The following is a 54,221-nucleotide window of genomic DNA, read 5'->3' on the forward strand; positions in this document are numbered from 1 at the left end:
GAAAGCGGCCCCCCACCTGCCCTAAAACAAAAAACCCCCGGTGGGGGTCCACGGTCCGTTTTGAGACTGAAACAGGTGTAAACCTATTTCAGGACTAGACAGCCTGTCCCTTAGAAGCGGAACACTTCAAGGTCTGTGCGTATCGGTGAAGCCATCGGGATCTTCGGTTTATCGGGCTCTTTGGCCTTCGCAACCGGAGCCTTTTTCGGCTCATCAACGACCTGCCAGGCAATTGGCTTGACTGCCATGCTGACCTGATCAGCCAGACGCTGGAGCAAAAGACCCTGCGCCCGGACCTGGTCGGCAGAGCCACCGCTGTGGACTTCCTCCAGGTGAACCAGACGGCTGTCACGAACATTGCCCTTGCGATCCAGCAAACGCCATTGCGCATCGAGCACAGCAGGTTGCTTGGCCCCCGAATCCAGACGGGTGATGGACAACACGATTTGAACATCAGGTTTGAAGTTCGCAACCGCAGGCGCCAGTACGACTCGCTGGCTGTCCAGCTTCCAGGCCAGTTGACGCAGCAGGAGCTGGTCAATGTCCGAAGAAAGGTTGCCGGCCCAGCGGCCATCGGATGAAGCCGTCAGCGTACCGTCAGGCTGACGTTGCAGCAGGGTTTCACGTTGCAGATAGTCAGCAACGGAAACCGGGCCCAGTAAAACGGCAAGCCCGGTGCTCTGTTTCGGCTGGCCCGGGTCACCACTATCGAGCTGATACAGCGCAGTCGGCTGATGCATGCTGCAACCAGCCAGACCTAAAACGCCCGTCATCAACAAGACAAAGGGAAGGCGTAGAAAATTCATCGTCCCATCCAGGTGGCCACCACGGGCGGCCACAGTGTAGATACTTATAGGCTCGTACGGGCACTAAGCCAGCCGAGACCCCAAGACACCATATCATCCGTGAATATTCGCCATGACTCCAGCGATTATGCGTCGATCTTCATGGCAAAATGAAGACCGCTGGCTCTAAATGAATATTCCTAGCTGTTTTCCACCAACAAGGTATCCACACGCTGGAAGCCTCTTGGCAGTTTGTTCCCTCGTCGTCCACGCTCTCCTTTGTAATGTTCCAGATCATCGGCCTTGAGCGACAGTGTGCGTTTGCCGGCCTGAAGCACCAGCGTAGCGCCTTGCGGGATTACCGCCAGGTCTGTCACGTATTCTTCCCGACTTGCCACACGCTCGCCCGGAATACCGATGATCTTGTTGCCCTTGCCTTTACCCAGTTGCGGCAGGTCGCTGATCTTGAAAACCAGCAACCGGCCTTCAGTGGTCACGGCTGCAAGCCAGTTCTGCTCTCGATCGGCCACAGGCCGCGGCAGAATGACTTTTGCACCTGTCGGCAGGCTCAGAAGTGCCTTGCCAGCCTTGTTCTTGGCCTGCAAGTCCTCACCTTTTACCACAAAACCGTAACCGGCATCGGAAGCGATGACATACAGTGCGTCATCATCAGGCAGCAGCACGCACTCAAAGCTTGCGCCTGGCGGTGGTTGCAGCTTGCCGGTCAACGGCTCGCCCTGGCCCCGCGCATTCGGCAAGGTATGGGCGGCGACCGAGTAGCTGCGGCCGGTCGAGTCGATAAAGACCGCATACTGATTGGAGCGCCCGATAGCCGAGGTCTTGAAGCCATCGCCCGCTTTATAGGAAAGCCCTGTGGCGTCGACATCATGGCCCTTGGCGCAACGCACCCAGCCTTTTTCGGACAGCACAACCGTCACCGGCTCGGTCGGCATCAGTTCGTTTTCGGACAGCGCACGGGCCTCGGCCCGCGCAACGATAGGCGACCGGCGGTCATCGCCATAGGTTTCAGCATCGGCAATCAGTTCGGCACGCACCAGCTTGCGCAGCTTGGATTCACTGCCCAGCAGGGCTTGAAGCTTGGCCTGCTCCTTGAGCAAGGCATCCTGCTCGCTGCGCAGCTTCATCTCTTCCAGACGCGCCAACTGACGCAGACGGGTATCGAGGATGTAGTCAGCCTGGATTTCCGTCAGACCAAAGCGTGCGATCAATTCGGCACGCGGATGCTCGGCGGTGCGGATGATGTGGATCACTTCATCCAGGTTCAGATACGCCGTGAGCAAACCGTCCAACAGATGCAGGCGGTGCTCGACTTTATCGAGGCGGTATTGCAGGCGGCGACGAACGGTGGCGATACGGAATACCAGCCACTCATTGAGCAGTGCCTTCAGGTTCTTGAGCTGCGGCTTGCCGTCCAGGCCGATGATATTGACGTTCACCCGGTAGCTGGATTCCAGCTCGGTAGTGGCGAACAGATGCTGCATCAGCTCGTCGACTTCAACCCGGTTGGAGCGCGGGATAATGACGATACGGCAAGGGTTTTCGTGGTCGGACTCGTCACGCAGGTCGGCCACCATCGGCAGCTTCTTGGCCTGCATCTGAGCCGCGATCTGCTCCAGCACCTTGGCGCCGGACACCTGGTGCGGCAGCGCAGTGACCACGATATCGCCATCTTCGACGCGATACACGGCACGCATGCGCACCGAACCACGACCGGTTTCGTAGATTTTCAGCAGGTCGGCCTGGGGCGTGATGATTTCCGCTTCGGTCGGGTAATCCGGGCCTTTGACGTGAGCGCAGAGGTCTTCGATGCTGGCTTTGGGGTCATCGAGCAGATGCACACAGGCGCTGGCCACTTCCCGCAGGTTGTGTGGCGGCACATCGGTGGCCATGCCCACGGCGATGCCGGTGGTGCCATTGAGCAGAATATTCGGCAAACGTGCCGGCAAGACGGCAGGTTCATCCAGGGTTCCGTCAAAGTTCGGCACCCAGTCCGCAGTGCCCTGACCCAGTTCGCTGAGCAGCACTTCGGAATAACGCGACAGCCTGGCTTCGGTGTAGCGCATGGCCGCGAACGACTTGGGATCATCCGGCGCACCCCAGTTACCCTGCCCGTCCACCAGCGTGTAGCGATAGCTGAACGGCTGAGCCATGAGCACCATTGCTTCGTAGCAGGCCGAGTCGCCGTGCGGGTGAAACTTGCCGAGCACGTCGCCCACGGTACGTGCAGACTTCTTGTGCTTGGAGTCGGCACCGAGGCCCAACTCGCTCATGGCGTAGACAATGCGTCGCTGTACAGGCTTGAGGCCGTCGCCGATATGCGGCAAGGCACGGTCCATGATTACGTACATGGAGTAGTTGAGGTAGGCCTGTTCGGTGAAGTCAGCCAGTGATCGGCGTTCTACGCCATCCAGGCTGAGGTCAAGGGAGTCGCTCATGCGGGCCTCATCATTTTGTCGTCTGACGCAGCAGCAAGGTGCCGCCGCGCTGGGTAAATTCGAGTTGTTTCATTGCGCTCATGCCAAGCAATATCTGCTCGCCCTCAAGACCGGGCGCCACAATGGCGCGCACGTTGCGCAGGGTGATGTCACCCACCTGCAGGCTGTCGAGCACAGCCCGATAGCCGCGGCTTTCGCCATTGGCGGTGCTCACCGTAACCGGTACGCCTCGCGACAGGCGCAGCGTGTCGGCCACTTCAGCCGGGATCGCCACATCGGTTGCCCCGGTATCGACCATGAACTCGACCGTCTGGCCATTGATCCGGCCGGTGCTGACGAAGTGCCCGCGGCGGTCAGCCAGCAATTGCACTTCGATATAACCCTCGCCGTGTTGCGAAACGACCTGGGTATTGGGGTTCTGCTGCCGCTCTTCCCAGTCGCCGAAAAAGCGCGTGGCCAGAAACAGTCCCGCGCCCCAGGCCAGGAACATCAGAATCCTGCCCGCACGCCTGCCGGGAAGCGGCTGGTTCATTGCCCGGAGCTCCAGCCACCGGCGGGAGCCGCAAAGCGCCAGACAATCGGGCGTTTCTCGCCATCGGCCCGGACACCGAAATTGTTGTCGATACCGATCCAGGCTCCGCTTTCATCGACCACCAGTGCTTCGGTCAGGCCATAGGGCTGATCGTAGACACGCCCAGGCAGCAGGGCCTCTTTGGCGAACGACCAGCAATGCTCGACCTCACCGCTTTCCAGAGTCCGGCGACAGACCTGATAGACCGAACGCTCCAGAGTGAACAGCTTGCCGTTGAACAGCGAAATATCCGAGAAATCCTTTGTGGATAACTTGTCGCCTTTCAACTGCGGTGGCGGTGCGGCCTGCCCCGGATCGACAAGCAGTACACAGCTTTTCCTGCAGCTCCAAGTGTCCTTTTCACGCTGGACTACCAGCAACCCGCGACTCTCACGCTCGGCCGCCAGCCAGACCTTGTCGCCTGCCGCATTGACAGCAATGCCTTCAAAGATCGCGTTGAAATGCTGCAGCATGCCCCGGGCACGGGCCTGTTCTACCATTGCCGCAGGCAGATCAAGCCACACCGGATCGCCGGTGACCGGCACTTTCAAAACAGTGCCGTGAGCCTCGCTGACCAGATAACGATTACCTTGAGCGTCACAGCTCACGCCCTCGAAATCCATGCTGCCGCCACGTATCACGGATGACAGGCTGGCCAGCGAGCGCAGATTCAGAGGCAGATAGCTGACCGGCTCCGGCACCGTCATGGCGTGAGGCTCAGCCACCCAGGTCTTGTTCGTGGTATCGAGGCTGTAAAGCAGGTTGTCGTCACGATCCGATACCGTCCACAACCGGCCGTTGCACATCGCCAGACCCGACAGATTACCGCCGACCATACCGTCTACCGGATGCTCGGACACCAGTGTCAGTTCTTCAACAGGCGCAGCAAGGGCCGGTGCGACGACCAGCATCAGGGCGGCAAGCCAACTTCTCGTCAAGTCAGGACCTCGGCAAGGTTGCCCTTGGATTCAAGCCAGGTCTTGCGATCACCTGCGCGCTTCTTGGCCAGCAGCATGTCCATGATTTCCGACGTCGCAGCGAAGTCATCCAGCGTGAGTTGCACCAGACGCCGGGTATTCGGGTCCATGGTGGTTTCACGCAACTGCGGCGGGTTCATTTCACCCAGCCCCTTGAATCGGGTGACCTGCGGCTTGCCGCGTTTCTTCTCGGCAACCAGACGATCCAGAATGCCGTCGCGCTCGCTTTCATCCAGGGCGTAGAAGATTTCCTTGCCCAGATCGATGCGGTACAGCGGCGGCATGGCGACATACACGTGGCCCGCATCCACCAGAGGACGGAAATGCTGGACGAACAGCGCGCACAGCAGGGTTGCGATGTGCAGACCGTCCGAGTCGGCGTCGGCGAGGATGCAGATCTTGCCGTAACGCAACTGGCTGATATCAGCAGCGCCCGGATCGACACCGATGGCGACCGCGATATTGTGGACTTCCTGGCTGGCAAGTACTTCGCCGCCATCGACTTCCCAAGTGTTGAGGATCTTGCCGCGCAACGGCAGGATCGCCTGGAATTCCTTGTCCCGCGCCTGCTTGGCTGAACCACCTGCGGAATCACCCTCGACCAGAAACAGCTCGGAACGCGCCGGGTCCTGGCCGGCACAGTCGGCCAGTTTGCCGGGCAGCGCAGGCCCTTGGGTGATGCGCTTGCGCTCGACTTTCTTGCTGGCTTTCAGGCGACGACCGGCGTTGTTGATCGCCAGATCCGCCAGTTGCAGGCCCAGCTCGGAGTGGGTGTTCAGCCACAGGCTGAAAGCATCTTTCACAACGCCGGAAACAAATGCCGCCGCCTCACGGGACGACAGACGCTCCTTGGTCTGGCCGGAGAACTGCGGTTCCTGCATCTTCATCGAGAGCACGAAAGCGATTCGCTCCCAGACGTCTTCCGGTGCCAGCTTCACGCCACGCGGCAGCAGGTTGCGGAATTCGCAGAACTCGCGCATCGCATCCAGCAAGCCCTGGCGCAGGCCATTGACATGGGTGCCGCCCTGAGCGGTCGGGATCAGGTTGACGTAGCTTTCCTGAACACTGTCGCCGCCCTCGGGCAGCCAGAGCAGCGCCCAGTCCACGGCTTCCTTGTTACCGGCGAAGCTGCCACAGAACGGTTCGTCCGGCAGGCGCAGGAACTCGGTGACCGAATCCTGAAGGTAGGAGCGCAGGCCGTCCTCGTAATGCCACTCGACCTTTTCGCCGGTGGATTTGTCCTCGAAACTGACCAGCAGCCCCGGGCAAAGTACGGCCTTGGCCTTGAGCACGTGCTTGAGGCGGCTGACGGAGAACTTGGGGCTGTCGAAATACTTGGGGTCCGGCGCGAAATACACGCTGGTGCCTGTATTGCGCTTGCCAACCGTGCCGACAACGGCCAGTTCCGAGGCCTTGAAGCCGTCGGCAAAGGTCATTTCATATTCGTTGCCATCGCGCTTGACCCGAACCCGGACCTGGGTCGAGAGCGCGTTGACCACGGAAATCCCCACGCCGTGCAGGCCGCCGGAGAACTGATAGTTCTTGTTGGAGAACTTGCCACCGGCGTGCAGCTTGGTGAGGATCAGTTCGACACCGGACACACCTTCTTCCGGGTGGATATCCACCGGCATGCCGCGACCGTCGTCGGACACTTCCAGAGAGTTGTCGGCGTGCAGGATCACCTGGACCGATCTGGCATGCCCGGCCAGCGCTTCGTCGACACTGTTGTCGATCACTTCCTGGGCAAGGTGATTGGGCCGAGCGGTGTCGGTGTACATGCCCGGACGTTTGCGAACCGGGTCGAGGCCCGAGAGGACTTCGATGGCGTCTGCGTTATAAGAGCTAGCGCTGGGAATGGCCATGGGTTCTCATCATCAATTATTCATGGGTACGAAGGCGCGAATCGGATAGATCAATTGCCCGCAACAGATCAGGCGCAAATCCGGCAAAACTCAGCAAGGCCGGCATCTGCTCGGCAAAGCCTTGATAACTGTGGTCGCCACCGGCCTGGATGCGCAATGCACAGGCCCGATAGAACGATTCGGCACGGCGATAATCCAGGGTTTCATCACCGGTCTGCAGCCATACCTGAATGCGGTCCGGGTCCTGTGGAGCCGGTACTTCAAGCTCCGCCAGTGCCGTTATGTGGTCTTGGGTCAATTCCCAGCGCTCACCGGTATACAGGTTTTGCTGGGTACCGAGGTAGCCGTCGAACAACTGGTGCGGATTCACCGCCGGGTTGATCAGGACCGCCTTGAGGCCGTGCCGATGCGCCAAGTGAGTCGCATAGTAGCCGCCGAGCGAGCTGCCGACCAGCAAAGGCCGCCCAAGCGCCTGTATCGCGGCCTCAAGCTGAACCATGGCCTGGCGCGGATGGTGATGAAGTTCGGGGACGCGCAATTGCTCGCCTGCACCCAGCGAGTTCATCAGAGCGATCAACCGGCAGGCCTTGTTCGACAGGGCAGAGCTGTTCAGACCGTGAATGTACAGCAATGAAGGTATGTCGCTGATCAAGCCGTCTCTCCCGAAGCCCGGAACAAAGCCGCGTAGTTTACAGGGATAAATGGCTCAAGGCCTCAAGGGAATTCATGGTCCGGCAAGGATCAATAGCCGGTGCCGCCATAATCGACTTCGAACTCCATGCCGACCACGCGGGAAACGCCGGTTTCGAGCTGCCCGTCATCGTGCAGGCGCAGCCAGCGATAGCCCGGCGCGGCGGTGTCGAGGGTGAAATCCACACTGCCCGGCGCGAACTGGATACACGTGGACGGCGAAGCCAATAGCCTCACGCCATTACGCTGCTGATCGAACGCTTGATGCACGTGCCCCCACAGAACGGCACGTACCTGAGGAAAACGATCCAGCACCGCGAACAGCCCGTCGGCATTGCGCAAGCCGATAGGCGCCATCCATTCGCAGCCGATAGGCACCGGATGATGGTGCAGGCAAACCAGATGATGGCGATCGGGAGCCTCGCTCAGGGATTGCTCCAGCAATTGCAGTTGCTGCTCCTGCAGGAAACCGGGCACGGAGCCTGGAACCGCCGAATCCAGCAGCGTCACTCGCCACTGACCGACATCAACCACTGGCTGCTGCAAGTCACTGTCTTGTGAGGCATGGGCCATTTGCGGCAATTCGTCGTGATTACCGGGGAACCAGCGCACAGGCGCAGCGATCTTCCCGCTGAGCTGACGAAAGGCCTGATAGGACTGCACGCTGCCATCCTGGGAAATATCACCACTGGCAATCACAAGATCGATGCCCGACTGCTCGGCCAGCACCAGATCGACGACCTTTTCCAGGCTGTCACGGGTCTTCATGCCCAGCAGCGTGCCATCCGCTTCAGCGAACAGGTGACTGTCGGATAGTTGCACCACTAAAACTGACGATGATCGGGATGCGCTCGGCAAGGCCGTCTCCTTGAGCGAATTCAGCGCGATTATGAGATGCGGGAGAAGGCAGGTAAATCGGGAAAGTGTGCCTGGATCACATTTGAGTGAGCGGCAGGGTCAACGGACCGCTTCAAACTCGTGACCGCACGCCAGACAGTGGCTCAGCCATTCACCCAGGAACAGATTGAGCTGAGCCTTTTCGTCAGGCTGGTGCATGTCGGCATTGGGGTACGGATAAATCCCCCGAAAGCGTCGGGCATGCTCGGCGCCGATCACTTCGGCCATCCGCGCATCGTGATAGACCTGAACTTCCAGGCGCGGTACCGGCAGCCACGCCAGGCTGTGCTCCTGGCGAACCTGCAGGGTTGTGGTGTACGGGCAGTCGAGAAGCACTTCGACTGCCAGCACGCCGAGCATCTGGTCGCCCTGGGTGACCGCCACCCGGCGCGAGCTTTTCTGGGTACGCATATCGGGAAGCAGACGCATCAAGCGCGCGTAATTGGCCTCGCACGCCGCCTGTAGCCCGGCAAGATCGACACGGTAGCGCTCGCGCAAAAGATTCACGACCATAGCCCCCTTATTTCCGTACGGTTCAACGCCAGCCATTGCAAGGCAATGATGGTTGCCGCATTCATGATTCGCCCGTCAGCCACCGCCTGGATCGCATCATCGAACGACCAGACCGACACACGGATATCCTCGTTCTCGGACTCCAGCCCGTGCAGACCGCCCGCCCCCTGACTCTCGCACTGCCCCATGAACAGATGAACGAATTCGTCACTGCCACCGGGTGAAGGAAAGTACTTGGTTATCGGCCATAACGCGCTGAAAACAAGCCCAGCTTCCTCTTCTGCTTCGCGATGAGCAACCTCTTCCGGCTGTTCGTCCTTGTCGATCAATCCGGCCACCAGTTCGATCAGCCAGGGGTTGCCGCTTTTCTCCATCGCGCCTACCCGGAACTGTTCGATCAGCACCACTTCATCGCGCCTGGCGTCATAAGGAAGAACACAGACGGCATCGTGACGAACGAACAGTTCGCGGCTCATTTCATTACTCATGCCACCGGCAAACAGCTCATGGCGCAGGTACAGCTTGTCGAGCTTGTAGAACCCCTTGAAGCAGCTTTCGCGCCGGGTGATCTCAAAAGCCGTGGGCGTTGATCGGGTGTTCTGGGGCATAGGTTTCTCGCTTGCGGTGATCTGTGACTTCAGACCATCCTAACGCGCATCGACTCCAGGATGCAGCCCCCTTGAAGATGCAGGGTAGACGGCCAGGGCATAAAACACTTCTAATCCGCCAAGTGGCGAACCGAAGACATTGTTTGCAGTCCAAGCAGCCTGCACACGAACAATGCAGACCGCCTCCATTGCCGCCAAGGACCAACATGTCGTTATTGAGGATCACTTCACTGGCTTGTCTGGGCCTGATGCTGGCTGCCTGCCAAAGCATTTTCACGCCCAACATGCGCACCCCGCTGCAAGTCCAGCGCGATGCTTCCGAGTTGATAAAGCCAGGCTGCACCACCACTGATTGCCCGCTGGTCAATATCGATACCGTGCATTTCCCCGACGAGCCAAGGCTGGACGCCATTGTCCAGAAGACCTTGCTGCAACTGACCCGCACGGATTCCGGCGCGCCGGTGCCTGCGTCGATCAAGGACTATCAGGAACAATTCCTGAGCAGTGCCTCGGGTCGCAACAGCAGCTATCTGCAAGCCAAGGTACGCGAACAGCATGACGGTATCGTGGTAGTCGAGCTGTCGAGTTATCTGGATACCGGCGGCGCCCACGGCAACCCCGGCAGAGCGTTCATCAACTACTCGCGCCAGCAACAGAAAGTCCTGACCCTGGCAGACATGGTGATCCCGGGCAAGGAAAACGAATTCTGGGCCAAAGCCGAGCTGGCCCATCAGGGCTGGCTGGTTTCGACCAAGATGAATCAGGACAGTGAGTTCGTGAAGACCTGGCCGTTCAAGCGAACGCCCAACATTGCCCTGACCTATGGTTCGGTGATCCTGAAGTATCCAGTCACCACCATTGCGCCCTACTCCATGGGCCATATCGAGCTGAAGATTCCTTATCCACAGCTCAATGGGGTTATCCGGCCGGAGCTGTTCCCAGGTCGCGGCTAAAGATGACGTCTCGCGGATAAATCCGCTCCTACTCCCGCTAAATGGTAGGAGCGAATTTATTCGCGAATGAATGCGGTCAGACTTTCTTGTAGAGCTGACTGCCTTCCTGCTTGAAACGCTCCGCCTGCTCACGCATCCCTTCCTCCACGGACAGGTCGACCGCCTCGATTTTCTGGTTGGCGGCGTACTCGCGCACTTCCTGTGTGATCTTCATCGAACAGAACTTCGGCCCGCACATGGAGCAGAAGTGCGCCACCTTGGCCGAGTCCTTGGGCAGGGTTTCGTCGTGGTACGAACGGGCGGTGTCCGGGTCCAGGCCGAGGTTGAACTGGTCTTCCCAGCGGAACTCGAAACGCGCCTTGCTCAAGGCGTTGTCACGAATCTGCGCGCCCGGATGACCTTTGGCCAGGTCCGCCGCGTGGGCTGCGATCTTGTAGGTGATGATCCCGGTTTTCACGTCATCCTTGTTCGGTAGCCCCAAATGCTCCTTGGGCGTGACGTAGCACAGCATGGCGCAACCGAACCAGCCGATCATGGCCGCACCGATGCCCGAGGTGATGTGGTCATAACCGGGCGCGATATCCGTGGTCAGCGGGCCAAGGGTATAGAACGGCGCTTCGTCGCAGCATTCCAGTTGCTTGTCCATGTTCTCCTTGATCAGTTGCATCGGCACATGGCCTGGGCCTTCGATCATGGTCTGGACGTCGTGTTTCCAGGCAATCCTGGTCAGCTCGCCCAGGGTTTCCAGCTCACCGAACTGGGCTTCGTCGTTGGCGTCGGCAATCGAGCCGGGACGCAGGCCATCGCCCAGCGAGAAGCTGACGTCATAGGCCTTCATGATTTCGCAGATTTCATCGAAATGCGTATAGAGGAAGTTTTCCTTGTGATGCGCCAGACACCACTTGGCCATGATCGAGCCGCCACGGCTCACGATCCCGGTGACGCGCTTGGCGGTCAATGGCACGTAGCGCAGCAGCACACCGGCATGGATGGTGAAGTAATCGACGCCCTGCTCGGCCTGTTCGATCAGGGTGTCGCGGAACAGCTCCCAGGTCAGGTCCTCGGCCACGCCGTTGACCTTTTCCAGCGCCTGATAGATCGGCACGGTGCCGATCGGAACCGGCGAGTTGCGGATGATCCACTCACGGGTTTCATGAATGTGCTTACCGGTGGACAGGTCCATGACCGTGTCCGAACCCCAGCGAATGCCCCAGGTCAGTTTGGCGACTTCTTCCTCGATGGAAGAACCCAACGCACTGTTGCCGATGTTGCCGTTGATCTTCACCAGGAAGTTACGGCCGATGATCATTGGCTCCAGCTCGACGTGGTTGATGTTGGCCGGAATGATTGCTCGGCCACGGGCGATTTCTTCGCGCACGAACTCGGCGGTGATTTCCTTCGGGATGCTGGCACCGAAACTGTGGCCGGCGTGCTGCTGCTTCAATAGGCCCGCAGCACGAGCTTCCTGAAGTTTCATGTTTTCGCGGATGGCGACGTATTCCATCTCGGCGGTAATAATGCCCTGACGGGCATAGTGCATCTGGCTGACGTTGGCACCCGCCTTGGCCCGACGCGGGTTGCGCACGTGGGCGAAGCGCAGGGCGGTAAGCTCAGGATCGTCCAGGCGCTGCTGGCCGAAGTGCGAACTCAGGCCGGCCAGACGTTCAGTATCGTTGCGCGAGTCGATCCAGGCCGAACGCACGTCGGCCAGGCCCTGACGCACATCGATGACCACATTGGGATCGGTGTATGGACCGGAAGTGTCGTAGACCGTTACCGGGGCATTGATTTCGCCACCGAAGTCAGTGGGCGTGACATCAAGGGTGATCTCGCGCATCGGCACACGGATATCGGGGCGCGAACCCTGGACATAGACTTTCTGCGAGCGGGTAAAAGGTTGTACCGATCCAGAATCGACCTGGGCGGACTCACTCAAGTGCGGGGCGTTTTTTGCTTTTGTACTCATCACGGCTCTCCAGACAGTTTGTTGTCGGAGTAACCTGATAAAACGGACGGACGCACCCTTACAGGTGCTGAGTATCGGCAGGCGTGCGCTGTTCACTTTTTGAACAATCGACCCCGGACGACACTCAAGAGGACTCGCCGGGAGACGAGAAATCTTGTTCCCTACGCAGGCGCTAACCTGATCAGGTTCAACGGGATCCGGTTTAACCGATCTCAGCCTCACAGCAAGGCACCCCGACAAGAACGCCGCAAGTCTATGATGGTCGGCCCCGCAAATGCCAGCCTATTTATGTGGCCATCGATAAATGGCTAATAGTCGATTGTTGCGCTCAACTTCTGGCTCTACACTCGCTAACCCGGTTTTGCATCAAACCGGCATCATTACCATGAACAGGGAATGCCTCATGTTGCGCAAACTTTCGTTGGTCATTGCCGTGTCGTGTGCCTACAGCGTACAGGCCCTGGCAGCGGATGCGCCTCTTCCGACCAAGACCGGACTGGTCAATGTCTATCAACAGGCCGTGGACAACAACGCCGACCTTGCGGCTGCCCGTGCCGATTACGACGCCCGCAAGGAAGTGGTGCCACAGGCCCGCGCCGGCTTGCTGCCCAACCTGTCGGCCAGCGCTCAGGCCAACAACACCCGCACCAGCATCGACCAGCCCAGCGCCATTGCGACCCGCAGCGGCACGGTTTATCAGGCGACCCTGAGCCAGCCGATCTTCCGCGCCGATCGCTGGTTCCAGTTGCAGGCCGCCGAAGCCGTCAATGAGCAGGCTGCACTGGAACTCTCGGCCACTGAGCAGAACCTGATTCTGCAGTCAGCCCAGAGTTACTTCGCGGTATTGCGCGCCCAGGACAATCTGGCCTCGACCAAGGCCGAAGAGGCCGCCTTCAAGCGGCAACTGGATCAGGCCAACGAACGGTTCGATGTCGGCCTTTCCGACAAGACCGATGTGCTGCAAGCCCAGGCCAGTTACGACACCGCACGAGCCAACCGGATCATCGCGAAGCGTCAGGTGGATGACGCCTTTCAGGCGCTGGTGACCCTGACCAATCGCGAATACAACTCCATCGAAGGCATCGTCCACACCTTGCCGGTGCTGGCGCCGATCCCCAACGATGCCAAGGCCTGGGTCGATACCGCAGCGCAACAGAACCTCAACCTGCTGGCCAGTAACTATGCCGTCAGCGCAGCCGAAGAAACCCTGCGCCAGCGCAAGGCCGGCCATGCGCCAACCCTTGATGCGGTCGCCACTTACCAGCGTGGCGACAACGACGCACTGGGCTTCAGCAACCCTAACTACACGGGCCGCAACTATGGCGGCGATGTGGAGCAACGCAGCATCGGCGTGCAGTTGAATATCCCGATCTACAGCGGCGGGCTGACCAGCTCGCAGGTCCGCGAAGCCTATTCACGCCTGACCCAGAGCGAGCAGCGCCGCGAAAGCCTGCGTCGTCAGGTGGTGGAAAACACCCGCAACCTGCACCGAGCCGTGAACACCGATGTGGAACAGGTGCAGGCCCGCAAGCAGTCGATCATTTCCAACCAGAGCGCCCTGGAAGCCACGGAAATCGGCTATCAGGTCGGGACCCGCAATATCGTCGACGTACTCGATGCCCAGCGTCAGCTCTATGCCTCGGTGCGTAATTACAACAACACCCGCTATGACTACATCATCGACAACCTGCGCCTGAAACAAGCGGCTGGTACCTTGAGTCCGGGCGATTTGCAGGACCTGTCGCGCTATCTGAAATCCGATTACAACCCGGACAAGGACTTCCTGCCACCGGATCTGGCAGCAGCAGCGCAGAAAAATTTCGAGAAGCCGGCGCAGCGGTAAGAAATGCCAAGCCCGCGTGCAGGAGCGAATTTATTCGCGAAGGTCAAAATTCGCGAATGAATTCGCTCCTACAGGCGCTGGGCGATGCCATCCAACAGGCGCTGCAACGCGCCTTGATTCGCCTTCATCACCCCAAGCCCTGCATCGGCCATGCTTTGCGCTAGCTTCGGCTGATCGAAAAGCCTTTGCACCGCCACTGCCAGCGCAACCGAATCGCTCACTTCTTCCAACGCTCCCGCCTGACGCAGCAACGCGGCAATTTCCAGAAAGTTGAACAGGTGCGGGCCGCTCAGGACTGGCTTGGCCAATGCAGCAGGTTCCAGCAGGTTGTGCCCGCCATTGGGCACCAGGCTGCCGCCGACGAAGGCGCTGTCTGCCAGGGCATACAGAAACAGCAGTTCGCCCATGGTGTCGCCCAGCAGCACTGACGTATCCGGCGTAACCGCTTGCCCGGACGAACGCTTCACCGTGGTGAAGCCTTGCTGCAGACATAACTCATACACGCTACTGAAACGCTCGGGATGACGTGGCACCAGAATCAGCAAGGCATCGGGATGGCTCGACAGCAACTGACGATGCGCAGCCAGAACACTTTCGTCTTCGCCAAGATGCGTGCTGGCCGCAATCCAGACCGGTCGCTGCGTGGCCTGCCATTGCTCGCGCAATTGTGCGGCCTGCTCAGGCAGTTGTGGGTCAATGCTCAGATCGAACTTGATCGAGCCGGTCACCGTCACGCATTCAGGACGCGCACCCAGGTCACGAAAGCGCTGGGCTTCCGCTTCGGTCTGCACGGCAAACCCGCTCATGGCTGCCAGCATCGGGCGGGTCAGCCCTGCAAAGCGTGCATAGCCGCGAGCCGAACGCTCCGACAGCCGCGCATTGGCGAGGACCACGGGAATGTTGCGCTTGGCGCATTGGTGAATGTGATTGGGCCATAACTCGGTTTCCATGATGATGCCGAGGCGAGGCTGCACATGGTCCAGAAAACGACCCGCCGCCCACGGCAGGTCATAAGGCAGATAGCAGTGCTGAATGCGCGGCTCACTGGCGAACATCGCCTTGATCCGCTCCGAACCTGTCGGGGTCATGCAGGTCACAGTAATCGGCAACGCCGGGTATTGCGCCAGCAAGGCACGAATCATGGGAGCAGCGGCGATGCTCTCGCCCACCGACACCGCATGCACCCAGATACCGCCGCGCTGCATCGCAGGCAGACCGACAGCGAAACGCTCGCCGATTCGCTGGCGATACGCCGGTGCCTTGCGCGCTCGCAACCACAGCCGCAGGGCAACCAGCGGCAAGCCAAGATGAAACAACAGGGTATAAAGAGTTCTATTCATGGGCGCGGAGTTTATCAGCACGCCTCATCAAAGCCACAGCCTCGTGCAGGCGTGAACACACTTGCCCGTGGCGTTTGGAATGCCATGGCAGCCTGAAGAAATCGCTAAGATACGCAGCCTTTAAAGGAGAGACACCATGACTGCCTACTATCTGCTGGCCATCGCCATCTGCGCCGAAGTCATCGCCACCACCTCCATGAAAGCCGTCAAAGGCCTGAGCACGCCACTGCCGTTGCTGCTGGTGATCGCTGGCTACGGCATTGCCTTCTGGATGCTGATTCTGGTGATGCGCACGATTCCGGTCGGCATTACCTATGCCATCTGGTCGGGCATGGGGATCGTCATGGTGAGTATCGCGGCGTTCTTTATATACGGGCAGAAACTGGATCTTGCGGCGCTACTGGGCATGGGCATGATCGTGCTTGGCGTGGTGGTGATTCAGTTGTTCTCGAAAACCGCCGGGCATTGAAATCGCGATCCCCTATAATGGCCCATTCTTCACGCCACTGAGGTGTCCATGCCATCTGCTATTTCCACTGACGTCCTGATTGTCGGAGGCGGTGTTGCCGGTCTCTGGCTCAATGCCCGGTTGCGTCGTCAAGGGTTCTCGACAGTCCTGGTAGAAAGCGCGAGCCTGGGTGGCGGGCAAAGCCTGAAGTCCCAGGGCATCATCCATGGCGGTGCCAAGTACGCCTTGCATGGTGCGCTGTCGGGTGCCTCCGAGGCGATTGCCGACATGCCGCGTCGCTGGCGTGAATCCCTCAGCGGCACTGGCGAGCTGGACCTGTCCGGCGTGCGCCTGTTGTCCGAGGCCCACTATTTATGGTCGCCCGGCACTATCGCGGGCAACCTGACCAGTTTCTTCGCCAGCAAGGCTGTGCGCGGGCGCGTGGATCAGGTCAAGGGCGAGCAACTGCCGCCCGCGCTGCAAAACCCGAAATTCAAAGGCAAGGTGTATCGACTGGCCGAACTGGTGGTCGATGTGCCAAGCCTGATCGAGCGTCTTGCCGAACTGGCCGGTGACAGCCTGCTCGCTGCCCAGCAGATTGAGCCGCTGAATGAAAATGGCGAGCTGGCAGGCTTGCGTGTGGATGGCCGGGAAATCCGCGCCCAGCGCGTGGTACTCAGCGCGGGCGCAGGCAATGCCGACCTGCTTGAAGCGCTGGGTGTTTCCCAGCCTCAGATGCAGCGTCGTCCTTTGCATATGGTGCTGGTCAAAGGCCCGACCCTGAAACCGCTGTACGCCCACTGCCTCGGCGGCGGCCCCAAGCCGCGCATTACTGTCACCACTCACCCGGCAGCAGATGGCCAGTGGGTCTGGTATCTGGGTGGCGACCTTGCCGAAGCCGATGGCGTGGCACGCGAGCCTGCGGCCCAGATCGCGGCAGCCCGCAAAGAGCTTGAATCGCTGCTGCCATGGGTCGACCTGAGCCAGGCGCAATGGGCCACCTTGCGTGTCGATCGTGCAGAACCGGCGCAATCGGGTCTGGTAAGGCCGGACAACGCTTTTGTGGATGTCCAGCAGCGCCTCATGATCGGCTGGCCGACCAAACTGGCATTGGCACCGGACTTTGCAGACCGCGTCCTGGCCGCCCTGTCGAAGGATGGCATTCAGCCGACACCACAACCAGCCATGAACGACCTGCCTCTGCCACCTTTGGCGATACCTGTCTGGGATGAACTGCTGCCATGACCGTGAAAACCCTGCACGACCTGCATCGCCCGCTGGGCAGCACCGGCCTGAGCATTTCGCCGCTGGGCCTGGGCACCGTCAAACTGGGCCGCGATCAAGGCGTGAAGTACCCCAATGGCTTCACGATCCCCGACGATCAGCAAGCGCAGATGCTCTTGAGGATGGCCCGTGACATGGGCATCAACCTGATCGACACGGCCCCGGCCTACGGCACCAGCGAGGAACGCCTCGGCCCGCTGCTGCGCGGCCAGCGTCAGGACTGGGTGATTGTCAGCAAGGTGGGAGAAGAATTCGTGGAGGGACAATCGAGCCATGACTTCAGCGCCGAACATACACGCTTGTCGGTGGAGCGCAGCCTGAAACGTCTTGAAACCGATTTCATCGACCTGGTTCTGGTGCATTCGGACGGCAACGATCTGGCGATTCTCAACGATACAGAGGTCTATCAGACCCTTGCCGAGCTCAAGCGTGAAGGCAAGATTCGTGGTTTCGGTTTTTCCGGCAAGACGGTCGAAGGAGGCCTGCTGGCATTGCGCGAAGGCGACTGTGCGATGGTCACCTACAATCTCAATGAGCAGGGTGAAAAACCGGTTCTGGACTACGCTGGCGCTCATGGCAAAGGGATTCTGGTGAAAAAGGCACTCGCCAGCGGTCACATATGTCTGAACCCAGGAGTCGACCCGGTACAGGCCAGTTTTCAGTTGCTGTTTGAACATCCGGGTGTTGCCAGTGCTATTGTCGGGACCATCAATCCCCTGCACCTGGCTCACAACGTTGCATGTGCAGCCGCTGTGATTCGCCGTCAAGCCTGATGCAGGCGGCCGACCCCAACGCAAGAAGGAGCCGATATGCCGCGAACCCTGATCCGCAAAAACCCCAGCGACTTCAAGACCCTGCCGTTATTTGTCGAAGCCACTCCCGATAGCCTGAGTTATCAGAGCGTCGGGATGCCGTTGAATTTTTCCCAGACCCTGCAGCGTCGCCGCAAGATCGAAGTCCCGGACAACGAGCGCTTCGCCACGGAGCTGGCCAATCTGGGCGTGTCGATACGGCTGACCCTTAACTGGCAGAATCGCGATTACTGGGTGCTGGTCAGGCAACGGCGCCAGGACCGTGGCGATGTGGTTCTCAAGCTGATTTCCGGCTATGTCCCGGCTCACGAAATCACCCTGCCCCTGCACACCGCCATTCAGGAAGTCGCTGAAGAGTGCCTGATCGAAACGCCTCAGGGCTGGCTGAGCGGGCGCTTCAACGACACCTGGTTACCGGCGCCTTATGCGGCTGCGCTGCACTATCGCGAGGCCATGCCTTTCCGTCTGAGTTCCCTGTCGGGCGCGGCACGTCCGGTGCGTTGCGCCAGCATGACCCTGATCGAGCGACCACGTGCCTACGTGCATTTGCCGACCGCGTCGCTGCAACTGATTTACGACATGCGCCTGGAGATTCCCAAGGAAGCACGCCCCCTGAGCCTGTTTCATGTGGATGAAACCCTGGAAAAAGAGCAACTGGTCGCCCGCCTCAATCGCAGCAAGCCCGACCTGTATCTGATGCCTCTGGAAAACGGTGTGCCGCTGCCCGAGCTTTATACCCTCAAGCAGGACAAGCTGGCGCCGGTCAGTACACGCGGCCTGTACCTGGCAGAAAGCTTCGCCGCCCAGGATGGCTGGGTGGTACGCGAAGAGCGGATTCGCTGGAAAGACTGGCTCCGGCAACAAGGCCTGACGCCACCGCCCAGAAAGAGCGGCCTCAAGAACCTGACCGGCAAGGCCAGGGAATTGCTGCAGATGGCGCGCAAGAGCCTGAGTAAATAACCTGTGTGGGAGCGCCGCCCGATTCGCTCCCACCGATGGTCCGCATCACTGCCCGCGGATTTTCTCGACAATGGCGGTGGTCGAGCTGTTTTCCACCAGCCCCAGCACTTTTACTTCACCACCATAGGCCTGGACGATTTCAGCGCCGACCACTTGGTCGACCCCGTAATCACCGCCTTTGACCAGCACGTCGGGCTTGACGTGGCGCAGCAGGTTTTCCGGGGTGCCTTCAGGGAAACTGATCACCCAGTCCACAGCGCCCAGACCGGCCAGAACGGCCATGCGGCGGTCAACGCTGTTGATCGGACGACCCGGCCCTTTGAGGCGACTGACGGAAGCATCGTCATTGATTGCGACGATCAGTCGATCACCTTGAGCGCGGGCCTGTTCCAGGTAGGTCACGTGGCCTGCATGCAGGATGTCGAAGCAGCCATTGGTGAAGACGATTTTCTCTTGATGAGCACGAGCATCGTCAATGGCCAGCAGCAGTTGCTCAAGCCCTAAAACGCCCCGCTCGGAGCCTTCTTCACGCTGAATGGCACGACGCAGTTCCGGAGCGCTGATCGCCGCAGTACCCAGCTTGCCGACGACAATACCTGCCGCCAGATTCGCCAGAGCCACGGCATGAGGCAGGTCTTCGCCGGCAGCAATGGCAGCCGCCAGAGTGGAAATGACCGTATCGCCAGCACCGGTCACGTCGAATACTTCACGAGCGCGAGCAGGCAGGTGCAAAGGTGGATGGTCGAGACGCAACAGGGTCATGCCGTGTTCGCCACGGGTGACCAGCAACGCGCCCAGCTCCAGTTCGCTCATCAGTTTCGCGCCCTTGGCGACCAGATCGCTCTCGTCGACACAATGGCCGACGATGGCTTCAAACTCGCTCAGGTTCGGGGTAATCAGGCTGGCACCACGATAGATGGCAAAGTCCTTGCCTTTGGGGTCGGCCAGCACTGGAATGCCACGATCACGCGCAGCCTTGATCAGCACCTGATGGTTTTTCAGCGCGCCTTTACCGTAGTCGGAAAGCACCAGCACCTTGATGCCATCGAGCAGGGTATCGACTTCCACGCTCAAGGCCAGGGCGTCGGTCATGAAGGGTTCTTCAAAGTCGATGCGCAGCAATTGCTGGTGACGGCTCATGACCCGCAGTTTGACGATGGTCGGCTGATGGGCAATACGCTGGAAGTGCGCACGCACACCGGCAGCCTTCAGGCTGTTGGCCAGGCTTTCGGCGGCTTCGTCTTCGCCGGTCACACCGACCAGCGCGGCAGGCGCACCCAGGGCGGCGATGTTCAACGCAACGTTGGCAGCACCGCCGGGACGGTCTTCGATCTGATCGACCTTGACGACCGGCACCGGCGCCTCAGGAGAGATCCGTGAGGTACCACCATGCCAGTACCGGTCGAGCATGACATCGCCGACCACAAGGACAGGCGCTTGATCGAAACGCGGCATGGACAACTTCATGGAAACTCCAGGGGCAAAAAACGACGCGGATCATAACATAGCCAATTTGGCTCAAGACGCCAGCAAGCAGCTATACCTTTTCAGCGCGGGTGCGAGGTTTGACATCCTGCACCCAGAACAGCTCATGGCGCCGTACAGCCTTGCGGAAAAACTCGTTACTACCTGTAACAGGCCAGCGCCTGCCAGCCAGCAACTGCTGAATCCACCGCCGGACCTGCTTTTTGAAAGGCAACGGATCCTGCAGGTCATGCTGCATGGCCAGGGCCATTGCCTTGTCCATGCGTTGAGCGCCATCCAGAAGGATGCTGCAGACAGCCAGAGGCGTCATCGCAGCCGTCGCCGGTGGCAGGGCTATACCGTAATCTGCCGGCCCCATGGGCCAGCGGTCATTGTCATGCAGGTGATTGGCATACAACAGCAATGTACTGGGTCGCCATTCGCTCAACTCGATGGCCTGCAGCAAGGCCTCGGTCGCGGCGACATGGTCACGGTGAGGATCCAGCTCCAGATGCGGCGTGACAACTACTTGCGGTCTGAAATGTTCCAGAACACGCACAATGTCAGCCACCAGATTGTTCCACGTCGCAAGACCGTCAGCCTCGGAAGGCAGACCAAAGGCCGAGGCCTTTCGCCAGAGACGGATATCGCTCTCCCCTGACTCGCGGGAGCCGAACGGCACGGTGGGCTGCGCCTGCATTTCAGGCAGACGTAAACAGTAATAACCCAACTGGACACAATGATCCTGCGCAACGCCGCCCCACAAAGGCACGGCCAGGCTGTCCCAGGTCCGCAGACGCCCCTTGAGCACCGCAGACTGTTCAGCGTCGAGACCAAAGCGACGGTAGCTCTCGGCTTCTATCTCGCCCTGGGTCAGGGTCATGATCGCGGCGTCAGGTGCGCGACTGTAAAGACCGAAGGCCGCAAGTTCTGCATCATCGGCATGAGGGGCCAGCACCAGAAGCGATTGAGCGCTGTAATCGGGATTGCTCATGGCATAGAGCGTGAACGAGCCAACAGCCTTGCAGCGGTGCGGGACAAGTGAAAGCGTCCCTTGCATCAATGCCGCTTCCTGGCCTGTCAGGTTCAGGTAGCGCCTGCCTGCGCCCCCGCGCTCGAAATCCTGACGATCGTTGCCCACCCGCACATAAGGATCAAGCCAGCGCCCCAGCCAGTTGGCCTTGAGTTCAACAGCCAGAATCAGGGTGTCGCTGCCTGACAGTGATGCTCCGGCCGACAGTTCCAGCATGCCGTTGCGCAACCCGACTTCGATGACCCGGGCGCTGTCCGGAAAGTCGTAGCAATAGTCACTGTCAGGCTCGTAGAACAAGTGATCTGCAAACCAGGCCTCGTGAGCCACCCAGGCCAGAAGCACAAGCACGGGCGGCACCCACCATGTAACAAGAACACCCACCAGCACCAATGCAATCAGCACTGAAACGGCCAGGTAACGCTTACGTCGCCTGTGGCGCTTCAGCAACTCGTCCTTACGCCCGCTCATGGCAGCCCTCATCTTTAAATCTGATACACCGGGTGAGTGTTACACCAGCGGCTTTTGTATTCCCGGTCTGCGCGACCAAACGAATAACGCAATGGCTTGCCCAGGGAATCGGCGTGTTCCCATTGCGACTGAGTGTTCACAAAGCTCAGCACACTGCCGGGGCTCAGCTCATTGAACTGCGGATCGACGCCGCCATTCACATACTCAAGGCTCACCCACTCGGGAGCCTCGACACGGTACAGCACCTGTATCGCGGCAGGACGGTCGGCAACGTACACGACAGAACCTGTCATGAACTCCCGCAGAAGGGAAAACACCTCGATCAGGTGGTCTTTGCCGGGCACATCAAAACCCCAACGCTTGTGAAAAAGATCGGCGTAGATCGATGCCTGTTCCTGCGAGGTCAGTTCACTAATCGGGCGAATAAGCCCACCAGCCTCCTCCAGCAAACGCTGCTCGCGGCGCTGGTTATAACGAAACTTCTTGCTGTATTCCTCGGGGCGACGAGCCATCGCCAGGCCTTCGGACTGAAGGCGCAGGTTGCCGATCCGGCCGCTGTTGAGTTCCGAGATATAACGCATGCGATGGCGCACTGGCACGATGCAATCTGCCGCCACGGGCAGGATGATCTCGGAGTTGCCCAGATCGAACATGCCACGCAATCCCTTGCGCTTGGTGACATCACGCGAAAGCGCAATATGACGCCCCCAGGCTGGCAGCCCGGCAATCGCCTGGCCGTCACGCACCACGGCCAGGTAGCGCACGGGGATGCCGACCAGCGATGACAACCGTTCTATGACCTGAGGATGGGTGGCAACACTGCCACCATAACGCTCCCAGATCCGGGCATACTCGCTTGCATCAACAGGGGTCCAGCCACGCTCACGCCAACTGCGAAGATGCCCGAGAATCAAAGGGCGCCTCCTGTAACGCCCTCGCTTTCTTCCTTGAAATCCTTCTCGTGCAGACGTGCGTAGTAACCATTGAGAGCAAGCAATTGCTCATGGGTGCCGCGCTCGACAATCTGCCCACGGTCCATGACCAGGATCAGATCGGCCTTTTCAATGGTCGTCAGGCGGTGAGCAATGACCAGTGTCGTGCGTCCCTTGACCACTTCATCCAGTGCCGCCTGGATATGGCGCTCGGATTCGGTATCCAGTGCCGAGGTCGCTTCATCAAGGATCAGCAGTGGCGCATTTTTAAGCAGGGCACGAGCAATCGCCAGACGTTGACGCTGACCACCGGAAAGCAGAACACCGTTCTCGCCCACCAGCGTCTCGTAGCCCTGAGGCATCTGCACGATGAACTCGGCGGCATAGGCGGCTTCGGCGGCCTTTTGCACATCTTCGATCGGCGCACCGGCAAGATCGCCGTAAGCGATGTTGTTGGTGACGGTATCGTTGAACAGGGTGACCTGTTGGTTCACCAGCGCGATGTGCTGGCGCAGATTGTTCAGTTTGTAATCTTCGACATCGACACCATCGAGAAGGATCTGCCCTTCGCTGTGGTGGTAGAAACGAGGAATCAGATTGGCCAGTGTGGATTTCCCGCTACCCGAGCGCCCCACCAGCGCGACCATTTTCCCAGGCTCGGCCGTGAAGGAAATATCCTTGAGTACAGGCGTTTCGACATTCGGGTAGGAGAACGTCAGGTTTCGCACTTCCAGACGGCCGGAGATGCTCTCCTGCTCGCAAGTGCCGCTGTCCACTTCAGGCTCTTCGTCCAGTTGCTCGAAAATGTTTTCGGCAGCCGCCAGGCCCTTCTGGATAGTCGCACTCACTTCCGAAAGCTGACGAATCGGCTTTGGCAGCAGACCTGCCGCAGTGATGTAAGCGATCAGTTCGCCAGCAGATGAGTCGCCGCGCATGTACAGCACCAGATACATCAGAACCGCCATCGCCACATAAATGACCAGTTGCAGCATCGGGGTGTAGATGGACTGCGTGCGGGTCATCCCCAGGCTGCGGTTCATGTTGCTGGCGCTGGCATCCTGAAAGCGCTGTTTCTCGTAGGTTTCGCCGCCGAAACTGCGTACAACCCGATAACCCTGAATCGCCTCTGAAGCGACATGGGTAACATCGCCCATCGCTTCCTGGATTTTCTTGCTTTGCTTGCGAAATTTCTTGCTGGCGCTGCTGACCATGACCGCGATGATCGGCAGGATGGCCAGCATGACGAGGGTCATTTTCCAGTTGCTGTAAAGCAGGTAACCGATCAGGAATACAACCGTGAACCCTTCACGAATCACCACTTTGATTGCATCGGTGGCCGCACCGGTCACCATGGTCACGTTGTAAGTAATACGTGAGATCAGATGGCCCGAATTGTGGTTGTCGAAATAACGATTTGGCAGGGTCAGCAGGTTATCGAACAAAGAGCAACGCAGGTCATGAACGACGCCGCGAGCCACTTTTGCCAGGTAATAGTTACCCAAAAATGAGCCTATGCCTTGGTAGACCGCAATGAGTACAATCAGCAGCGGCACCCCGAGGATCAGCGACACCCCGAGAAATTTGGTGCCGCTTGGCTCCTCCAGGGCGTTGAGAAAGTGTTTGAGCATGTCGGCCAGCATCGGCTGACTGGAGGCGAACAAAAGAAAGCCAATGATACTGACGGCAAACGCCCTCCAGTAGGGGAGCACGTATTTCAACAATCTCAGATAGATTTTCATGCTTGACTGCTGGGTAGAACTGGCCATTAAAGCGCCCCGTACCATTCATAAGAGAGACAGATGCGCATTGTAACAGCGAACCAAATGCAAGATTGGCTAACCGAAGGGACCGTTCTGGAAAAAGACAGCCATGGCCCCAAGGTCATCAGCCTTGCCAGCGGTGAGCTATTGAAGATTTTTCGCAGCAGGCGCCATCCGTTTCTGGTTCGTTTGAACCCCGATGCTCAACGTTTCTATCAGCAAAGCTGCCGCCTGCGCGAGCGCGGCATCAATACGCCACAGGTCAACGATGTGTTCTGGGTCGAGCCTTCCAAAGGCATCAGCGCATGCCTGTATCAACCTTTGCCCGGCACGCCTCTGGACTCGCTCTACAAGCAGTCGTTCAAAACTTTCATGAACCTGCTGCCTGAACTTGCCCGCTACATCCACTTCCTGCATCAACGAGGCATCTATTTCCGCTCGTTGCATCTGGGCAATGTGCTGCGTACGCCCGACCAGGGTTTTGGCCTGATCGACTTCCTCGACACCCGTTTCAAGAGAAAGCCGCTCAGCAAGTCGATGGTAAGACGCAACTTCCAGCATCTGCAGAATTACCTGCGGCGCAGCAAGATTTCCGACTTCCCGTGGGACGAGCTCATGCGTGCTTATGAAGTGGCAGCGAATCAGGCAAGGGCCTGAGAAAAGCCGGAGCGATTATCTTCCGAGCCTGAACATCAGCCGGTCAAAGAGGCTCATGGCTTCAGGCTCCGGGAAGTCCTGCGAAAGGTGCCGAAAAACGACTTCGGACTGCTTGAAGTAATCAAGATACTGCTGCGCAAAAAGCAGCCCCTGCTCCCCGACACGGGCAAGCAGCGCGGGATCACTGCGTAACAGTGCCAGCTTTTCCGAAAACTCCTGTTCATTTTCGTAGAGCATGGCATTGACGCCATCCTCCAGGCCGATCGCCTGCTCTTCGCCCTGCCCCTGGCGGTAAGCCAGCAATACACAGCCGCAAGCCATGGCCTCGAAGTTCTTCGCCATGTATTCGCCAAGCCCGATATCCGCACTGACAAATACCCGGATGCGATTGAGCGCTTCACGGTACTCGTCGCCGGGCGCTGTTCGCATGAGCTCAAGCTGATAGCGCTCAACGGCACGCTGCAGGAAATCCCGCCGCTCACGGTACGTATCACTGCCCAGACGACCGATGAATCCCAGCTCGATATCACGCTCGATGCCACTGACGTATAACGAGGAAGAGTTATAGCCCTTGGCCAGAAAGTGGGCATCGACGCCCATTTCACGAAAGCGTTCGGCGACTCGAAAGCCGGTCATGATCACCCTGGCGTTGGGTATCCTGCGATAGAAAGCGGAAAACTTCCCCTGCCACCGCGAGCCGGAAATGAACTCCTGACAGGCATCTTCCTCGTAGATCAGCAGCCCTGAAATACGCTTGAGGTGGCGAGCCTGCCTGCACAGGTAGCGAAAGAGCAGATCGACCACAACGCGGTCATAGAGCGAGAAATCGATCCCGCTCAAGACACGGCCAAGCTGCTTATGCTGATCACGGTCGACGTAGCGCACTTCCACATCGCCAAAGCGCTTGAGACCCTGCCATAGCTGGCGGTTATCGGGCTCTCTCGGCGTGCAGCTCAGGACCAGAATGCGCATCAGCGCTTCCCGAACTTGAGCGCCTTGCGCACGTAACTCCACTTCAGAGCCTGCAAGGGGCTGAAACGAAGAGCACGCAGGTAATAGCGACGCGCTACGGAGTAATCGCCAGCCAGTTGAGCGGCGCGAAACAACGAGAGATAGACCTGAGCCGAATAGCGAGGCAGAAGAACACGGCACTCGTCCGGCAGGTGTGCGAATACTTCCTTGATCAGCCCTGTGGCCACGCTTTCTTCGTCGGCACGGCTATGGCGCAGGCTGTCGGCGTGCTTGTAGATACGCGCAATCGGCTGCTGTACCAGCGCAACAGGTGCGCTGACCAGGACGTAGGCAAACACCGGAATATCCTCGCCCGAGCGCAGGCTTTGCGGATAAGGACGCTGGAGCAGAAGATCCCGCCGCAACAGGGTGCAGCAATGGGAAACAGCGATTTTCTTCTGCAACAGATAGCGGCGAATCAACTGCTCCGGGCTGCCTTGAGCCGGTGTCGGCTGGCGGACCCGCTCACGCCCGTCCGGGTAGACCGAAACCTGCCCACCCAGCACCAGCCCGACGTCAGGGTTATCCGTCACGGCCTTGCGCAACGCGGCCAAGGCATCCGGCAACAATTCGTCATCGGCATCCAGCATCAGGGCATAGCGGCCCCGAGCCAGACGCACGCCATGGTTACGCGCAGCAGCCGCACCGGCATTGGCCTGATGAACCACGGTCAAGCCACTTGCGTGGCGAGCCTGATAGTCATCGAGCACCTGCCGGGTGTCGTCGGTGGAACCATCGTTGACGACCACCAGCTCAACATCATCTGCCAACTGAGACAGCACCGAATCAATCGCTCGCGGCAACAACGAGGCATAGTTATAGGCCGGGATGACGACGCTGATCAGTGGCTCAGGCATTCTCGTACGTATCCACGCCGTCCTTGACGACCAGAATGTCTTCCATGATCAGGTACTGAAGGTCAGACCCGAAGAACATGTTCAGTGCATCGGTCGGCGAGCAGATCATCGGCTCACCACGACGGTTGAGCGAGGTGTTGAGCGACACACCGTTGCCGGTCAGGTTTTCCAGTGCCTTCATCATGTCGTAGTAGCGCGGGTTGTATTCGCGCTTGAGCACCTGGGCACGGGACGTTCCGTCTTCGTGGACGACTTCCGGCACGCGGGTCTTCCACTCTTCAGCCACTTCAAAGGTGAAGGTCATGAACGGCGCAGGATGATCGATGGTGATCATCTGCGGTGCCACGGTGTCGAGCATCGACGGGCAGAAAGGCCTCCAGCGCTCGCGGAACTTGATCTGTTCGTTGATGCGGTTGGCAACGCCCGGAATGCTCGGGCAACCGATGATCGAACGACCACCCAGGGCACGCGGACCGAACTCCATGCGTCCCTGGAACCAGGCCACCGGATTGCCTTCGACCATGATTTTCGCAATGCGCTCAGGCGTGTTTTCGATCTGACGCCAGACCGGCTTGTTCGGGTGACGGGCGCAGGCTGCGATCACGTCTTCGTTGCTGTAGGCCGGACCGAGGTAGACGTGTTCCATCTTCTCGACCGGTACGCCACGGGCGTGGGACACATAGGCGGCTGCACCGACCGCCGTACCGGCGTCGCCGGACGCAGGCTGAACGAACAGTTCCTTGACCTCGGGACGGGCAATGATGCGCTGGTTCAGCTTCACGTTCAGCGCACAGCCGCCCGCGAAGGCGATCTTGCCGGTTTCCCTGAGAATGTCACCCAGGTAGTGATCCATCATTTGCAGCGCCAGTTTCTCGAACAGCGCCTGCATGCTGGCGGCGTAGTGGATGTAAGGCTCATCGGCCACATCGCCCACACGCTTCGGACCCAGCCACTCGATCAGTTTCGGCGAGAAGTAGAAGCCCTTGCCGTTCTCTTTATAGCGACGCAGACCGATGACGTTGGCCAGTTCCGTGTTGATCACCAGTTCGCCGTTTTCAAAGGTCGCCAGACGCGAGAAGTCATACTTGCTGGCATCGCCATAAGGAGCCATGCCCATGACCTTGAACTCGCCGTCGAGCATCTCGAAGCCGAGGAACTCGGTGATCGCGCCATACAGGCCGCCCAGAGAGTCCGGATCGAAGAATTCCTTGATCTTGTGGATCTTGCCGTTTTCGCCATAGCCGAAGAAGGTCGTGGCGTACTCACCCTTGCCGTCGATACCCATGATCGCGGTCTTTTCCTTGAAACCGGAGCAGTGGTAAGCACTGGAAGCGTGGGCCAGGTGGTGCTCGACCGGCTCGATCTTGATCTTTTTCGGATCGAAGCCCAATTGCTCGAGGCACCAGACGATCTTGTTGCGATAGCGTTTGTAGCGGCGGTTGCCCATCAGCAGCGCATCGAGTGCGCGGTCAGGTGCGTACCAGTAGCGCTTGGCGTAGTGCCAGCGAGCCTTGCCGAACAGGCTGATCGGCGCGAATGGAATCGCGACCACATCGACGTCCGAAGGCTTGATGCCTGCCTGCTCCAGGCAGAACTTCGCCGACTCGTAGGGCATGCGGTTCTTTGCATGTTTATCGCGAACGAAACGCTCTTCTTCAGCCGCCGCAATCAGCTTGCCGTCGATATAAAGCGCTGCGGAAGGATCATGGCTAAGGGCGCCGGACAGGCCAAGGATCGTCAATGCCACTAGGGTCTAGCCTCTTTAGTCTGCATGCAGGCGCGTCGCGCCCGAGAAAAGGTGTGCCCCCCGCACAGCGGGCCAGGGACAGCTAAAGCGCGCGATTATAGCGTAATGACCGGGGATTTGGCTCGGGGGACTGAAAGCCGATCGGAATATCGTCGCCAGACGACTTTGCATCCAATAACTATCTACAGCGTCGCTGCGCACCGTTTCTGATTGATTGAGGCCCATCACAGTCGGCCCGACGGCCCTCAATCAAACCTCAGCGCTTGAAGTGCTCAACGGAAAGTAGACACATGGAAACATTGCCCCCTTCAACCGGGTTCCCCGACGATACCTTGCCTGCGGCTTCGGCTGCCCTCAAAAGGCTCGCTGAACTGAGCGCCAGCCTGCTCACTGATCTCAACGCACTTCCAGCCGTCGATGACGACCTGCTGGATGCGGACGCCTCACGGCAAGAGCAGGAAACCGTCCGCCTGTTGCAGCGTATCAATGACTACTGGGACGCGCCCAATGCATCCGACGGAACCCGCTACGAGAAATTTCTGACCGGCATGCAACAAGCTCTGCGAGACGAACTGAGCATCAAGATCCACGAGCGCGATCTCGCCGCGCACTATATTGCGTGCCTGCCAGCCTCGCGCCGTCGGTCGGATAACCCTCAGGCAGTTCCCGCCAGAAACTTTGCCTTGCAGGTGCAGCTTCAGGAAAACGAACAGGCCGAAGTGGCGGGCGCACTGGTGATGTCCCTGGAACAGGGACATACCCTGCTGGTCTTGCCAGGCATTGGAGCCACAGGCTTCAGCAGCCAGACAGAGATGCGCGAAACCCTCGCCAACTGGCTCAATGACCCGACGTTGAAAGATGCGCTGTTCAATTGCTTCGAGCAGCACCATCAGGACGTGCTGACAGCCATCGACAACGATCCAGACCTGCATCTCGAACCCTTCACGGCCAAAGACCTGCTACTCAAGCCCATCGTTGGCGCGCCCTACGCCTATGCCATGAACAGGCTGCTGGATAAACAATATGCAGATATCCGCTACGCCTGCGCGCTGACAACACCCGATGACAGAACCAAACGCCGGACGCTTATCCAGGAAGCGATCAGCATGCGCGGCCTGTTCGGTCCCGCCGCGATACTGGAACTGCGAGAACTGGCCTCTCTGGAGAGCCGCTACCGCCGCAGCCTGCCGGACTGGATCAAGATGGCCAGTCAGGAGGATCGCAGCGCCTATGCCGAGCGTCTGCAACAGTACGAACAGGCTCGCACAGTCACGATCAGTGCACTGAATGCGGCAGCTTCACCGGAGCAGTTTGCCGTAGCGCAACTGCGCACGAGACTGGCCAACGACCTGGGTTACGACCTGGACCCGAGCACGATCACGGCAAGCACTCAGCGCAGCCTTCCAGTGACAGGCGAACCTTACACAGTGACCCGCTCATTGGCAGAGCTGGCGCTGTATGGCCTGCATCCTGGCGACGGCCAAGCCGGTTCGGCATTTCTCGAACATACGACGTTCAGCCTTGAAGGCGCACCGCTGGCAGCAGAGTACTCATCCTTGACTCCAGCTTATCTGGCCAGGGCCATCAACGAACTCGACCTGCGCATGACCTTTGCTGAGTTTCAACAGACGGAATACCGCAAAGCGCACAACCAGCAGCTCATGCACCTGCTGACTCGCCGGCAGGTAAGCGCCCTGGCTTACGCCGCGAAGATGCAGGGCCATATCCGCCCCGAGGATTTCACCGCTGTCGAAGCCGTGACCAACCCAGAGCGGGCCACAACGGATTTTCGATTGATCGTCCAGCAGGTCAAGCTGAACCGCCGGATATTGAGCAAGCTACTGATCGTTCGCCAGGAAGCAACAACCGGCCAGCTGGCGCGCCTGATCATGGTCGCGGTCGACGCCCCGCAGACTCAGTGCTTCTGGGCCTTTGACAATGAAACCCAGCTGCGTAACGAACTGGTCAGTTGGGTGACCTCGGACAAGCGGTGTGAGTACCTGCTCAAGCAGGTGGAGGTGGCGGATCGCGACGGGCTTGCAGCGCAACTGGCAGCCTTGAAGCTCAAACCCTATCCCTCGGCGGACTTCCTTGAGCTGGTCAGCCTGTCGAGCTTTGACACGGGCCTGCATATTCTCGCCGAGCAGCACATTCGTGTGGCGCTGTCCGAGCAGAAACGCCACACACCTGACTGGTTTCGACAAGCCAGCGCCGCACAACGCCAGGAACTGGTAGCCCTGGAAGACGCTGCCAACGGCGCACGCAAGAATTACGACGCCAAACCCCATACCCACATGCAAGCGTTCAAGGCCTATACCCATGAACGGGCCAGCAAACAGATCAGCAAACTGCTCGGCGTACCGGTCGGCCACGTAGATCCCGACCTAGTTGTGATCAGCAGCGAACGCGAGACGATTACCTACACCGACATGCTGCTCAATGGCTACGACGACAGCATCGGCATCATCCGCAGTACCGCCGACACCCAGGCAACCTTTCGTGGCCCGGAGGGCGTGAACCTGAGCGCACTGTCGCCTGTAAAAGTCGCCGAGTCGGTACGCAACCAATGGCTGGCCGATGACTACATCGCCCTCGTGAACAACACCCTGCTCAATGCGGGCTCACAAGGCTATGAATACCGCCGCAAGACCAGCCTGCTGATGACCCAGCTACAGATGAAAGCAGCGGCCTTGCGCAGCCTGCTCAAGGGGCATATCAGCGCGACGCAGTATCAATGGCTATGGGACTCCATCGACCACGCTCATCTGAGCGATGCCAAGACTCGCGAGCAATACCCGCTGTATCCGTTGCAGATCCATGTGGACAAGCCCTTTATCGCTTCCGGCGTGGGAGGCATCGATCAACTGGTCATTCCCGACACCAACCTGATTCACGTCGAAACAGTGCAAGGCTGCATCGCCATCCTTCCCATGTCCATCAGGCAGGCGTCGCTTCTCTACACGCCACAAGCACCAGACGGCATAGAGTTTCGTCTGTTCAGCAGCTTCACCGATTCACTCGGCACACCGGGCATGATCGACTACTACAAGGACCGCTGCCGCCTCAAATCACGCAAGGCCCTGTCGTTCTTCCTGAGAGACATGCAGAAGGGCAACGCCAGCAAGGCACCTTTTCTACCCAGGGAATCCATTTCCGACTTCGCCGACACCTGCTTCAATCGCCCGATCCTGCGCAAACTGCGGGATGTGGAAGAAACCACCACCGGGCGCAATGACATGCTGGCCAAACTGATATGGGTCAGCATCGAGGTGATAGCCACCATTGTCACTCTGCCCTTTCCGCCTGCCAGCTTTGCCGTGGGTGCCTTGCTGTCCCTGCATGACACAGTTCGTGCGCTCCAGTCCTTGCGTGACGGCGACAGCGAAACCGCCAGCGCCTACATACTGACCGCCATGCTCAACAGCTTCGGCGCGGCAGGTGATCTGCATTCAGGCCTCAAGGGTTTCGGCGGCGTGGTACGCCAGATCGGTCCGCCACCTTCACCTGATTCGGCACTGCGCCCGGCGAAGCGAACGCCCTCGTTACCCCGCTACGAAGACCTGTATCCCATAAACCTGCACGACGAAGCCCTTCTGGTCGGCAAACCGGATACCAACGGTTACTTCCCGGTCCTGCGCACTATCAGCAGCTCCTCGACCGAGGTCAGTAGCACCGGACAATTCATAAAACCCGGTGCCCGCGGCACATGGCAAACGCCGGCCCCTTCACTCGATACCGCATCCGCCTCCGCTACGGGCGTGCGCGACGGGCTTGAAGTGCATCTTTCATTGAGTAACGTACCGCGTATCGGCGACGGTCACGCCAAAGGCATCAGCACAGTCAACGGCAGGCAGTACATCGAGCTTTCCGGCAAGACCTTTGAGGTCCAATACGACGCGCAGATCCGCAGTTGGCAGATCATCGACCCGGCCAACCCGTTCGCTTTTTTCGGCAAGCAGCCCGTATACCTGGATGAACACGGTACATGGCAGCTCGCTGACCGTCAGCAGTTACGAGGCGGCGGACGGGACAGCCCGCAGAACTACAGACCGTTGCCAGAAGCAGAAGCCACCGGCACAGGCACGACGCCTGGCGACTACGAGTTGCCGGCACAGATGCAACCCCACATGGAGCTCATTATCAGCGGAGAGGGCTATGACCCGAGCGGGCTGGGCATGATGCAGTACTTTGAAACCTACTTCGTGGAGATGCGCCTGAGATTCACCGTCCTCAGGGAAAAGCTCTACCACGATGCCCATGCCTTTTTCAGTGCGCCGTCATTACCACCACGCCCTTCATTACCGACGCTTGAGTCCGGGGCAAGCCTCGACACGCTGTTCGAGAGCCTGCTGGCACACAATAGCGGCCTGGTCCTGAGCGAAGCGCCCAGGTCGGTCGCCAGCAAACGCCTGCTTATCCAGAACATGCCTCTTCTGGCCAAGGAACGGGTCGAGATTCTGTACATCGAGCATCTGTTCACTGACAAACATCTGCCAAAACTTGCCCGCTATCGCCAACTGGGCAAGAAGACCCGCTCCGGCTCCCATGAAATCAAGGAGCATCTGGAATACATCAACGACAAGGCCCTGAATAACCAGACGACAGAGTACGACTACTACCACCTGATCAAGACCGCCCACAGACATGGCATCGAAGTGCGCCCGTTCAGTTCCTCGATCAGCTATCCGCTCATCAGGCACCCCGTAGCAGCTGCCGCAGGCGATACAGCGGCCAGCCAGAAAATGAGTAATTTCTTTGGCCATAAACTCATCAGCAGCGACGTGGCGAGTGAGCCATCAAGACGCTGGATAGTCCTTCTGGATGAAAAGCTGGCGACCACCCATGGCCAGATTCCTGGTATTGCCGAGCTTCAAGGCGTGCCCAGCGTTCATATCCAGGACGTTGCGAGCGGCAGCCCGACACGGATCAAAACCACTGCTGGCTCAACGTCAGCAGACTCGGCAACCCGTTGCGACTTCACGATAGAGTTCGCCAACCCGTTGACCATCCCCCCCGCAAAAACATTACCCGAGAGCACCCTGCTGGACATGGCTCTGTTCAAGGAACTGGGCAACAGGAAAAGCATCGAGAACCCAAAACTCTGGTCGGGCGAATACGGCTTTCGCTGGGGTGACACCAAGGGCTGGTTGCGTATAGAGCCCGATCACTGGACGCCCAACAGTCCATCGAGCGCCATTCAGAAGTCGCTGGCAGACGCCACGTACGAAGTCCCGCAGGAGAACAGAAGCACTCTGTATCAGTTGGCGAACTTCGAGCATAAAGGGCTGGATCAGCATTACTTTTTCATGGACCCGGAACTGAGCGCGGTACGGGGCCAGTTTTTCCAGGTGCGCGCCAAGCTGCAGGCCGATGCCCGAAATATCGCCGCCATCGAACTGCCTTCGCGCCCGAAACTGCCTAACGTAGAGCCAAAGGCTCCATTGCCGGACTTTCTACAGACGCTTTACCAGCACACCGACGGCGTAGTGATTGGCGAGTCTCACTCTTCTGTGGCCAGCAAAAAGCTGATTATCGACAACCTGCCATTGCTGTCGCAGCAGAAGGTCAAGACGCTGTACATGGAGCATCTGCTGGCTGACCTGCATCAAGCGGATCTGGACCGGTTTTTCGAGACCGGGCAAATGAGCAAGACCCTGCTGCACGACCTGAAAAGGCTCGACAGAGGACACTACACCGACCCGAACAGGATCTATACCTTCGAGCAATTAGTGCTCAAGGCCCAACAGAATGGCGTGGAGATCCGTGCGATCGACTGCTCGGCGAGCTACCACCTCAAGGGCATCATGGGAGGAGCGCCCACCACTCGTCAGCAAATGATGAATTACTTTGCGCACCTCACCATTCGCAAACATCAGGAAGTCATGGGCTCGCACAAATGGATCGCTCTGGTGGGCAACACCCACGCCAACACCTATCAGCAGATCATACCGGGCATCGCCGAACTGGAAGCAGGGATCGGCCTGCGCGTTATCGATACCCCGCCCGGACAATCCAGAGGCGTGATCCCCGATCCGGGCGACAGGATCAGACGCGGCCTGATCCCTGAAACCGTGCCGATCAAAAGCGATTATCTGGTGGAAATGGAAATCCCGGGAGCAACCAAGACCATCGTCATAAACCCTGCGCAAACGCTGCCCGTCGAACAGCGACTGACCCGGCCCGGAATGTTCCTGATCGAACAATCGGAGGACGGCCTGCAAACCATCGTCCACCGATCACGGGACACCTTCATTCACCGCACGCCGATACAGGTCAATGCCGAAGGCAAGCTCTACATCGACCGCCCGACCTGGACCAACGCCCACATGACGCCTTACAACAACATGTTTGCGCTGGTGGCGGCACTTGAGGAGTTGAACCTGATGCACGTGACCTGACTGGTGGCAGGCAAGTAAGGATCACAATTCGTGGGAGGGGCCTTGGCCGCGACAGGTCAGTTTCAGGCAATGCAAATGTGTTGCCTCAAGCTGGTCGTCGTGGCCAAGGCCTCTCTCAATTCATGACTGATCGGCATTGGCAACTACCCAGGCAAGCGCTCCTCCAGCAACTGGTGCAGCGCACTTCCTGCGGGCCAGTTACGCATGAAGCGCGCCCGGTCGCGGGCATATGCGGTTGCAAACGACGACTGGGAGCTGTGTTGCTGCATGGCGTCCAGATCGATCAAGGCCCAGCGGTCTTGATGCCAGAACAGGTTATGGCCCTTTAAGTCGCCATGGCTGATGCGTTCGCGGATCAGTTGCTCGAAGAGCAGGTCCAGTGCCAGCAGTTCATTTTCCGGCACATCACCCGACTCAACGTAAGGCGCGAACCGCTTGATGATATCCGGCCCCGACAGGAACTCGGTGACCAGATACGCCTTGCGGCGCAAGCCCAGTACACGCTGCTCCAGCACCGCCAGCGGTCTGGGCGTGGCGATCCCCAGGAACTCCAGGCGATTGGCTTCACGCCAGGAATGCCACGCACGGCTCGGACGCCAGAAGCGTTTTAGCCAGTGGGCGAAGTGCTTGATGTTGTAGCGTTTGATGAGCAGTGTGCGGCCATTGACCTCAACCCGACCTACAGTCGCCGCGCCGCCGGTCTTGTACAGATGGCCCTTGTCCAGCAAGGCGTCAGCCTGCTGCATAACGGGCAACAGGGCAGACTCTTCTTCGCGGCGGATCGCCCGGAATTGCGAAGCCGTGTCTTCGACGCTGAACAGGCTGCAATCACGCCCGGTCTTGTTCAGGTAATCCTTCAAGCGCCAGCTACGCACCTTGTCGATCTGCTTTTGCAGGGCTTCCATGGGCAAGGCGTGTTCGGCGTTGCTCAACAGGTAATGCACCAGCAGTTCTTCGGTAAACGGCTTCAGTGCCTTGGGCAACTGGGCGAAAAACACGCCGAGGTTTTCCAGCACCGCCTGCCGGGATAACGGCTTGCCTGCCTCTTCGGCACGAATGCCTGCACCGTCAATCAGGTACAACAGGCCGCTATGGCGCAGCAGGTTGTCCAGATGCAGGTCTTCCTGCCACAGGCCTTTGGCATGCAACCGGGCAATGGCTGATAGCGCTTCACCCAGCACAAGCTGTTGCTCATCGGCCAGCGGCGGCAGATTCTCAACCTGATTCCAGGCATCACCCAGGCTCTGGGCGTTATCCAGAAACTCGAACAACAACCAGCCGCCTTCGCCTTCCTGCAAGCCATCGGCCAGTAGCAGAGGCGTGGTCAAGCCCTGTTCGGCCAGCAGGCGGACGCCATCCAGTTCACGCTGAAAATGCCGGGCAGCCTTATTGCCCACCAGCAGCTTCGCCAGCACCGTACGACCGCGCCAGACACCCGCGCCGACATAGCGTTGACCCGGCAGCACCCGCAATAGCGTCAAGAGTTGCAGATCGGCCGGGCCAATGGTGTCTGCCAGGGTCACGTTCAGAGGCAGCTCAGGTGTGCGTCCGGCATTCTTGAGTTCAGACAAACGCATCAGCGCGCCTCTTTGTTGTCGCGGTGATGGACGTCCCGCTTGTGTTGACCACGCTGGCCAAGGCGCAGGCACCAGGCATCGACCTGTGCGCTGTCGGGGGCCGCCTGCAGATAAGCGGCCAGCAGCACGCGCAACTCGTCGGCGCCCCATGCCGTGGCACGACGCAGCAAGGGCTCCAGATCCTTGATCAGATCACGCTTGCCAAAGAAGACCGGGCGGGTTTTCTCCAGGTCGATCAGTTGCGCCTGATAACTATCACCCTGGGCTTGCAGGAAAATATGCTTGGGATAGAAACAGCCGTGAACCTGCCCGGCCCGGTGCAGGGTGCGAGCCAGTTGCCCACAGGCCTTGATGATGGCGGTGTGCTGACTGGCGTCCAGACTGGACCATTGCTCAAGCAACACGTACAGATCAGTCCAGCCGTCCAGTGCGCGGGTCATCAGAATCGCCCGGCGCTCACCATCGACCTTGCTCTCGCCATAGAACACCGCCTGCAATGCCGGGATACCCAGCTTTTTATAGCGGCTGATATTGCGAAATTCGCGGGAGAACGATGGCTCACCAAATGGATGATGCAGCGTATGGGTCAGGTAATTGCTCTGACGTTTCAGATAAAAGCCCTGACCTTCCAGCTCAAGACGAAACACACTGCTCCAGCCGCCGCGCCCGGTATTGGGCTCATCGACGGCATCGAGCTTTATATTCCACAGCGACTGAAAGTCAGCCAGACCATGGCGCTCAAGCAGGGCACGGTCGGCATCGGCAATGAAAACGCTCATTCACGCCCCTCGAAAAAACTGACGATGTGGCGAATGCGCTTCTTGTCGGAAGCATTCAAACGATCCCGCTGACGGTACTGCAAATAGAAGCGCAGACGCTGGGTCGCGGATAAATGGTATTTGGCGACCTTGTCCAGGCAGGCCAGATCCTTGGTGATCCGATAGCGGAGCATGAAGCTCCACCAGAACGCACCGTTGGGGCAATCGATGAAAAACAGCCTGGACTGGTCGTCGACCAGCAGGTTGCGCCACTTCAAATCGTTATGGGTGAAATGCTGGTCGTGCATGATCCGGGTGCAACGCGCCAGCTGCCGGCTGATGACATCGACCCAGGCACGATCCGCCAGCCGCGAATCTTTATGCCGCGCCAGTTCGGACAGGTCTTCGGTGCGAGGCAGCTCGCGAGTGATCAAAGCACCGCGATCATAGGCCGCGCCCTTGCGCTCCAGGCCCCAGGCCACCACATCGGCAGTCGGGATTCCCCATTTGGCGAAGCGCTTGAGGTTCTGCCATTCGGACTTGACCCGTGGCCGGCCCAGATAGCGGCGCAGGCCTTTACCTGCGCCGGTGTAGCGTTTGACGTAATAGGTCACGCCACCACGCGCCACGCGAATCACTTCGGAGAGCAGATCGCTGGTCAGCTGTTCGCCCTGCAAGGCAAAAACCGCGTCCAGACTGCCGAAGTCCTCAGCCAGAAAGGCATATTCCGGCTCAAGATTCCAACCCGCCATCAGAGCGCATCTCCGTAACGCAATTTACGCTGATACAACTTGTCCGCCTTTTTATCCAGCCAACGCAGCAATGAGGCTTCCCGAGCCAGCACTTCGCGCAATGGCTTCTGGAAGTACCCCTTGAGAAAACGCAATTTGTCGCGCTTGGTCAGGCCGATGTCCAGCGCCGAGAAATACAGCGCGGCCAGATCCTTGTTACGCCAGCGCGGCGTGATTGCGCGGCGGGTCTGGGCACGATGCAGGTCGATGACCGACAGCTTGAAGTCGTCGGCCGTCACCGGTTTGTCGGTGTGCAGCAGGAAGTGGCAGATGTAGCAGTCCCGATGGTTGACCCCGGCGCGATGCATCATCCCGACCATGCGTGCGACTTCAGCGATGAAGGCCCGCTTCAGGCGCGGCTCGGGCGGCTCGTTGCGCCAGTTGATGCTGACATCTTCCAGGCTTTCGGTGGGTGCCAGTTCTTCGGTCACGATGAACGAGTGCTGAGCCGCCGGATTGCTGCCACGCTCGCCATAGGCCACGGCGGTCATGGTCGGCACGCCGACTTCCTTGAGACGCGCTATCGCGTCCCACTCCTTGCCTGCGCCCAGTACTGGCAGCTTGGCGGTCACCAGATTCTTGGCGATTTCACCCCAGCCGATGCCACGGTGAATCTTGACGAAATAACCTCGCCCATCAACTTCGGTGCGCAATGTGCGACGACCTTCCAGCTCGCGATAGACCTGCCCTTCCAGAGCCTCGACCTCGACGAATGCATCTCGCCCGGCCCAGCGACTCTTGAACGGTTCAGCGAGGAACAGCTTCATTGAGAGCGCTCCGCCAGAATCACATCGGCAGCGTGCTGGGGCATGCTGTAAAGGTCCGCTGTATCGGCGAACGCCAGACCATTCGAGCCCCAGGTGCGACGCGCTGCATCGTCTTCGAGCATCTTGACCAGATAACGGTTGAGCTGCGCCTGATCGAACGGGTCATCCAGCACCAGACCGCTGTCGGCTTCGGCAATGTAATGAGCATACCCACAGACCGCACTGACCAGCACCGGCAGGCCGGCCACCAGCGCTTCAAGCAGCACGGTGCCAGTGTTCTCGTTATACGCCGGATGAATCAGCAGATCGGCACCGAGCAGGAAACGCGGAATATCGCTACGCCCTTTCATGAAGGTCACCTGTTCGCCCAGCCCCAGTGCTGCGCTTTGCAGCTGGAATACTTTGGGGTCGTCCTGGCCGATTACAAACAGGCGAGTGCGTTTTTTAAGTTCGGCAGGCAAAGCGGCAAGCGCCTTGAGGCTGCGGTCCACGCCTTTGGTCTTGAAACCGGAACCGATCTGGACCAGCAGCAGGTCGTCCTCAGCCAACCCGAACTCCTTGCGGAACCCGGCGCGAATTTCCGGCGCATCAGGTGGCGCACGACGGTCCTGGGAAATCCCCGGTGGCAGCAGGTGGAAACGCGACAACGGCGTGTCGTAGTGCTTGATGAACAGCGGCTGCTGCACTTCGGAAATCATCAGGACCTGGGTTTTCGCTTCCCTGGCGAATACCGCCCGCTCGTACTCGGCAAAGTGGCGATAGCGGCCCCATTTGCGATACAGGGAATTGCGCAGGGTCTGCGCCTTGTCCTCGAAACAGCCGTCGGCGGCGTAATACACATCCAGACCGGGCATCTTGTTGAAGCCGATCAAGCGATCCACCGGGCGCTTGGCCAGGTCCGCTTCCATCCAGGCGCTGAGTTTTTCGTTGCGCCGATGGTTGAAGAACGCCTTGACTGGCGGGACCAGCACCTCGAAACCTGGCGGCACATCGCCTTCCCAGATCAGGGTGTAGACGCGAATCTGATGCCCGCGCTCCTGACATTCCAGCGCAATACGCATGAAGTCGCGCTGCAGGCCGCCGAACGGAAAATATTTGTAGAGTACGAAAGCCAGTTGCATCAATTGTGTTCCTTTGCCAGCAACAGCGCGCCCAACTGGCTCGCTACCCGCTCGGGATTCAAGCGAGTGAAGCACATGGGCCACTCGCGTTTCAGGTCAAACCGTAGCTGATCGTCAGCCGTCGGTTGATAGGTGCATTTCTTTTGCAGGCAAGGGGCGCAGGCCGGGTAATCACCGGCCAGATGCACCTGGGACTTGCCATAGGCACCGGTCAGGCCCGGATTGGTGGGGCCGAACAGGGAAATGGTCGGCACATCCAGCGCTGCGGCCAGATGACCGATACCGGTATCCACCGCGACACAGGCCTGGGCACTGGCCAGTACACGGGCAACACCCGCCAGATTCAGCTTCGGCAAGACCTGCGCATTGTCCAGACCTTCAGCAATACGCTCGGCACGGGCCTTTTCTGCCGGGTTACCCCACGGCAAGCGCACATTCAGGCCTCGCGTCGCCATCAGCTCCGCCAGTTGCCGCCAGTAATGCTCGGGCCAGTGCTTGGTGGCCCATGTCGTGCCATGCAGGAACAACACGAAAGGCGCTTCCAGCGTTTCATCCAGCGCTGCCAGACGCTTGAGGCCGTAATTGCCAAGGCCTGCAGGCAGCTCGTAGCCCAAGGCCTGAGCGAACAACTGCCGCAATCGCTCGACCGCATGCTGCCCACGCGCCACCGGGTAAGGCCGGTCGTAGAAACGGCTGGCAATAGGCTCGCGTGCCGAATGCTTGTCCAGGCCCGCAACCGGCGCGTTGACGTAACGGGTCAGCCAGGCGCTCTTGAACAGGCCTTGGGCATCGATGACCACGTCGTAATGCGTCTCGCGCAGACGCTGCTTGAAACCCTGCCACTCGCCGGTCTTGAAGGTCTGCCACAGGTTCTTGCGCCAGCGGCGGATCGCCACCGGAATCACTTTATCCACCGCCGGATGCCAGGTCGGAATCTCGGCAAAGCCCTCTTCCACCACCCAGTCGAATTGAATACCCGGCAGCGCTTGCGCCGCATCGGTCAACGCTGGCAAGGCATGAATCACGTCGCCCAGCGAAGAAGTCTTTATCAGCAATACCCGCAAAGTCAGGCGACCTCCACCGGAGTGCCGCCCAGACGACCCAATGCTTGAACCACAGAGTCCGGTTCAAGCAGGCGCATGCAGTTGTAGTGACCGAAACGGCAGGTGCGCTCGAAGCAGGGACTGCATTCGATCCCCAGTTGCACGATCTCGACCTCATCAGCCAAAGGCGGCGTAAAGCCCGGCGATGTCGAACCGTAGACTGCCACCAGCGGACGGTTCAGTGCAGCCGCCACGTGCATCAGGCCGGAGTCGTTGGACACCACGGCGTCGGCGCAGGACAGCAGATCAATGGCCTCGGCCAATGAAGTTTCACCGCTGAGGTTGACCGCCTCTTCACGCAGACCGGGAATCAGATAGTCGCGAATGCTCTCGCCGACCGGATGATCCTTCCTGGAGCCAAACAGCCAGACTTGCCAGCCTTCGCGAATCCGCGACTCGGCCACCTGGGCATAATGCTCGGACGGCCAGCGCTTGGATTCACCGAACTCGGCACCCGGGCATAACGCCAGCACCGGGCGATCCAGAGTCAGGCCGAACTTGGCCAGCGCCGCGTCGCGCACCTGGGTGTCGATCTGCAGGCTTGGCTTTGGATAAGGACGCGGCAACTCAGCGCCCTTATCAAATGCCATGGCCATGAAACGCTCGATCATCAGCGGATAACGTTGTTTGTCCAGAACCCGCACGTCATTGAGCAGGCCGTAGCGGAACTCGCCGCGCCAGCCGGTACGCTTGGGAATGCCCGCAAAGAAAGGCACCAGCGCAGACTTGAGCGAGTTGGGCAGCAAGATGGCCTGATCGTACTGACCGGCCAGGGACTTGCCGATCCGGCGTCGGGTCGACAGTTCCAGCGCGCCGTGCCCCAGCGGAAAGCTCAAGGCAGCACGAACTTCAGGCATGCGTTCCAGAAGCGGACGGCTCCACTCGGGAGCCAGCACATCGATTTCGCACTCAGGATGACGCTGCTTCAGACACTGGAACAGCGTTTGCGCCATCACCATGTCACCGACCCAGCTAGGCCCAACGATCAAAATTTTCATGCTCGATCCAAAAACAGCCAGGGAGGCTTTCAGGTTGCGTGACCTTCCCACACAACCTGACGCCTCCCTGTCATAGCTATCTATATATAGCGCTCAATAAACCGTAGGAGCGAATTCATTCGCGAAGAGGCCTGAAACATTTCAAAGCACTTTCGCGGATGAATCCGCTCCTACAACGTGGGGGTCAGGTCAGTCCTGACTCACTCCAGATCCGCATCACTTCGCGCCGTTCGACTTCAAACTGATCACCGGCCACTGTCCCGGCCTGGTTCTGCAAGGCCTGACGGTGCGCAGCTGCACGGTACGCCTTATAGGCTTCGCGCAGCAGGCTGGCATCGGCATCAGGCAACAATCCGGCCTCTTCCAGGCCTTCGAGAATACGAATGTTATCGGTGTAGCGCAGCAGGGCGGGATGCTCTCTGGACCACGCCAAGGCCGCGTATTGCACCATAAATTCGATATCGACGATACCACCGGCATCCTGCTTGAGGTCGAACACCATGGCTGGATCGAAAGCATTGGCCGCCGTTCCTGCCACCGTCAGTTTAGTCCCAAGGCTGTCGCGCATCTTGGCGCGCATCTCGCTGACTTCTGCACGAAGCTTGTCCAGATCGCGCTCGCGCGCCAATACCTTGGCCCGGACCTTGCCGAACTCGTTGCCCACATCAGGGCTTCCGACCAGCACCCGGGCACGCACCAGTGCCTGATGCTCCCAGGTCCAGGCTTCATTTTCCTGATAGCGGGCAAAAGCGCCCAGCGAACTGACCAACAGGCCCGACGCCCCGGATGGCCGCAGGCGCATGTCTACCTCATAAAGCTGGCCGGAGTTGGTCTGGGTGGTCAGCAAGTGAATGATCCGCTGACCCAAGCGGGTGAAGAACTGCGCCCCATCGATGGGTTTGGCGCCATCGGTTTCAGTCTGCGGATCGCCGTCATGAATGAAGACCAGATCCAGATCCGAGCCATGCCCCAGTTCGATCCCGCCCACTTTTCCGTAACCAACGATGACAAAACTCGGATCGCACAGGCTGCCGTCGGGACGCGAAGGCGTGCCGTGCCGGGCAACGGTATGTCGCCAGGCCAGGGCCAGAACCTGCTCCAGAATTGCCTCGGCCAGCCAGGTCAGGTAATCGCTGACTTTCATCAACGGCAAACTGCCGGAAATCTCGGACGCCGCCACTCGCAGACGATGGGCGAGCTTGAAATGCCGCAAGGCCTCCATCTGCTGCTCCAGATCGTCCTCGGGGATACGGATAAGCCGCTCCTGAAGCTCGGCCGCCAGTTCCGGCGCCAATGGCGGATTGAACAGACGACCTTCATTGAGCAGTTCGTCCAGCAGCAACGGGAAGCGGGCTATCTGCTCGGCAATCCAGGGGCTGGCCGCACAGAGTGTCAGCAAGCGTCGCAAGGCATCGGGGTTTTCCGTGAGCAGCACCAGATAAGCCGAACGCCGCGCTACCGCTTCGACCAGCGGCAATACCCGCTCAATGACCAGATCCGGGCTTTCATGCTCGACCGCCTGGGCCAGCAGACGGGGAATGAAAGCATCCAGACGCTCGCGTCCCAGGCGCTGCATCGAACGCAACTGTGGGCTACCGCGCAGGTTGGCCAACTGGCGGATGGCCTTGTCGGCATCGACAAAACCGGCCTGGGACAACTGACGGCACGCCGCCTCCTCATCCTGGGATTCCTGCCACAGCGGCAGCCATTCACCGCCCACGATGACTTCATCGTCATCCTGTTGCTCGTCATCGGCATCGGAGTCCGGATCGGCAATCACCTGACGGAAATGCCATGACACACGGTTACGCCAATGCATCAGCCGTTCATGGAAGGCAGCCCAATCGGCAAAGCCCAGCATGAAGGCAATACGCGCCTGATCCTGTTCGTTATCCGGCAACATCTGGGTCTGGCGGTCGGCGATGGCCTGGATGGCATGTTCTGTGTAGCGCAGAAACTCGTAACCTTCGCGCAACTCGTCGGTCACGGCAGAAGGCAGATAACCCTGACCTTCCAGTGTTTTCAGGACCTTGAACAGCGGGCGCTGCTGCAGGCTCAGGTCGCGACCGCCATGAATCAGCTGGAAGGCCTGGGCAATAAACTCCACTTCGCGAATGCCGCCTGCGCCCAGCTTGATGTTTTCGGCCATGCCCTTGCGCCGCACTTCCTGCTGGATCAACTGCTTCATGGTGCGCAGCGCTTCGATGGCAGAGAAATCCAGGTAACGGCGGTACACGAACGGACGCAGCATTTGCAGCAGTTGCTCACCAGCCGTCTGATCGCCGCCCACGACGCGAGCCTTGATCATGGCGTAACGTTCCCAGTCTCGGCCCTGATCCTGGTAATACTGCTCCAGCGCATTGAAGCTCAGCACCAAGGCCCCCGATGAACCGTAAGGCCGCAGGCGCATGTCGACGCGGAATACGAAGCCATCGACGGTCACCGGGTCCAGTGCCTTGATCAACCGCTGACCCAGGCGAATGAAAAATTCCTGATTATCCAGCGCACGCTTGGCGCCCACCGTTTCTCCGCCTTCGGGGTAAGCGAAGATCAGGTCGATATCCGAAGACAGGTTCAGTTCCACCGCCCCCAACTTGCCCATGCCGAGGATGACCATATGCTGTGGCTGACCGGTGCGGCGTCCGGTCGGGGTGCCGAGCAACTGGCAGTGCCGCTCGTACAGCCATTGATACGCCAGATCAATGGAGCCATCTGCCATCTCGGACAGATCACGGCAGGTTTCGATCAGTTCTGCCTGACGGGTAAGATCGCGCCAGATAATCCGCACTTGCTGACGCATGCGCTGGCGACGTAGATTACGCCCCAGTTCATCATCGCTACTGGCAGCCTGTACGGCGGCAGCGATTTGCCCGCGCAGTTCGCCCACGCTGAAACTGCGCTCCAGTTCGCCTGACTCCGCCAGCTCCAGCAACATGCGAGGGTCGCGGCAAACCTGTTCGGTAACGAAGTCGCTGGATGCACAGACCCGGTCGAACGCCTTGCGGCGCGATTCCGGCCAGGCCTCGAAAGATGCCAGCGAATCATCCGGCAACGCAGCCAGCGCTGTACGAAATGTCTGTTGTGCACGAGTAACTAAAGGCAGCAGGATGGCCGGAAAATCGGCCAGCGAAGGTAGGCTCATGGTCTATCCTTGATCGGCGTGCAATGGGCTACCTGCTATGTCCGCAAGTTTCATGCGCAACCGCCGAATGTAGAACAAAAGTTATAAATTGCTGAAAAACCTGAATCACTAGCAGCAAGCACCAATTTTTCACTCGAAATTATAAAATTCACATCAACGGTAACGTTTTATCTCACAACACGACAGGAGCGATTTGGTCGCTTCTCTGTAGTTTTACTACTGAGCATGTAACTCGAAGGGCTGAAATGGTCGTCGATTTGTAGTAAAACTACACGCCGCCGGAACAACCCTCCGGTAATCCAAGAATTTTATGTCGTCTGCCCAAAAGGCCAGTCGCAAACTCAGGCAACCGATTCTGGAAGCCTTTCCGCCCTGGAGCAAGCCATGCAAGACCTCGATCCCGTCGAAACCCAGGAATGGCTGGACGCCCTGGAATCGGTTCTCGACAAAGAAGGCGAAGACCGTGCTCATTACCTGATGACCCGTATGGGCGAGCTGGCCACTAGAAGTGGTTCGCAGCTGCCGTACGCCATCACCACGCCTTACCGCAACACCATTCCGGTTACTCACGAAGCACGCATGCCTGGCGACCTGTTCATGGAACGCCGCATTCGCTCGCTGGTACGCTGGAACGCATTGGCAATGGTCGTCAAGACCAACCTGAACGACCCGGACCTGGGCGGTCACATCTCCAGCTTCGCTTCCAGCGCGACGCTGTATGACATCGGTTTCAACTACTTCTTCCAGGCCCCGACCGACGAGCACGGCGGCGACCTGATCTACTTCCAGGGCCACGCCTCTCCAGGTGTCTATGCCCGTGCGTTCCTCGAAGGCCGCATCAGCGAAGACCAGATGAACAACTTCCGCCAGGAAGTCGACGGCAAAGGTCTGTCCTCGTACCCGCACCCATGGCTGATGCCTGACTTCTGGCAGTTCCCGACCGTATCCATGGGTCTGGGTCCGATCCAGGCGATCTACCAGGCGCGCTTCATGAAGTACCTGGAAAACCGCGGCTACATCCCGGCAGGCAAGCAGAAGGTATGGTGCTTCCTGGGCGACGGCGAGACCGACGAGCCGGAATCCCTGGGCGCAATCGCCCTGGCTGGCCGCGAGAAGCTGGACAACCTGATCTTCGTCATCAACTGCAACCTGCAGCGCCTCGACGGCCCGGTTCGCGGCAACGCCAAGATCATCCAGGAACTCGAAGGCGTGTTCCGTGGTGCTGCGTGGAACGTCAACAAGGTCATCTGGGGCCGTTTCTGGGACCCGCTGCTGGCCAAGGACACCAACGGTGCCCTGCAACGCCGCATGGACGAAGTCATCGACGGCGAGTACCAGAACTACAAGGCAAAAGACGGAGCGTTCGTTCGCGAGCACTTCTTCAACACGCCTGAGCTCAAGGCCATGGTCGAAGACCTGTCCGACGACGAGATCTGGAAACTCAATCGTGGTGGTCACGACCCGTACAAGGTCTACGCGGCCTACCATCAGGCGGTCAACCACAAAGACCAGCCGACTGTCATCCTGGCCAAGACCATCAAGGGTTACGGTACCGGTGCAGGCGAAGCCAAGAACACCGCGCACAACACCAAGAAAGTCGATGTCGACAGCCTGCGTCACTTCCGTGACCGCTTCGACGTGCCGATCAAGGACGCCGACCTGGAAAGCCTGCCGTTCTTCCGTCCGGAAGAAGGCAGCGCCGAAGCCCGTTATCTGGCCGAGCGCCGCAGCGCCCTGGGCGGTTTCGTGCCACAGCGCCGCGCCAAGAGCATCAGCATCCCGACGCCACCACTGGAAACGCTGAAAGCGATTCTGGACGGCTCGGGCGACCGCGAAATCTCCACCACCATGGCCTTCGTGCGCATCCTGGCGCAACTGGTCAAGGACAAGGAAATCGGTCAGCGCATCGTTCCGATCATCCCGGACGAAGCCCGTACCTTCGGTATGGAAGGCATGTTCCGTCAGTTGGGCATCTACTCGTCCGTCGGCCAGCTCTACGAGCCAGTCGATAAAGACCAGGTGATGTTCTACCGCGAAGACAAGAAGGGCCAGATCCTCGAAGAAGGCATCAACGAAGCGGGCGCCATGTCGTCGTTCATCGCTGCCGGTACTTCGTACAGCAACCACAACCAGCCGATGCTGCCGTTCTACATCTTCTACTCGATGTTCGGCTTCCAGCGTATTGGCGATCTGGCTTGGGCCGCTGGCGACAGCCGCACCCGTGGCTTCCTGATCGGTGGCACCGCCGGCCGTACCACGCTGAACGGCGAAGGCCTGCAGCACGAAGACGGTCACAGCCACATCCTGGCCTCCACCGTGCCTAACTGCCGCACCTATGATCCTACCTACGGCTACGAGCTGGCGGTGATCATCCAGGACGGCATGAAGAAGATGACCGAAGAACAACAGGACATCTTCTACTACATCACCGTGATGAACGAAGCCTACACCCAGCCAGCCATTCCGGCCGGCGCCGAGGAAGGCATCATCAAGGGCATGTACCTGCTCGAAGAAGACACCAAGGCTGCTGCTCACCACGTCCAGTTGCTGGGCTCGGGCACCATCCTGCGTGAAGTCCGCGAAGCAGCGAAGATCCTGCGTGACGAGTTCAACGTCGGCGCCGACGTCTGGAGCGTCACCAGCTTCAACGAACTGCGTCGTGACGGCCTGGCAGTAGAACGCTCCAACCGTCTGCACCCTGGCCAGAAGCCTCAGCAGACTTACGTCGAGCAGTGCCTGGGCGGCCGTAAAGGTCCGGTCATCGCCTCCACCGACTACATGAAGCTGTTCGCTGACCAGATCCGTCAGTGGGTTCCGTCCAAGGAATACAAAGTGCTGGGCACCGACGGTTTCGGCCGTAGCGACAGCCGCCGCAAGCTGCGTCACTTCTTCGAAGTCGACCGTAACTTCGTGGTGCTGGCAGCCCTGGAAGCCTTGGCTGACCGTGGCGACATCGAACCTAAAGTCGTGGCTGAAGCCATTGCCAAGTTCGGTATCGATCCTGAAAAACGCAACCCACTGGACTGTTAAGAACCTGCTTCAAAATCGGTAACCTGCGCTGTTCAAAGGCGTGAAACAGCCGAGGATGCGGAATTTACACCCGTAAATGAGCATCCAAGGCTGTTTCGTTGCAACTGGATACGGCGCAATCGAATGAACAGGTTCTGCGAAGGAGAAACATTGTGAGTGAGTTAATTCGCGTACCCGACATCGGCAACGGTGAAGGTGAAGTCATTGAGTTGCTGGTCAAGGTCGGTGATCGCATCGAAGCCGACCAGAGCATCCTGACCCTTGAATCCGACAAGGCGAGCATGGAAATCCCTGCTCCCAAGGCTGGCGTCATCAAGGCCATGAAGGTCAAGCTGGGCGACCGCCTGAAAGAAGGCGACGAGCTGTTCGAGCTGGAAGTCGAAGGCGAAGCGGCTGCACCAGCCCCTGCTGCTGCCGAACCTGCTCCAGCTCCAGCCGCTGCCGAGAAACCGGCCGAAGCACCTGCTGCTGCACCGGCTCCTGCCGCCAGCGCCACCGTTCAGGACATCCACGTTCCTGATATCGGCTCGTCGGGCAAGGCCAAGATCATCGAAGTCCTGGTCAAGCCAGGCGACAGCATCCAGGCCGATCAATCGCTGATCACCCTGGAATCCGACAAGGCCAGCATGGAGATTCCATCTCCTGCCGCAGGCGTGGTCGAGAGCGTTGAGGTCAAGCTGGAACAGGAAGTCGGTACCGGCGACCTGATCCTGAAACTGAAAATCGCAGGTGCAGCGCCAGCCGCAGCTCCGGCTCCGGCTGCCAGCGCTCCGGCCGCAGCTCCAGCAAAAGCTGAAGCCGCTCCGGCTGCCGCACCTGCCGCCAAGGCAGAAGCCGCTCCAGCTCCAGCCGCCGCGCCAAGCGGTGCCAAGGTTCACGCAGGCCCGGCGGTTCGCCAACTGGCTCGCGAGTTCGGCGTCGAGCTGAGCGCTGTCAGCGCAACCGGTCCACACGGCCGCGTGCTGAAAGAAGACGTACAGGTTTACGTCAAGGCCCAACTGCTGAAGGCCAAGGAAGCACCAGCCGGCGGCGCAAGCGGCGGCGCGGGCATCCAGCCGATTCCGGAAGTCGACTTCAGCCGTTTCGGCGAAATCGAAGAAGTGCCGATGACCCGCCTGATGCAACTGGGCGCGAGCGGTCTGCACCGCAGCTGGCTGAACATTCCGCACGTCACGCAATTCGACCAGGCCGACATCACCGACCTGGAAGCTTTCCGTGTTGCGCAGAAAGCCGCTGCCGAGAAGGCTGGCGTCAAGCTGACCATCCTGCCACTGCTGCTCAAGTCCATTGCGCACCTGCTCAAGGAACTGCCGGACTTCAACGCTTCGCTTGCACCAAGCGGCAAAGCGGTCATCCGCAAGAAATACGTGCACATCGGCTTCGCCGTGGACACTCCGGAAGGCCTGCTGGTCCCTGTGATCCGCGACGTCGACCAGAAGAACCTGCTGCAACTGGCAGCCGAAGCAGCCGCACTGGCTGAAAAGGCACGCAACAAGAAGCTGACCGCGAACGACATGCAAGGCGCATGCTTCACGATCTCCAGCCTCGGTCACATCGGCGGCACCGGCTTCACGCCGATCGTCAATGCGCCGGAAGTTGCGATCCTGGGCGTTTCCAAGGCCACCATCCAGCCAGTCTGGGACGGCAAAGCCTTCCAGCCGAAACTGATGCTGCCCCTGTCGCTGTCCTACGATCACCGCGTGATCAACGGCGCAGCTGCTGCCCGCTTCACCAAGCGCTTGAGCGAATTGCTGGCGGATATCCGCACAATCCTGCTGTAAGCCCGGGCAGGCCCGCCACATGGCGGGCCTTGCCGTGTATTTGCGAGCTGCCACGCTCGAACCTCAACCCCGCCTTCAAGCGGGGCTTTTTTTGTCTGCATGTCCCGGTTATATAGCTCGGCAAGACCTCTGATTTCTGCACTGATCTGGTGTATTGTCGGGCCATGTCAACCGGTCGACACTTTTATAGCACTAAGCCACCGCCCTCTCTTGTAAGCCTGGGCTGCATGATGCAACCTTGCCATACGCGAAAGTAATCCGGGCCAATGCCCTACCGCGATCAGTATTCCGGAAGCGAGTTTGTTCATGAAAAGCCAAACCGATGCTGCCGGCAGAACGGCAGCCGAGGTAGTAACGCAATTGCCGGTGCCCTCGCGCCTGGGCATGCTGCGTTTCGAGCGGCTTAATGAAGCCAATTGGGCGCTGCTGTTTCTCGATCCTAACTGCGAAAAACAGTTCGGCCTGCCTGCCGTGGAACTCTGCGCCCTGATCGGTTCGCCCTACGCCAGCCTGATGGAGCCGGAGGCACGCTACAGGCTACATGACGAGATCCAGTTGCAACTGGCATCCGCTCCGTTTTATCTGGCCCGCTATACCTTGCACACCCCCAAAGGCCCGCTGGGTCTTCTGGAAATCGGTGAGGCCTACAAACAACACAATCGTCATCTGTTGCGTGGCTACTTCCTCGTGGTCGAGGGGATGATTGCCGAAGGCGAGCAGACATACGGTCCGGATCTGGAAACCCAGAACTCGCGCCTGCAGATCGCTCTGGAACTCAACCAGCGTGCGCAACGTGACCAACTCGCCCATCTGGAGCGGGTCCGCGCCCAGCAAGAGTTGATCCTGCGCCTGACACGCCATCGCTACAACACAGCCAACTCGGTGCTGGAAGCCGCCGAGCTGATCACCAAGAGCGCCTGCGATATCTACGATGTCGACCGTGTGGGCATCTGGAGCCTGCACGAGCAGCGTCTGGAGTCGATTGCCGACTATCACCGGCAAAGCTGCGACTATCAGGTGCGCAAGCCACTGGATATCAGCCAGTACCCCAATTATCTGGACGCCTTGCACAACAGCCGGGCAATCGATGTCAGCAACGTGCAGAACGATCCGCGCACCCGCGAGATAGCAGACACCCTGCTGCCAAGGGGCGTGAATGCCATTCTGGACGCCAGTATCCGCATCGATGGCCAGGTGGTCGGCGTGCTCTGCCTGGAGCAGACCGGCTCGGCCCGTGAGTGGCAGCCCGACGAAATAACCTTTGCCGGTGAGCTGGCCGACCAGTTCGCGCAAGTCATCAACAACCACAGCCGGCGGGCCGCAACCAACGCGCTGTACCTGTTCCAGCGTGCTGTCGAGCAAAGCGCCAACGCCTTCCTGCTGGTCAACTGCGAGGGCATGATCGAGTACGTCAACCCGAGCTTCACCGCCATCACCCAGTACAGCTCCGAAGAAGTCCACGGCCACAAGCTGTCGGAACTGCCGGCCCTGGAAAACCTCAATGCCCTATTGCTCGATGCCAATTCCAGCCTGAACAAGAGCAACAGCTGGCAAGGCGAGTTCAAGAGCCGACGCAAGAACCTGGAGCCCTACTGGGGCCAGTTGTCGATTTCCAAGGTGTATGGCGACAACCGCGAACTGACCCATTACATCGGCATTTACGAAGACATCACCCAGAGCAAGCTGGCGCAGCAGCGCATCGAGCGCCTGGCCTACACCGACAACCTGACCAATCTGGGCAACCGGCCAGCCTTCATCCGTAACCTGGACGAACGTTTCGCCCGGGACAGCGACACGCCCATGAGCCTGTTGCTGGTGGACATCGACAACTTCAAGCGCATCAACGACAGCCTGGGCCATCAGACCGGTGACAAGCTGCTGATCAGCCTGGCACGGCGCCTGCGCAATACCCTGAGCCCGTCCGACATACTGGCGCGCTTTGCCAGTAACGAATTTGCCGTACTGCTCGACCATAGTGGGCTTGAAGCCGGGCAGAACGTTGCCAGCCAGGTGCTGGCGACGCTGGACAAGCCGATGTTCGTCGATAACCAGCTCATCAGCGTGACCGGCTCCGTGGGCCTGGCCTGCGCGCCGCTGCATGGCCGCGATCCCCAGACCCTGATGAAAAACGCCGGTCTGGCGCTGCACAAGGCCAAGGCCAACGGCAAGCATCAGGTCCAGGTGTTCACCGAAGCGCTCAATGCCGAAGCCAGTTACAAGCTGTTCGTTGAAAACAACCTGCGTCGCGCCCTGACCCAGAATGAACTCGAAGTCTTCTACCAGCCCAAGCTGTGCCTGCGCAGCGGCCGTTTGCTGGGTATGGAAGCCCTGCTACGCTGGAACCATCCGGAAAAAGGCATGATCCGACCGGATCAGTTCATCAGCGTTGCCGAAGAAACCGGCCTGATCATCCCTATCGGCAAATGGGTCGCCCGCCAGTCCTGCCGCATGAGCAAGGCGCTGACCGAAGCCGGTTTCGGCAATCTGCAGGTAGCGATCAACGTCTCGCCCAAGCAGTTCTCGGACCCGGATCTGGTGTCGTCCATCGCCTCGATTCTCGAAGAGGAAGCGCTGGATGCTTCCCTGCTGGAACTGGAGCTGACCGAAGGCCTGCTGCTGGAGGCCACCGAAGACACTCGCCAGCAACTCGACTCGCTTAAAAAGCTCGGCCTGTCGCTGGCCATGGATGACTTCGGAACCGGCTACTCATCCTTCAGTTACCTGAAGAAATTCCCCATCGATGTGATCAAGATCGACCGCAGCTTCATCCGGGACATTCCGGACGACGAGGACGACATGGAGATCACCTCGGCGGTGATCGCCATGGCCCACAACCTCAAGCTCAAGGTCGTGGCCGAAGGCATAGAAACCGCGGCCCAACTGAAATTCCTGCGCCGCCATCGCTGCGACGTAGGCCAGGGTTACCTGTTCGACAAGCCGATCCCCGGCGAAGAACTGATCGAAAAACTGAAACGCTACACGCGCCGACCGTCGGCCTGACCCCTCTTCCCTGTACACCGGACTCTCGGGCACACTGTCGGACTGTTTATCCCTCTAATCTGTTTTCACTTATCGAGAGGATATGGTTCATGACTCTTCGCTCGGAAATTCTAGTGAACAAAAATGTACTCCCTACCGCCCAGCAAGCACTGCCAGGCCGTGAAACTCCTATCGCCGTTCCTGAACAGCACTTCGTCAACGGCAACCCTTTGCTGGGTCCGTTCTCGGGCACGGTTGAATTCGCAATCTTTGGCCTGGGCTGCTTCTGGGGCGCAGAACGACGCCTCTGGCAACAACCGGGCGTGGTCAGCACTGCCGTGGGCTATGCAGGCGGCATTACGCCAAACCCGACCTATGAAGAAGTCTGCTCGGGCCTGACCGGCCATAGCGAAGTGGTTCTGGTGGTGTATGAGCCAGAAGAGATCAGCTACGAAGCGCTGCTCAAAGTATTCTGGGAAGCGCACAACCCGACTCAGGGCATGCGTCAGGGCAACGACATCGGCACCCAGTACCGCTCGGTGATCTACTGCACCAAACCAGAACAGCTCGAAGCCGCCCAGGCCAGCGAAAAAGCCTTCCAGGCCGAGCTGAGCAAAGCCGGGCTGGGCAAAATCACCACCGAAATCGACCAGGCCCCGACCTTCTACTACGCCGAGGCGTACCACCAGCAATACCTGGCAAAAAACCCGCAGGGTTATTGCGGGCTGGGCGGGACAGGGGTTTGTTTGCCGGCATGATGAAGCTTCGCGAATGAATTCGCTCCTACCGTAGGAGCAACTGTCTTCAGTGCTTTTTTTCTCGATTGATTATTTTAGGGCGTCATAAACCCCGCCCTGTCGAGCAAGTCGGTGTCTTTCTGGT

At 59.3% G+C, this 54,221-nt stretch carries 38 protein-coding genes and 1 riboswitch; of the genes, 12 read left to right on the forward strand and 26 right to left on the reverse strand.

All coding sequences use genetic code 11. The features are described from left to right. Positions 1-110: 110 nt before the first annotated feature. The 9 genes from K5D32_RS13890 to K5D32_RS13930 all read right to left on the reverse strand — a co-directional run bounded on the left by K5D32_RS13890 (position 111) and on the right by K5D32_RS13930 (position 9,359). The gene (locus K5D32_RS13890; protein WP_221578752.1) at positions 111-806 is read right to left on the reverse strand and encodes a membrane integrity-associated transporter subunit PqiC; all 696 of its coding nucleotides are present in this window, start codon (positions 804-806) and stop codon (positions 111-113) included. A gap of 179 nt (positions 807-985) precedes the next feature. Then, complete coding sequence (gene parC, locus K5D32_RS13895) at positions 986-3,241, reverse strand: DNA topoisomerase IV subunit A (RefSeq protein ID WP_221593155.1); 2,256 nt, start codon at positions 3,239-3,241, stop codon at positions 986-988. Positions 3,242-3,251: 10 nt separating this feature from the next. Continuing rightward, on the reverse strand, positions 3,252-3,773 hold the full coding sequence (locus tag K5D32_RS13900) for a TIGR02281 family clan AA aspartic protease (protein ID WP_025258278.1): 522 nt from the start codon (positions 3,771-3,773) through the stop codon (positions 3,252-3,254). Next, on the reverse strand, positions 3,770-4,750 hold the full coding sequence (locus K5D32_RS13905; protein WP_221593157.1) for an esterase-like activity of phytase family protein: 981 nt from the start codon (positions 4,748-4,750) through the stop codon (positions 3,770-3,772). The genes K5D32_RS13900 and K5D32_RS13905 overlap by 4 nt, the downstream gene beginning before the upstream one ends. Then, entirely contained in the window at positions 4,747-6,651 is a 1,905-nt protein-coding gene (gene parE, locus K5D32_RS13910) for a DNA topoisomerase IV subunit B (protein ID WP_221600643.1), read from the reverse strand. Before parE ends, K5D32_RS13905 begins: the two co-directional genes overlap by 4 nt. A gap of 16 nt (positions 6,652-6,667) precedes the next feature. Then, on the reverse strand, positions 6,668-7,303 hold the full coding sequence (locus tag K5D32_RS13915) for a YqiA/YcfP family alpha/beta fold hydrolase (RefSeq protein ID WP_221600646.1): 636 nt from the start codon (positions 7,301-7,303) through the stop codon (positions 6,668-6,670). An 89-nt stretch (positions 7,304-7,392) separates the two neighbouring features. Then, complete coding sequence (gene cpdA / locus K5D32_RS13920) at positions 7,393-8,199, reverse strand: 3',5'-cyclic-AMP phosphodiesterase (RefSeq protein ID WP_221600647.1); 807 nt, start codon at positions 8,197-8,199, stop codon at positions 7,393-7,395. A 99-nt stretch (positions 8,200-8,298) separates the two neighbouring features. Then, complete coding sequence (locus K5D32_RS13925; RefSeq protein WP_025258273.1) at positions 8,299-8,751, reverse strand: DUF1249 domain-containing protein; 453 nt, start codon at positions 8,749-8,751, stop codon at positions 8,299-8,301. Further along, positions 8,742-9,359, reverse strand: coding sequence for an NUDIX domain-containing protein (locus tag K5D32_RS13930; RefSeq protein WP_221593160.1), 618 nt, complete (start codon positions 9,357-9,359; stop codon positions 8,742-8,744). Before K5D32_RS13930 ends, K5D32_RS13925 begins: the two co-directional genes overlap by 10 nt. A 206-nt stretch (positions 9,360-9,565) precedes the next feature. On the opposite strand from K5D32_RS13930, the gene K5D32_RS13935 reads away from it, so the two are divergent. Further along, positions 9,566-10,312 (forward strand): RsiV family protein, encoded by a 747-nt coding sequence (locus K5D32_RS13935; RefSeq protein WP_221578758.1) that lies wholly within the window; start codon positions 9,566-9,568, stop codon positions 10,310-10,312. Between the two features lie 76 nt (positions 10,313-10,388). On the opposite strand, the gene thiC is transcribed toward K5D32_RS13935, so the two are convergent. Further along, complete coding sequence (gene thiC / locus K5D32_RS13940) at positions 10,389-12,278, reverse strand: phosphomethylpyrimidine synthase ThiC (protein ID WP_221600649.1); 1,890 nt, start codon at positions 12,276-12,278, stop codon at positions 10,389-10,391. Between the two features lie 141 nt (positions 12,279-12,419). Next, a riboswitch (TPP riboswitch) is annotated at positions 12,420-12,524 on the reverse strand. A gap of 157 nt (positions 12,525-12,681) precedes the next feature. On the opposite strand from thiC, the gene K5D32_RS13945 reads away from it, so the two are divergent. Then, positions 12,682-14,121: a TolC family outer membrane protein gene (locus K5D32_RS13945; protein WP_221536622.1), complete on the forward strand. Its 1,440-nt coding sequence runs from the start codon at positions 12,682-12,684 to the stop codon at positions 14,119-14,121. A 68-nt stretch (positions 14,122-14,189) separates the two neighbouring features. On the opposite strand, the gene waaA is transcribed toward K5D32_RS13945, so the two are convergent. Further along, positions 14,190-15,461: a lipid IV(A) 3-deoxy-D-manno-octulosonic acid transferase gene (gene waaA / locus K5D32_RS13950; RefSeq protein ID WP_221600651.1), complete on the reverse strand. Its 1,272-nt coding sequence runs from the start codon at positions 15,459-15,461 to the stop codon at positions 14,190-14,192. Positions 15,462-15,597: 136 nt separating this feature from the next. On the opposite strand from waaA, the gene K5D32_RS13955 reads away from it, so the two are divergent. From K5D32_RS13955 to K5D32_RS13970, 4 genes are read left to right on the forward strand one after another with little or no spacing between them, the layout of a single operon-like run. Next, on the forward strand, positions 15,598-15,930 hold the full coding sequence (locus K5D32_RS13955) for a multidrug efflux SMR transporter (RefSeq protein ID WP_221529993.1): 333 nt from the start codon (positions 15,598-15,600) through the stop codon (positions 15,928-15,930). A 48-nt stretch (positions 15,931-15,978) separates the two neighbouring features. Further along, positions 15,979-17,154: an FAD-binding oxidoreductase gene (locus tag K5D32_RS13960; RefSeq protein ID WP_221536615.1), complete on the forward strand. Its 1,176-nt coding sequence runs from the start codon at positions 15,979-15,981 to the stop codon at positions 17,152-17,154. Then, positions 17,151-17,966, forward strand: coding sequence for an aldo/keto reductase (locus tag K5D32_RS13965; RefSeq protein ID WP_221560942.1), 816 nt, complete (start codon positions 17,151-17,153; stop codon positions 17,964-17,966). Before K5D32_RS13960 ends, K5D32_RS13965 begins: the two co-directional genes overlap by 4 nt. Positions 17,967-18,002: 36 nt before the next feature. After that, on the forward strand, positions 18,003-18,965 hold the full coding sequence (locus K5D32_RS13970; protein WP_221577016.1) for a metal ABC transporter ATPase: 963 nt from the start codon (positions 18,003-18,005) through the stop codon (positions 18,963-18,965). A 45-nt stretch (positions 18,966-19,010) separates the two neighbouring features. On the opposite strand, the gene hldE is transcribed toward K5D32_RS13970, so the two are convergent. From hldE to msbA, 4 genes are all read right to left on the reverse strand, one after another. Continuing rightward, positions 19,011-20,432 (reverse strand): bifunctional D-glycero-beta-D-manno-heptose-7-phosphate kinase/D-glycero-beta-D-manno-heptose 1-phosphate adenylyltransferase HldE, encoded by a 1,422-nt coding sequence (hldE, locus tag K5D32_RS13975; RefSeq protein WP_221600653.1) that lies wholly within the window; start codon positions 20,430-20,432, stop codon positions 19,011-19,013. 70 nt (positions 20,433-20,502) lie between these two features. Continuing rightward, positions 20,503-21,930, reverse strand: a complete 1,428-nt coding sequence (locus K5D32_RS13980; protein ID WP_221600655.1) for a PIG-L deacetylase family protein — start codon at positions 21,928-21,930, stop codon at positions 20,503-20,505. A gap of 14 nt (positions 21,931-21,944) precedes the next feature. Further along, entirely contained in the window at positions 21,945-22,841 is an 897-nt protein-coding gene (locus K5D32_RS13985) for a GNAT family N-acetyltransferase (protein ID WP_221593258.1), read from the reverse strand. Continuing rightward, positions 22,841-24,628 carry a lipid A export permease/ATP-binding protein MsbA gene (gene msbA, locus K5D32_RS13990; protein ID WP_221577019.1) on the reverse strand — a complete coding sequence of 596 codons (1,788 nt, stop codon included), beginning with the start codon at positions 24,626-24,628 and terminating at the stop codon, positions 22,841-22,843. Before msbA ends, K5D32_RS13985 begins: the two co-directional genes overlap by 1 nt. 57 nt (positions 24,629-24,685) lie before the next feature. Between msbA and K5D32_RS13995 the strand changes: the two genes are divergently transcribed. Beyond that, on the forward strand, positions 24,686-25,279 hold the full coding sequence (locus K5D32_RS13995; protein WP_260407384.1) for a lipopolysaccharide kinase InaA family protein: 594 nt from the start codon (positions 24,686-24,688) through the stop codon (positions 25,277-25,279). A 15-nt stretch (positions 25,280-25,294) separates the two neighbouring features. Here K5D32_RS13995 and K5D32_RS14000 read toward each other — a convergent pair whose 3' ends face one another. Genes K5D32_RS14000 through K5D32_RS14010 form a run of 3 tightly spaced genes read right to left on the reverse strand, consistent with a single transcriptional unit; the run spans position 25,295 to position 28,894 of the window. Next, a complete protein-coding gene (locus K5D32_RS14000) occupies positions 25,295-26,251 on the reverse strand; it encodes a glycosyltransferase (RefSeq protein ID WP_221600657.1) in 957 nt (318 codons plus the stop codon). After that, positions 26,251-27,147 carry a glycosyltransferase family A protein gene (locus tag K5D32_RS14005; RefSeq protein WP_221593169.1) on the reverse strand — a complete coding sequence of 299 codons (897 nt, stop codon included), beginning with the start codon at positions 27,145-27,147 and terminating at the stop codon, positions 26,251-26,253. The genes K5D32_RS14000 and K5D32_RS14005 overlap by 1 nt, the downstream gene beginning before the upstream one ends. Further along, positions 27,140-28,894 carry a carbamoyltransferase gene (locus tag K5D32_RS14010; RefSeq protein ID WP_122321512.1) on the reverse strand — a complete coding sequence of 585 codons (1,755 nt, stop codon included), beginning with the start codon at positions 28,892-28,894 and terminating at the stop codon, positions 27,140-27,142. Before K5D32_RS14010 ends, K5D32_RS14005 begins: the two co-directional genes overlap by 8 nt. 290 nt (positions 28,895-29,184) lie before the next feature. Here K5D32_RS14010 and K5D32_RS14015 point away from each other — a divergent pair, with 290 nt between their 5' ends. Further along, positions 29,185-35,292 (forward strand): membrane-targeted effector domain-containing toxin, encoded by a 6,108-nt coding sequence (locus tag K5D32_RS14015; RefSeq protein WP_221600659.1) that lies wholly within the window; start codon positions 29,185-29,187, stop codon positions 35,290-35,292. A gap of 143 nt (positions 35,293-35,435) precedes the next feature. On the opposite strand, the gene K5D32_RS14020 is transcribed toward K5D32_RS14015, so the two are convergent. From K5D32_RS14020 to glnE, 8 genes are all read right to left on the reverse strand, one after another. Further along, entirely contained in the window at positions 35,436-36,869 is a 1,434-nt protein-coding gene (locus tag K5D32_RS14020; RefSeq protein WP_221600661.1) for a lipopolysaccharide kinase InaA family protein, read from the reverse strand. Further along, entirely contained in the window at positions 36,869-37,648 is a 780-nt protein-coding gene (locus tag K5D32_RS14025) for a lipopolysaccharide kinase InaA family protein (protein ID WP_221577024.1), read from the reverse strand. The genes K5D32_RS14020 and K5D32_RS14025 overlap by 1 nt, the downstream gene beginning before the upstream one ends. Beyond that, positions 37,645-38,379: a lipopolysaccharide kinase InaA family protein gene (locus K5D32_RS14030; protein ID WP_221577025.1), complete on the reverse strand. Its 735-nt coding sequence runs from the start codon at positions 38,377-38,379 to the stop codon at positions 37,645-37,647. Before K5D32_RS14030 ends, K5D32_RS14025 begins: the two co-directional genes overlap by 4 nt. Next, complete coding sequence (gene rfaP, locus K5D32_RS14035) at positions 38,379-39,185, reverse strand: lipopolysaccharide core heptose(I) kinase RfaP (RefSeq protein ID WP_025258252.1); 807 nt, start codon at positions 39,183-39,185, stop codon at positions 38,379-38,381. Before rfaP ends, K5D32_RS14030 begins: the two co-directional genes overlap by 1 nt. Next, positions 39,182-40,306, reverse strand: a complete 1,125-nt coding sequence (locus tag K5D32_RS14040; protein WP_221600663.1) for a glycosyltransferase family 4 protein — start codon at positions 40,304-40,306, stop codon at positions 39,182-39,184. Before K5D32_RS14040 ends, rfaP begins: the two co-directional genes overlap by 4 nt. After that, on the reverse strand, positions 40,306-41,370 hold the full coding sequence (waaC, locus tag K5D32_RS14045; protein WP_221593172.1) for a lipopolysaccharide heptosyltransferase I: 1,065 nt from the start codon (positions 41,368-41,370) through the stop codon (positions 40,306-40,308). The genes K5D32_RS14040 and waaC overlap by 1 nt, the downstream gene beginning before the upstream one ends. Before the next feature lie 2 nt (positions 41,371-41,372). Further along, a complete protein-coding gene (gene waaF, locus K5D32_RS14050) occupies positions 41,373-42,407 on the reverse strand; it encodes a lipopolysaccharide heptosyltransferase II (protein WP_221593173.1) in 1,035 nt (344 codons plus the stop codon). Between the two features lie 184 nt (positions 42,408-42,591). Next, the gene (gene glnE / locus K5D32_RS14055) at positions 42,592-45,549 is read right to left on the reverse strand and encodes a bifunctional [glutamate--ammonia ligase]-adenylyl-L-tyrosine phosphorylase/[glutamate--ammonia-ligase] adenylyltransferase (protein ID WP_221577029.1); all 2,958 of its coding nucleotides are present in this window, start codon (positions 45,547-45,549) and stop codon (positions 42,592-42,594) included. A 384-nt stretch (positions 45,550-45,933) separates the two neighbouring features. Here glnE and aceE point away from each other — a divergent pair, with 384 nt between their 5' ends. The 4 genes from aceE (at position 45,934) to msrA (ending at position 54,097) form a co-directional block, all read left to right on the forward strand. Next, complete coding sequence (aceE, locus tag K5D32_RS14060) at positions 45,934-48,579, forward strand: pyruvate dehydrogenase (acetyl-transferring), homodimeric type (protein WP_221577030.1); 2,646 nt, start codon at positions 45,934-45,936, stop codon at positions 48,577-48,579. A 152-nt stretch (positions 48,580-48,731) separates the two neighbouring features. Then, positions 48,732-50,360, forward strand: a complete 1,629-nt coding sequence (aceF, locus tag K5D32_RS14065) for a dihydrolipoyllysine-residue acetyltransferase (RefSeq protein WP_221600665.1) — start codon at positions 48,732-48,734, stop codon at positions 50,358-50,360. A gap of 306 nt (positions 50,361-50,666) precedes the next feature. Further along, complete coding sequence (locus tag K5D32_RS14070; protein WP_221593176.1) at positions 50,667-53,360, forward strand: GGDEF and EAL domain-containing protein; 2,694 nt, start codon at positions 50,667-50,669, stop codon at positions 53,358-53,360. 89 nt (positions 53,361-53,449) lie between these two features. After that, the gene (gene msrA / locus K5D32_RS14075; protein WP_025258244.1) at positions 53,450-54,097 is read left to right on the forward strand and encodes a peptide-methionine (S)-S-oxide reductase MsrA; all 648 of its coding nucleotides are present in this window, start codon (positions 53,450-53,452) and stop codon (positions 54,095-54,097) included. Positions 54,098-54,221 lie beyond the last annotated feature (124 nt).

It is taken from the genome of Pseudomonas cichorii, assembly GCF_019719005.1.
Taxonomy (GTDB): domain Bacteria; phylum Pseudomonadota; class Gammaproteobacteria; order Pseudomonadales; family Pseudomonadaceae; genus Aquipseudomonas; species Aquipseudomonas cichorii_E.

Excerpts from the sequence above, each read along its gene's own strand:
- K5D32_RS13890 (WP_221578752.1), bottom strand. The coding sequence starts at position 806 with ATGAATTTTCTACGCCTTCCCTTTGTCTTGTTGATGACGGGCGTTTTA.
- parC (WP_221593155.1), bottom strand. The coding sequence starts at position 3,241 with ATGAGCGACTCCCTTGACCTCAGCCTGGATGGCGTAGAACGCCGATCA.
- K5D32_RS13900 (WP_025258278.1), bottom strand. The coding sequence starts at position 3,773 with ATGAACCAGCCGCTTCCCGGCAGGCGTGCGGGCAGGATTCTGATGTTC.
- parE (WP_221600643.1), bottom strand. The coding sequence starts at position 6,651 with ATGGCCATTCCCAGCGCTAGCTCTTATAACGCAGACGCCATCGAAGTC.
- K5D32_RS13925 (WP_025258273.1), bottom strand. The coding sequence starts at position 8,751 with ATGGTCGTGAATCTTTTGCGCGAGCGCTACCGTGTCGATCTTGCCGGG.
- K5D32_RS13930 (WP_221593160.1), bottom strand. The coding sequence starts at position 9,359 with ATGCCCCAGAACACCCGATCAACGCCCACGGCTTTTGAGATCACCCGG.
- K5D32_RS13935 (WP_221578758.1), top strand. The coding sequence starts at position 9,566 with ATGTCGTTATTGAGGATCACTTCACTGGCTTGTCTGGGCCTGATGCTG.
- thiC (WP_221600649.1), bottom strand. The coding sequence starts at position 12,278 with ATGAGTACAAAAGCAAAAAACGCCCCGCACTTGAGTGAGTCCGCCCAG.
- K5D32_RS13945 (WP_221536622.1), top strand. The coding sequence starts at position 12,682 with ATGTTGCGCAAACTTTCGTTGGTCATTGCCGTGTCGTGTGCCTACAGC.
- waaA (WP_221600651.1), bottom strand. The coding sequence starts at position 15,461 with ATGAATAGAACTCTTTATACCCTGTTGTTTCATCTTGGCTTGCCGCTG.
- K5D32_RS13955 (WP_221529993.1), top strand. The coding sequence starts at position 15,598 with ATGACTGCCTACTATCTGCTGGCCATCGCCATCTGCGCCGAAGTCATC.
- K5D32_RS13960 (WP_221536615.1), top strand. The coding sequence starts at position 15,979 with ATGCCATCTGCTATTTCCACTGACGTCCTGATTGTCGGAGGCGGTGTT.
- K5D32_RS13965 (WP_221560942.1), top strand. The coding sequence starts at position 17,151 with ATGACCGTGAAAACCCTGCACGACCTGCATCGCCCGCTGGGCAGCACC.
- K5D32_RS13970 (WP_221577016.1), top strand. The coding sequence starts at position 18,003 with ATGCCGCGAACCCTGATCCGCAAAAACCCCAGCGACTTCAAGACCCTG.
- hldE (WP_221600653.1), bottom strand. The coding sequence starts at position 20,432 with ATGAAGTTGTCCATGCCGCGTTTCGATCAAGCGCCTGTCCTTGTGGTC.
- K5D32_RS13980 (WP_221600655.1), bottom strand. The coding sequence starts at position 21,930 with ATGAGCGGGCGTAAGGACGAGTTGCTGAAGCGCCACAGGCGACGTAAG.
- msbA (WP_221577019.1), bottom strand. The coding sequence starts at position 24,628 with ATGGCCAGTTCTACCCAGCAGTCAAGCATGAAAATCTATCTGAGATTG.
- K5D32_RS13995 (WP_260407384.1), top strand. The coding sequence starts at position 24,686 with ATGCAAGATTGGCTAACCGAAGGGACCGTTCTGGAAAAAGACAGCCAT.
- K5D32_RS14000 (WP_221600657.1), bottom strand. The coding sequence starts at position 26,251 with ATGCGCATTCTGGTCCTGAGCTGCACGCCGAGAGAGCCCGATAACCGC.
- K5D32_RS14005 (WP_221593169.1), bottom strand. The coding sequence starts at position 27,147 with ATGCCTGAGCCACTGATCAGCGTCGTCATCCCGGCCTATAACTATGCC.
- K5D32_RS14015 (WP_221600659.1), top strand. The coding sequence starts at position 29,185 with ATGGAAACATTGCCCCCTTCAACCGGGTTCCCCGACGATACCTTGCCT.
- K5D32_RS14020 (WP_221600661.1), bottom strand. The coding sequence starts at position 36,869 with ATGCGTTTGTCTGAACTCAAGAATGCCGGACGCACACCTGAGCTGCCT.
- K5D32_RS14025 (WP_221577024.1), bottom strand. The coding sequence starts at position 37,648 with ATGAGCGTTTTCATTGCCGATGCCGACCGTGCCCTGCTTGAGCGCCAT.
- K5D32_RS14030 (WP_221577025.1), bottom strand. The coding sequence starts at position 38,379 with ATGGCGGGTTGGAATCTTGAGCCGGAATATGCCTTTCTGGCTGAGGAC.
- rfaP (WP_025258252.1), bottom strand. The coding sequence starts at position 39,185 with ATGAAGCTGTTCCTCGCTGAACCGTTCAAGAGTCGCTGGGCCGGGCGA.
- K5D32_RS14040 (WP_221600663.1), bottom strand. The coding sequence starts at position 40,306 with ATGCAACTGGCTTTCGTACTCTACAAATATTTTCCGTTCGGCGGCCTG.
- waaF (WP_221593173.1), bottom strand. The coding sequence starts at position 42,407 with ATGAAAATTTTGATCGTTGGGCCTAGCTGGGTCGGTGACATGGTGATG.
- glnE (WP_221577029.1), bottom strand. The coding sequence starts at position 45,549 with ATGAGCCTACCTTCGCTGGCCGATTTTCCGGCCATCCTGCTGCCTTTA.
- aceE (WP_221577030.1), top strand. The coding sequence starts at position 45,934 with ATGCAAGACCTCGATCCCGTCGAAACCCAGGAATGGCTGGACGCCCTG.
- K5D32_RS14070 (WP_221593176.1), top strand. The coding sequence starts at position 50,667 with ATGAAAAGCCAAACCGATGCTGCCGGCAGAACGGCAGCCGAGGTAGTA.
- msrA (WP_025258244.1), top strand. The coding sequence starts at position 53,450 with ATGACTCTTCGCTCGGAAATTCTAGTGAACAAAAATGTACTCCCTACC.